At 41.2% G+C, this 45,284-nt stretch carries 40 protein-coding genes; 23 read left to right on the forward strand and 17 right to left on the reverse strand.

What is annotated here, in order from left to right; genetic code table 11:
• Positions 1-450: 450 nt before the first annotated feature.
• On the reverse strand, positions 451-1,020 hold the full coding sequence (locus FTU35_RS11050; protein ID WP_180052190.1) for a peptidylprolyl isomerase: 570 nt from the start codon (positions 1,018-1,020) through the stop codon (positions 451-453).
• Between the two features lie 98 nt (positions 1,021-1,118).
• Here FTU35_RS11050 and FTU35_RS11055 point away from each other — a divergent pair, with 98 nt between their 5' ends.
• On the forward strand, positions 1,119-1,790 hold the full coding sequence (locus FTU35_RS11055; RefSeq protein ID WP_180064730.1) for an acetoacetate decarboxylase family protein: 672 nt from the start codon (positions 1,119-1,121) through the stop codon (positions 1,788-1,790).
• A gap of 40 nt (positions 1,791-1,830) precedes the next feature.
• On the opposite strand, the gene FTU35_RS11060 is transcribed toward FTU35_RS11055, so the two are convergent.
• Positions 1,831-2,904: an alpha/beta hydrolase gene (locus FTU35_RS11060; protein WP_180064731.1), complete on the reverse strand. Its 1,074-nt coding sequence runs from the start codon at positions 2,902-2,904 to the stop codon at positions 1,831-1,833.
• A gap of 220 nt (positions 2,905-3,124) precedes the next feature.
• On the opposite strand from FTU35_RS11060, the gene FTU35_RS11065 reads away from it, so the two are divergent.
• The 5 genes from FTU35_RS11065 (at position 3,125) to FTU35_RS11085 (ending at position 8,454) form a co-directional block, all read left to right on the forward strand.
• Positions 3,125-3,604: a hypothetical protein gene (locus FTU35_RS11065; protein ID WP_178867890.1), complete on the forward strand. Its 480-nt coding sequence runs from the start codon at positions 3,125-3,127 to the stop codon at positions 3,602-3,604.
• Positions 3,605-4,170: 566 nt separating this feature from the next.
• Positions 4,171-4,743 (forward strand): nucleotide exchange factor GrpE, encoded by a 573-nt coding sequence (gene grpE, locus FTU35_RS11070; RefSeq protein ID WP_256732321.1) that lies wholly within the window; start codon positions 4,171-4,173, stop codon positions 4,741-4,743.
• A gap of 121 nt (positions 4,744-4,864) precedes the next feature.
• A complete protein-coding gene (gene dnaK / locus FTU35_RS11075; protein ID WP_154321227.1) occupies positions 4,865-6,802 on the forward strand; it encodes a molecular chaperone DnaK in 1,938 nt (645 codons plus the stop codon).
• Between the two features lie 219 nt (positions 6,803-7,021).
• Complete coding sequence (locus tag FTU35_RS11080; RefSeq protein ID WP_180064732.1) at positions 7,022-7,936, forward strand: matrixin family metalloprotease; 915 nt, start codon at positions 7,022-7,024, stop codon at positions 7,934-7,936.
• A gap of 140 nt (positions 7,937-8,076) precedes the next feature.
• Complete coding sequence (locus FTU35_RS11085) at positions 8,077-8,454, forward strand: hypothetical protein (protein ID WP_162164695.1); 378 nt, start codon at positions 8,077-8,079, stop codon at positions 8,452-8,454.
• A gap of 70 nt (positions 8,455-8,524) precedes the next feature.
• Here FTU35_RS11085 and FTU35_RS11090 read toward each other — a convergent pair whose 3' ends face one another.
• From FTU35_RS11090 to FTU35_RS11105, 4 genes are all read right to left on the reverse strand, one after another.
• Positions 8,525-9,811, reverse strand: a complete 1,287-nt coding sequence (locus tag FTU35_RS11090; RefSeq protein ID WP_004969803.1) for a lytic murein transglycosylase — start codon at positions 9,809-9,811, stop codon at positions 8,525-8,527.
• A 678-nt stretch (positions 9,812-10,489) separates the two neighbouring features.
• Complete coding sequence (locus tag FTU35_RS11095) at positions 10,490-11,611, reverse strand: 5-(carboxyamino)imidazole ribonucleotide synthase (RefSeq protein ID WP_104852791.1); 1,122 nt, start codon at positions 11,609-11,611, stop codon at positions 10,490-10,492.
• A 14-nt stretch (positions 11,612-11,625) separates the two neighbouring features.
• Positions 11,626-12,138, reverse strand: a complete 513-nt coding sequence (purE, locus tag FTU35_RS11100; RefSeq protein WP_019836195.1) for a 5-(carboxyamino)imidazole ribonucleotide mutase — start codon at positions 12,136-12,138, stop codon at positions 11,626-11,628.
• A 223-nt stretch (positions 12,139-12,361) separates the two neighbouring features.
• On the reverse strand, positions 12,362-12,703 hold the full coding sequence (locus FTU35_RS11105; RefSeq protein ID WP_019836196.1) for a DMT family protein: 342 nt from the start codon (positions 12,701-12,703) through the stop codon (positions 12,362-12,364).
• Positions 12,704-12,943: 240 nt separating this feature from the next.
• On the opposite strand from FTU35_RS11105, the gene mpl reads away from it, so the two are divergent.
• Together mpl and FTU35_RS11115 are read left to right on the forward strand one after the other, a co-directional pair.
• Entirely contained in the window at positions 12,944-14,314 is a 1,371-nt protein-coding gene (gene mpl / locus FTU35_RS11110; protein ID WP_180064733.1) for a UDP-N-acetylmuramate:L-alanyl-gamma-D-glutamyl-meso-diaminopimelate ligase, read from the forward strand.
• Between the two features lie 238 nt (positions 14,315-14,552).
• Entirely contained in the window at positions 14,553-15,638 is a 1,086-nt protein-coding gene (locus FTU35_RS11115) for a zinc-dependent alcohol dehydrogenase family protein (RefSeq protein WP_180064734.1), read from the forward strand.
• A 161-nt stretch (positions 15,639-15,799) separates the two neighbouring features.
• Here FTU35_RS11115 and FTU35_RS11120 read toward each other — a convergent pair whose 3' ends face one another.
• Positions 15,800-16,081 carry a GNAT family N-acetyltransferase gene (locus FTU35_RS11120; protein ID WP_096902010.1) on the reverse strand — a complete coding sequence of 94 codons (282 nt, stop codon included), beginning with the start codon at positions 16,079-16,081 and terminating at the stop codon, positions 15,800-15,802.
• Between the two features lie 398 nt (positions 16,082-16,479).
• Here FTU35_RS11120 and FTU35_RS11125 point away from each other — a divergent pair, with 398 nt between their 5' ends.
• From FTU35_RS11125 to FTU35_RS11140, 4 genes are all read left to right on the forward strand, one after another.
• Complete coding sequence (locus tag FTU35_RS11125; RefSeq protein ID WP_104852786.1) at positions 16,480-17,445, forward strand: TerC family protein; 966 nt, start codon at positions 16,480-16,482, stop codon at positions 17,443-17,445.
• A 161-nt stretch (positions 17,446-17,606) separates the two neighbouring features.
• Entirely contained in the window at positions 17,607-18,947 is a 1,341-nt protein-coding gene (guaD, locus tag FTU35_RS11130) for a guanine deaminase (RefSeq protein WP_180064735.1), read from the forward strand.
• 217 nt (positions 18,948-19,164) lie between these two features.
• On the forward strand, positions 19,165-19,692 hold the full coding sequence (gene hpt, locus FTU35_RS11135) for a hypoxanthine phosphoribosyltransferase (protein ID WP_004969787.1): 528 nt from the start codon (positions 19,165-19,167) through the stop codon (positions 19,690-19,692).
• Positions 19,693-19,889: 197 nt separating this feature from the next.
• Positions 19,890-20,147, forward strand: coding sequence for a GlsB/YeaQ/YmgE family stress response membrane protein (locus tag FTU35_RS11140; protein WP_004969785.1), 258 nt, complete (start codon positions 19,890-19,892; stop codon positions 20,145-20,147).
• A 174-nt stretch (positions 20,148-20,321) separates the two neighbouring features.
• Here the strand turns inward: FTU35_RS11140 and FTU35_RS11145 are convergent, their stop codons facing one another.
• Both FTU35_RS11145 and dmeF read right to left on the reverse strand, forming a co-directional pair.
• A complete protein-coding gene (locus FTU35_RS11145) occupies positions 20,322-20,969 on the reverse strand; it encodes a DsbC family protein (RefSeq protein ID WP_372238852.1) in 648 nt (215 codons plus the stop codon).
• A gap of 168 nt (positions 20,970-21,137) precedes the next feature.
• The gene (gene dmeF, locus FTU35_RS11150) at positions 21,138-22,097 is read right to left on the reverse strand and encodes a CDF family Co(II)/Ni(II) efflux transporter DmeF (RefSeq protein WP_180064736.1); all 960 of its coding nucleotides are present in this window, start codon (positions 22,095-22,097) and stop codon (positions 21,138-21,140) included.
• Between the two features lie 57 nt (positions 22,098-22,154).
• On the opposite strand from dmeF, the gene FTU35_RS11155 reads away from it, so the two are divergent.
• Positions 22,155-22,421, forward strand: a complete 267-nt coding sequence (locus tag FTU35_RS11155; protein WP_004969779.1) for a metal/formaldehyde-sensitive transcriptional repressor — start codon at positions 22,155-22,157, stop codon at positions 22,419-22,421.
• Between the two features lie 103 nt (positions 22,422-22,524).
• A complete protein-coding gene (locus FTU35_RS11160; RefSeq protein WP_180064737.1) occupies positions 22,525-23,712 on the forward strand; it encodes an MFS transporter in 1,188 nt (395 codons plus the stop codon).
• Positions 23,713-23,835: 123 nt separating this feature from the next.
• On the opposite strand, the gene FTU35_RS11165 is transcribed toward FTU35_RS11160, so the two are convergent.
• The 6 genes from FTU35_RS11165 to rpmH form a co-directional block, all read right to left on the reverse strand.
• Positions 23,836-24,171, reverse strand: a complete 336-nt coding sequence (locus tag FTU35_RS11165) for a DUF1622 domain-containing protein (protein ID WP_154321234.1) — start codon at positions 24,169-24,171, stop codon at positions 23,836-23,838.
• Positions 24,172-24,489: 318 nt separating this feature from the next.
• Positions 24,490-25,845: a tRNA uridine-5-carboxymethylaminomethyl(34) synthesis GTPase MnmE gene (gene mnmE / locus FTU35_RS11170; protein ID WP_154321235.1), complete on the reverse strand. Its 1,356-nt coding sequence runs from the start codon at positions 25,843-25,845 to the stop codon at positions 24,490-24,492.
• A 91-nt stretch (positions 25,846-25,936) separates the two neighbouring features.
• Positions 25,937-27,700 carry a membrane protein insertase YidC gene (gene yidC / locus FTU35_RS11175; RefSeq protein ID WP_180064738.1) on the reverse strand — a complete coding sequence of 588 codons (1,764 nt, stop codon included), beginning with the start codon at positions 27,698-27,700 and terminating at the stop codon, positions 25,937-25,939.
• 5 nt (positions 27,701-27,705) lie between these two features.
• A complete protein-coding gene (gene yidD, locus FTU35_RS11180; protein WP_178867911.1) occupies positions 27,706-28,026 on the reverse strand; it encodes a membrane protein insertion efficiency factor YidD in 321 nt (106 codons plus the stop codon).
• 9 nt (positions 28,027-28,035) lie between these two features.
• Entirely contained in the window at positions 28,036-28,428 is a 393-nt protein-coding gene (gene rnpA / locus FTU35_RS11185) for a ribonuclease P protein component (RefSeq protein WP_004969764.1), read from the reverse strand.
• A 31-nt stretch (positions 28,429-28,459) separates the two neighbouring features.
• On the reverse strand, positions 28,460-28,594 hold the full coding sequence (gene rpmH / locus FTU35_RS11190; protein ID WP_000831329.1) for a 50S ribosomal protein L34: 135 nt from the start codon (positions 28,592-28,594) through the stop codon (positions 28,460-28,462).
• 660 nt (positions 28,595-29,254) lie between these two features.
• On the opposite strand from rpmH, the gene dnaA reads away from it, so the two are divergent.
• The 5 genes from dnaA to FTU35_RS11215 all read left to right on the forward strand — a co-directional run bounded on the left by dnaA (position 29,255) and on the right by FTU35_RS11215 (position 36,045).
• Positions 29,255-30,631: a chromosomal replication initiator protein DnaA gene (dnaA, locus tag FTU35_RS11195; protein ID WP_004969761.1), complete on the forward strand. Its 1,377-nt coding sequence runs from the start codon at positions 29,255-29,257 to the stop codon at positions 30,629-30,631.
• 108 nt (positions 30,632-30,739) lie between these two features.
• Positions 30,740-31,888: a DNA polymerase III subunit beta gene (gene dnaN, locus FTU35_RS11200; protein ID WP_004969759.1), complete on the forward strand. Its 1,149-nt coding sequence runs from the start codon at positions 30,740-30,742 to the stop codon at positions 31,886-31,888.
• 37 nt (positions 31,889-31,925) lie between these two features.
• On the forward strand, positions 31,926-33,008 hold the full coding sequence (gene recF, locus FTU35_RS11205) for a DNA replication/repair protein RecF (RefSeq protein ID WP_004969757.1): 1,083 nt from the start codon (positions 31,926-31,928) through the stop codon (positions 33,006-33,008).
• Between the two features lie 44 nt (positions 33,009-33,052).
• Positions 33,053-35,521 (forward strand): DNA topoisomerase (ATP-hydrolyzing) subunit B, encoded by a 2,469-nt coding sequence (gene gyrB, locus FTU35_RS11210; RefSeq protein WP_154320151.1) that lies wholly within the window; start codon positions 33,053-33,055, stop codon positions 35,519-35,521.
• A gap of 161 nt (positions 35,522-35,682) precedes the next feature.
• On the forward strand, positions 35,683-36,045 hold the full coding sequence (locus FTU35_RS11215; protein ID WP_004969754.1) for a hypothetical protein: 363 nt from the start codon (positions 35,683-35,685) through the stop codon (positions 36,043-36,045).
• Positions 36,046-36,500: 455 nt separating this feature from the next.
• Here the strand turns inward: FTU35_RS11215 and FTU35_RS11220 are convergent, their stop codons facing one another.
• Complete coding sequence (locus tag FTU35_RS11220; RefSeq protein ID WP_104852778.1) at positions 36,501-38,441, reverse strand: ATP-binding cassette domain-containing protein; 1,941 nt, start codon at positions 38,439-38,441, stop codon at positions 36,501-36,503.
• Positions 38,442-38,828: 387 nt separating this feature from the next.
• On the opposite strand from FTU35_RS11220, the gene FTU35_RS11225 reads away from it, so the two are divergent.
• The 3 genes from FTU35_RS11225 to erpA all read left to right on the forward strand — a co-directional run bounded on the left by FTU35_RS11225 (position 38,829) and on the right by erpA (position 41,503).
• Entirely contained in the window at positions 38,829-39,845 is a 1,017-nt protein-coding gene (locus FTU35_RS11225) for a putative solute-binding protein (RefSeq protein ID WP_004969750.1), read from the forward strand.
• Positions 39,846-40,026: 181 nt separating this feature from the next.
• A complete protein-coding gene (locus FTU35_RS11230) occupies positions 40,027-41,034 on the forward strand; it encodes a putative solute-binding protein (RefSeq protein ID WP_104852777.1) in 1,008 nt (335 codons plus the stop codon).
• 133 nt (positions 41,035-41,167) lie between these two features.
• Positions 41,168-41,503: an iron-sulfur cluster insertion protein ErpA gene (gene erpA / locus FTU35_RS11235; RefSeq protein ID WP_004969742.1), complete on the forward strand. Its 336-nt coding sequence runs from the start codon at positions 41,168-41,170 to the stop codon at positions 41,501-41,503.
• 131 nt (positions 41,504-41,634) lie between these two features.
• Here the strand turns inward: erpA and FTU35_RS11240 are convergent, their stop codons facing one another.
• Positions 41,635-42,762 (reverse strand): anhydro-N-acetylmuramic acid kinase, encoded by a 1,128-nt coding sequence (locus FTU35_RS11240; protein WP_004969740.1) that lies wholly within the window; start codon positions 42,760-42,762, stop codon positions 41,635-41,637.
• Positions 42,763-42,825: 63 nt separating this feature from the next.
• Here FTU35_RS11240 and tyrS point away from each other — a divergent pair, with 63 nt between their 5' ends.
• Entirely contained in the window at positions 42,826-44,058 is a 1,233-nt protein-coding gene (gene tyrS / locus FTU35_RS11245) for a tyrosine--tRNA ligase (protein WP_162164701.1), read from the forward strand.
• The last annotated feature ends 1,226 nt before the right edge of the window (positions 44,059-45,284 follow it).

Below are 45,284 nucleotides of genomic sequence, written 5' to 3' on the forward strand. Positions count from 1 at the left end.
CAAACTCTTCAGTTAAAATCATTTTGAAGTTTTAATCTAAACTTCCAAATCTGGCTCATCAATTTTCTGACTTAAATTTCGCTCAAATAAACTTCGAGTAATTTAAACCAATCAATCAATGAAATATTTTCGATCAATCAATCAGTAAAAATCCACACAAGTTGTTCTTCATAATCTCTTAATGATCTTAATTTCTGCCTCGTCAGCAGAAATTTTAACACAAAACACTTCTAACAACTTAACCCTGTAAGCTAAGTTCGTAGGCTGTTTCGCGTCGGGATGGGTGCATTATAGGGCAATTTCCTACACGTGCAAGTGCTTTTAACTGCTTGTTTTCACGAGTGTTGGATTTTTACGCACTATTTTGGTTCAAAAACACACAAAACTCGCACTAACCCTATAATTTTAAATTAAAAATATGTTTTTCATATTTTTGCAATCTAAATCCGCTTATTTTGTTGAGGCAGCCTCTTTCACTTTCACACTGAGTATTTTTACCGCTTGTTTCGGTACATTTTGATGCATGCCATAGTTGCCTGTTGGTACTTTTACAATTTTATCGACAACATCCATACCTTTAGTGACTTGACCAAATACCGCATAGCCTGCGTTACGTGGACTTCGATTTAAGAAATCGTTATCTACCACATTAATAAAGAATTGGCTGCTGGCAGAATCAGGATGATTCATACGTGCCATCGCCAAGGTACCACGGGTATTTTTCAATCCATTACTTGATTCATTACGAATGGTCGCTTTGGTTGGCTTTTCTTGCATATTGGCATCCATACCACCGCCTTGCACCATAAAGCCTGGGATAACACGATGGAAGATCGTACCGTTATAGAAGTTTGACTTGGCATAGTTTTCAAAGTTCTTTGCAGAAACTGGGGCTTTGTCATTAAACAGTTCGATTTCAATATTGCCCATGCTGGTTGTCATTTCTACCACGGTGTTGGCTGCCATCGTATTGAAGCTGATAAGCATTGCTGCCATGGTAAACATACTTTGTTTTAACATTTGCTGACCAATCCATCTGTGTTGTATTTGCATTGCATCTATATTAATAAGATTATGCGAATAAATCAGTGGTTATTTTTTATCACGCTGGAAAACTTATGTATAAAAATAATTCAGATCAGAGCCGACTGTGTCCAGCACCTTGGCAACTTCAAGGTGAAGCCTATATTTTAAATTATTGGCTCAGCTCACAATTTTTAAAACAGGCACAACCTTTTGGCTTAACACCTTCTTTTTTAGGACGTCTTGTTCAAGTCATGTGGGTGCGTTATCACGCTAGCCCCATTGGTGCTTACGATGAGCTGCTGATTTTAGATCATCCTTTATTTAGGCAGCGTCGTTTATCTACTATTCCTAAAATTTTCGTTTCAACCGAGTCTTCTGTGCAACACGGACAACAACTTTGGGGCATTCCTAAACAACTGGCAAGCTTTGATTGGAATATTCAAGATCGACAGATAAGTTGCAAAATACAACACGCAGATTTGCAACTCGCCATTCAACTTGAAAAATGTAATAAGCAACACGGCTTTTATATTGATAGTCGCTACATCCCTGCTGCACTTTTAAAAATTCAGCAAACATGGCAAGGGAAATCCTATCAATTTAATCCTTCTTTTCGCGGCAGATTAATTCCACTCAAATATACATCTTGGCAATCGAATCCAAGTTTGTTTCCTGATTTTAATCAGGCACGCTTCATCAACGGTTTTTACGTGCCTGAATTCGAGCTGACTTTTCCTGAAGCCGAAATCTCTACTCTGGTTTAATTGTTCCACGTGAAACAGATGAACAAAACCAACCTAAGATTTAGCTACGTGGTCGATCCCAAAATTTTCTAAAGTTTTTACACATTTCAATGCTGATTTTTTTGGCGCGACGCGACACAAAGGTCATGCTAATAAAACCATGTGTTTGATCTAAATATTCTACATATTTTACCGTGACAGCATGTTGACGTAATTTATGTGCATAAATTTCAGCTTCATCATGCAAAACGTCATGCCCTGCTGTGACCACAAAGGCAGGCGCTAGTTTTTTCAATTTGCCAAAAGTTGGCGAAATGATTGGATCATCCAAAGCGACCTGATGCTGTGTGACATAGTGCTGGGTGACAAAATCAATATCTTGTCCCGTCAACACCAAACCATCTTTATAAGCAAAGAATGAAGGATGGCGACTCTTAAAATCTAAGGCTGGATAAATTAAAAATTGTGCGTCAGGTGCATAGGCTGAATGAGCACTACGCTGTGCAACCACCGCTGCAATATTACCACCCGCACTATCGCCTGCCACCGCTATGCGATTTTTTAAAATTTTCATTTCTCGACGATGTTGATATGCCCATGCCAAAGCATCTTCACAGACTTGAATAATCTGCTGTGGACTAGCTTCAGGCGCGAGTGGATATTCCACACTCAACACTTGTGCATGGGCATGTACCGCCATTAAGCGGCAAAATTCGTCATGACTGTCTAAACCACCCACCACAAAACCACCACCATGAAAAAACACGATTAAAGGCAATTTTTTATGTGGTGCAGGATGATAATAACGCGCTGCGATATTGCCACTGGCTAAGTTTAAACGGATTTCTTCAACTCGTTTGACCGCAGTTGGAGTGCTCAGAATAGATTGCATTTGTCGATCAAATGCCTGTCTAGACTGTACAGGGTCAGCACCAATAAAACCAATTTTCCCTTGTTTTAATTGTGCCGCCATCATGCATTTAATAAATGGATCAAGGTCTGGATAATGATACGGATAACCCAAAGCTTGAGCCAAAGTATGATGTACTCGACTTGGTAACTTATTTAATGCACGTGCAGCAGCACCTTGTCCTTTGTGCAATTTATTTTTGAGAGATGAATTCAAAATTTGCATGCCTGTTCCTTTTTATATGTCTGCATGATTTGCCTAAACGCTTCATAATTTCTTCATGATCAACAGCACAGTGACCATTTTGTTATACAAGTGCTTCAATCGTTATACACATTCAAATTACCTATACGCTACCCTGCTTTTATGACGCTGTCATTGACACTATTGCGGTCTATGATTGATGTTTCAGACAAATTTACCTCATCGGCTCAGGAGGCAGAGCATGACAAAAAAATTGATCTTACTTTCGTGCGCAACTGCCATTTTAGCCGTAGGTTGCGTGGTCGTGCCTGACGAAGGTTACTACGATGGACGATATGAGCCACGCTATGACCGTCGCTATGATGATGATCATCGACGGTATGACAATGATCGGCAGCGTTGGGAATATCAACAAGGTAAAAATCGGGTTGAGTTAGAGCGTCGTAAACGTGAACTAGAACGTCGTGAATGGGAACAAAAACGACAACAGCAATTACAGCAACAACGCTATGAACAAGAGCGACAACGCTTAGCAGAGCAACGCAAACGCTTATCGGAACAGCAGCGTAAACAGCTAGAGCAAAAGCGCAAGCAGCAAATTGAAGCTGAACAAAAAAAGCGTGAGGAAGCACGTAAACGCTGGCAACAACAACGTGATGCACAACAAAAGCGCTGGCAGGAAAACCGTAAAGACCGTGAACAACGACGTGATCGTGATTGAGTCTTACAGCAAAGCAAAACAAATGAGGTAAAAAAAGGGCTTATTCAGAAGTTAGATAAGCCCCGAAAACACATTTAGCAATACACAAGAAACTACAGCGATATAGCATCTATGCGCAAAGAATAAGCAGTGTTAGGTTTTGTGTAAAATATATAATTACTCTCGATTAAGTTGTTTTAGCGATTAATCAACCAAAACTTAAAAACTCTAATCATACGCATGCACAATATAGTGAACAAACACCCAGTCGAATCCTGTTGATAAAACAGTGTTTTTAGCTATCTCCGTAATAAAAGCACTGGTTTAGCTGAATAATCAGCTCCCTATTACCATACTTTTTTAAACAAAAAAATATTATAAGTTTCAAAGTTTAATTTGCTTCATTCATCCGCCGACATCTTGATTCAAAATGTATTGTTTTGACCAAATTTCATGGCAATGAAAATTAATCTACTGGCACGCTTGAATTTTGCCTGCCCTGCCCCGATTTCTTAGCTAATTACGAACTTCTCTAACCATGGCAGTTCAGCAATAACGCAGTTAGCACTGACGCCAAAGGACTGTACATGTTTAAAAACCCATTTAAACGGAGTAAATCAATGGCAACTGAGCAGAACGAACAAACTCAAGACCTTGAGCAAGAGCAGACGGAACAACAAACAGCGCAAGATACTGAGCAAGCAGAAGTTTCCGTTGAGTCTTTACAAGAACAACTGAGCAAACTTGAAGAAAACCTAAAATTGGAAAAAGCACGTACTGCCAATGCAGTTTACGAAGCGGAAAAAACCAAAGAGCGTTTAGAACGTGAAGCAGATACAGCTAAAAAGTTTGCTTTAGAAAAGTTTGCTAAAGAATTATTGGATTCTGTAGACAACCTTGAGCGTGCTATTGCCGCCAATGGTGATGAAAAAACTGCCTTGTCTGAAGGTGTGGAACTGACCTTGAAATCATTACTGACCACTTTAGAAAAGTTTGGTGTGGTGGTGATTGATACAGCCAATGGTTTCAATGCAGACCTGCATCAAGCCGTAGGGATTGATCCAAATGCAAAAGCCAATGAAATTGGCAACGTATTACAAAAAGGCTACACCTTACATGGTCGCTTACTCCGCCCTGCAATGGTGATGGTTGGCGCTTAAGTCTTATAAAATCGAGAGTTGATAAAAAATTTTCATCTAAACAACTTGAAAAATTTTGATTGGCTCTCATATCGAATAACAAGTGAAAACATTGCAAAAGAATTTTTGAGGAAACATCCAAATGGCTAAAATCATTGGTATTGACTTAGGTACAACTAACTCATGTGTAGCGGTACTTGAAGGCGACAAAGTTAAAGTAATTGAAAACGCAGAAGGCGCACGTACAACTCCATCTATTATTGCTTATAAAGATGGCGAAATTCTTGTAGGTCAATCTGCAAAGCGTCAGGCTGTAACTAACCCGAAAAACACATTATTCGCAATTAAGCGTTTGATTGGTCGTCGTTATGAAGACCAAGCGGTACAAAAAGACATTGGTCTTGTGCCTTACAAAATCATCAAAGCAGACAATGGCGATGCTTGGGTTGAAGTGAATGACAAGAAACTTGCACCACAGCAAATTTCTGCAGAAACTTTGAAAAAGATGAAAAAGACTGCCGAAGATTATTTGGGCGAAACAGTTACTGAAGCCGTGATTACTGTACCTGCGTACTTTAACGATGCACAGCGCCAAGCAACCAAAGATGCGGGTAAAATTGCAGGCTTAGAAGTTAAACGTATCATCAACGAACCAACTGCTGCTGCGCTTGCATTTGGTATGGACAAGAAAGAAGGCGACCGTAAAGTTGCTGTATATGACTTGGGTGGTGGTACTTTTGACGTATCGATCATTGAAATTGCAGACCTTGATGGCGACCAACAAATTGAAGTGTTATCAACCAACGGTGATACCTTCCTTGGTGGTGAAGACTTTGACAATGCCTTGATCGAATACTTGGTTGAAGAGTTCAAAAAAGAGCAAAACTTCAACTTGAAACAAGATCCATTGGCATTACAACGTCTGAAAGAAGCGGCTGAGAAAGCAAAAATCGAGCTTTCATCTTCAAATGCGACTGAAATCAACTTGCCATATATCACTGCAGACGCAACAGGTCCGAAGCACTTGGTGATGAACGTGACTCGCGCCAAACTTGAAGGTTTGGTTGCTGATTTAGTCGCTCGTACCATTGAGCCATGTAAAGTTGCGCTACAAGATGCAGGACTTTCAACTTCTGACATCTCTGACGTGATTTTGGTGGGTGGTCAATCACGTATGCCACTTGTACAACAAAAAGTACAAGAATTCTTTGGCAAAGAGCCACGTAAAGACGTAAACCCAGACGAAGCTGTTGCAATTGGTGCAGCAATTCAGGGTGCCGTATTGTCTGGTGACAAAACTGACGTATTGCTTCTAGACGTAACTCCGTTAACGCTTGGTATTGAAACTATGGGTGGCGTGTTGACGCCAATCATTGAGAAAAACACCACGATTCCTGCGAAGAAATCTCAAGTGTTCTCAACAGCGGCAGACAACCAGCCTGCAGTAGACATTTCAGTTTACCAAGGTGAGCGTAAAATGGCTCAACAAAACAAATTGTTGGGTAACTTCCAATTAGGTGACATTCCACCAGCGCCACGCGGTGTGCCACAAATTGAAGTTTCGTTCGACATTAACGCTGACGGTATCTTGAAAGTGTCTGCAAAAGACAAGAGCACAGGCAAAGAACAATCGATTCAAATTAAAGCAAACTCTGGTTTGAGCGATGCTGAAATTGAAGCGATGATTAAAGATGCTGAAGCAAATGCTGAAGAAGACCGTAAGTTTGAAGAACTTGCAAAAGCACGTAACGAAGCGGATGCTTTAGTTTCTTCTGCTCAAAAAGCAGTAAAAGACCTTGGTGAACAAGTGACTGCCGATGAGAAAACTGCGATTGAAACTGCAGTCACTGAGCTTGAAGCGACAACCAAAGAAAATGATGTAGATGCAATCAAAGCAAAAACTGAAGCATTGCAAAACATCATCATGCCAATTACGCAACGTGCGTATGAAGCTGCACAAGGTCAAGGCGGTGCACAAGGTTTCGACCCAAATGCATTTGGCGGTGACGCAGGTCAACAAAAAGCCGATGATGGCGTTGTGGATGCTGAATTCACTGAAGTCAAAGATGATAAAAAATAATTTGTCGCTTTAACGCACATCAAAAACCGCGCTGCAAGCAATTGCAGCGCGGTTTTTCTTTTCGATATCCATACACTGACTTCAAGATTTAAATGAAAGAGCACAGACAATTGGACGCTCAACCGAGTACAATAGATAAAATGATGCTCTAACTGCAAATAGATTGAGTTTCTGCCCTACTTTCGGCTACAGTAAACCCAAAAAAGGATGCCGCTAGCAATGCGTTTGTTTCTATTGGGTGCAATCATACTGTTTTCTATCTTGCTGATTTATCAAAATATTCAACATCCTCATACACGACACAATACTGCACTAGATCATTTAAAACATCCTTTAGATACTCGCTTACGTTATCGTATTGCTGAAGTCGATCCGCGTTTTGGCTTAAGCCATGCCGATTTACTACAACTGAGTCAGGAAGCCACCCATATTTGGAAACAAGGGACGGGACATGATTATTTTGTATATGACCCGAACGCCAAGCTCGCCATTCACTTGATTTATGATCAACGTCAAGATGAATCAAACCAACGCCAACAACAACTTACAGCCATTGAACAACGCCAACAACACTGGAACAATCAAAACCAAAATATTCAAGCACTAAAACAAGAAATTGCAGATAAAAATCAACAACTTGATGCAAAAAAAATGCTATTTGAACAACAACTTGAACAATACAATCGTCAAGTACAGCAAATTAACCAAAGTGGTGGGCTACATCCTTCGCAACAGGAAATTTTTGCAGCCAAAAAACAAGAAATCCAGCAACACATGTGGAGTTTAGAACACGAAATAGCGCAATTTAATCAGCAAATTAACCAGCTCAATCAACAAGTCGATGCCCTCAATCAACTTAATCAAGACATTGATGTATCCATCCAGCAATTTAATGCACGTTTTCAACCACGTTTATTTGATAAAGGCAGCTTTGATGGTCAGACCATTCGGATTTATGAGTTTCAATCTAAAGATGATTTACGTCTAACTTTGGCGCATGAATTTGGTCATGCTTTGGGTTTAGCACACCATAACGACCCTTATGCCTTAATGTATCCAATGCTAAAAGATCAGCAGTTGCAGAATTTCCAACTGCGCCCTGCCGATCTCGATTTACTCCATGCACGGCATTGAGCAATCTGGCAAACTGAAGTGACTAAAACACAAAGCTCCCCTCACCCTGTACGATAGTTGCATATCCATTACACGTGCAAAGGCAGCAAATTTACTCATTTCATGTTATTGTGAAGGCTCTGTATAACCCTGAACGATCTGTGGAGATTCATGTGAGTTACTACCATATCCTGATTGAAGTAAATGACCACATCAGCACGATTGAACAAAGCCGTGATATCGAAATTTTTGATATTGTTGAGCTTCAACCTTGTCTCCACTCGATTTTATTGCCGTATTTTAATGAGCAAGTGATTGAACTTGAAGATGAAAATATTGAATACAAAGATATTTTGCATCTTGAGGTTAGACAGACCTTATTACCAATTGAACACCTGATTGAAGAAGAACAGCGTTTGCTGCCAAGTGATACCGACATCACCATTTCAGCTTATGAAATTTTTAATAACAAAGAATTAAGCCAAGATGTCACGACTGTGATTTTTGATTTGCTTGAAGCAGTGAAAATTGAACCTTAATCCCCTGTTTTAAGACAAAAATTAAAAAGGTCTGCACATTTGCAGACCTTTTTTATGCAATCGCAACAACTTATTGCATCATTTGTTTGGCCGCTTCATTACGAAACGCTCTTAAAATTTGCTGCCCTGCCCGACCTGTTGCAGCCAAGCCGAGTCGAGTCTGTTCCTGACGAATCGCTTGACGGGTTTTGTCGCCAATTAAACCATCCACTTCACCAATGTCATAACCACGACTTAACAAAAAGCGTTGAATTTCACGGCGTTCTGCGCGGGATGTACCTGCATCATCGGTTGGCCAAGCGGTGCGGAATGCAGACTGCCCCATTAAACGATCTGATAAATGCGCAATCGCTAAGGCATAACTTTCTGCTGCGTTATAGCTATAAATGGCATCGAAGTTTCTAAACACTAAGAATACAGGGCCATTCGCACCTGCAGGTGCCATCAAGCCTGCCTGACTACTGCCCGATAAATTGCCCTGAATTAATGCCGAACCATCTGCACGAGTCAACCCACGATTAACCCAACTGCTGAGGGATTTTTTATTGCGTCGCCCTTCACCACTCAAAGACATGCCTGCAGGCACTTTGACTTCAAAGCCCCACGGCTGCCCTGTTTGCCAGCCGCGACGTTTTAAAAAGTTAGCGGTGGAAGCCAAAGCATCTGGAATACTAGATACTAAGTCACGGCGACCATCACCATCAAAATCGACCGCCAACTCATCATAGGTCGATGGCATAAACTGAGTATGCCCAAACGCCCCTGCCCATGAGCCTTTTAATTGTGATTCAGTGACATCACCACGTTGCAATAAACGCATGGTGGTAAAAAACTCACCTCGGAAATAGCTTTGACGGCGTCCTTCACAGCTCAAGGTACCTAGCGCTTGCAATAATGGATAGGATCCTGAAATCGCACCAAAGTTGCTTTCTACACCCCAAACCGCCACTACAGTTTCTGCAGGTACGCCATAGGCTGCAGCAACACGATTAAGCACATCACGGTGCTGTGCCAATTTCTGCTGCCCCGCCTGCACGCGCTCATCATCCACCAAGCCTGAAAGGTAGTCCCAAATTGGCGTGGAAAATTCAGGTTGGTAATTTAAACGCTCAATGACGGAATAATCTGGACTAAGATTTTGAGTATAGCGATCATAACTGCTGCCACTCACCCCTTTGGCAATGGCTTGGCTGCGTAAATTGGCCAAACAACTTTGAAAATGGTTTTGTGGTTGAAAATTTGCAGATGTACTGACCGTTGGCGTTACGGTGACAGATTTTCCATTGATAATCAGTTCTGCCTGAACCTGAGTAGCTGCCATTGCAGCTGTCGCAAAAATCACAGCGAAACGATGCATAATACCCTTTGATGTGTTTTGAATTTAAATCTTGGCTTTACCATAACACCTTCAGCCACAGAGATCAGATGAAAATCTGTAACTTTAAATTCATTTACACAGTTTTAAATTCATTTTCTCGTTTTAAATTTAAAACACTTATCCACAAGTACGGCATCTCACATTTTTAAATTCAAAATCACAACACATGATAAGACTTTTAAATTTAAAAGTTTAAATTCAAATTAAACCAACCCAAGTTATCCACAAAACACGACATTCACTGCATATTTACGATGTATTACTTTGAATTTAAAAGTAGCTTTTTAAATTTAAAGATCAAAAGAGCCGCTACTTTATTTAAATTCAAAACTGCAGATCTATCTTTAAATTCATTTCTGATATTTAAATTCAAAGTTGAAGCATCGCTTTAAATTTAAAACGCGCTATTTGAATTTAAAGTTTTGAATTCATAATTATCATCTGTTTCCCATCAGACTTGTGCGCATTTTTATTTTAAGTATTGCTTTGCTACGGTGATGGTTGCTTATTCAGCCTGATCTATCTTAATCAACCTAAAATTACAGCGTCAATCCTAGACAGATTAACGGTAGAACACCTTAAAAATGGGCAGAATAAAAAATGTGAGAGCATAAAAAAGCGCTCATCGTGATGAGCGCTTTGGCGTCATTTTTAAATTTACAAGCTCATATCAGCACTGAGCGCCAATGGATTTGGCAAAATTTTTGCCAATTGGCGGCATAAATCTGTCAACTCAGCAGCATCATTCGGCATTAAAGTAATATGCCCAATTTTACGACCTTCACGCTCAGTTTTATTGTACAAATGCAAATGTGCGCCATTCAATGCCAACACATCTTCAGTTTTGGGATGCTGACCAATAATATTGACCATCACCGTTGGACGTACCACTTCAGTTGAGCCTAACGGTAAACCTGCTACAGCACGAATATGGTTCTCAAACTGCGAACACACCGCGCCTTCAATTGACCAGTGACCTGAGTTATGCACACGAGGTGCCATCTCGTTGGCATACAAGCCCTTGTCAGTGACAAATAGCTCTAGCGTTAATACACCAACATAATTTAAGTGATTGAGCAGGCGAGTGATGTAGTCTTGCGCCACAGGCTGTAAGTCTGCGCTGTTTGGTGCTGGTACAATCGAATGCGATAAAATACCGTTGTGATGATGGTTTTCTGCCAATGGCCAAGTTTTTACTTCACCATTTTGACCACGCACCGCAATAATAGATACTTCACGTGAAAAAGTAACAAAACTTTCTGCAATCAAGCTGCCTGCAGGGCCAAGTTCTGCCCATGCTTGTTCAATCTGATCTGCACTGCGCAGTACAAACTGACCTTTGCCATCATAGCCGCCTGTTGCGGTTTTTAGCACAATTGGCAGACCGAGTTCAGCTACAGCAGCCTGTAAACTTTCCAGCGAGTTGACGGCTTGGTACGGCGCAACAGGAATCGCCAATTCATCAAATAAGCCTTTTTCCAGCAAGCGGTTTTGGGCAATTGCCAAAGCCTGACGTGGTGGATGCAAGTCTTTGTGCTTAATCAATACATCAACATCAGCCAACGGAGTATTTTCAAACTCAAGGCTGAATACATCGGCACTGTGTATAAAATCTTGTAGGCTATTTTCGCTTTTGCTGGCAAAAACCTGACCCAAGGTTGCCGCTGGGCAATCTGGACTGGCTTCAAAAAAGGTACATTGAATATTTAAGGGTAAAGCCGCTTGTGCCATCATGCGACCCAATTGACCGCCACCAAAAATACCGATGGTCTTATCCATAGTAATTGTCCCGCTTAAGCCTGACCTGGAATATTGTTGCTTGAAACTTTCTCAGTTTGCGCGGCACGGAAATTGGCAACATTTTGTGCAATTTCTGGACGGGTTAAACCTAAAATTTGGGCTGCCATAATTGCCGCATTGGTTGCTCCCGCAGGACCAATAGCCAATGTACCTACGGCAATACCTGCAGGCATTTGCACAATTGAAAGTAATGAATCGACACCATTTAAAATTGAAGATTTCACTGGCACACCCAAAACAGGTAAATCAGTTTTAGCTGCACACATACCTGGTAAGTGTGCGGCACCACCAGCGCCTGCAATAATCACCTGAATGCCACGATCACGCGCTTGTTCAGCATATTCAAATAAGCGATCTGGGGTACGGTGTGCAGAAACGACTTCCGCTTCAAATGGGACACCAAGCTGCTTCAGCATATTGGCAGTGTGTTCGAGAGTTGCCCAATCCGATTGAGAACCCATGATAATTCCAACGAGAGGAGCGTCTTGTGCAGCGGCCGCGTTCATTACAAATATTCCAGAAACGAAACTAAGGAAAGAGAAATTCAGGCGAGAAAGCCAAGCTTGAATAAGAACTCCACATTATAGACTGATTTTTCGACTTGTTAAAATTGAACACGGCGACTCAACCGACTTTTTTGATTATTTTTATCGGGTTATTTTAAAGAATTGAAAACAGTTAAACAAAATAGGTGAACCTAAAGCTATTCAAGCGAGCTAAAACTCGTCTTTAAGGCGCACGAAATACAAAATACACGCAACCACATAAACATAAGGCTGCCCATAAATAATCCAGTTTAAAAGGTTGCTTAAACAGAAAAATCATAAACGGTACAAACACCAATAAAGTCACAACTTCTTGGGTAATTTTCATTTGACCTACCGCCCAGCCATGCTGCGCCAGCAAACGGGTAGCAGGAATCATCAAACTGTATTCAAATAGGGCGATCACCCAACTGAATAAAATTGCCTGCCACAGCGGAGCATCATGTGGTAAAAACTTGAGATGACCATACCACGCCAAGGTCATAAAACAGTTTGCAATCACCAAAAGTAAAAGTGCTGAAGACATTGTGTCGTACTATCTTAAAAATTCAGTTTTATTTTACGAGCTATTTGCCATAAAAAATGCAAGAGCAGCAATTTTTTACATCCTTTGGCGCAGATTCAGCTCAGAAAAATCCCTGAAATGAGATACAAGAATCACTATCTTTTCGCCAAAACCCTTGCTATCGTTGCTTCAAATCAAGTTAATCACGACAACAGCACAAAAATACGTGATGTGTCTATAAAAGCAGTGGAGTAAGGCGGAATGCATCTGCATATTTTGGGTATTTGTGGCACATTTATGGGCTCATTGGCACTTTTGGCCCGCGATTTAGGACATACCGTCACAGGTTCAGACCAAAACGTCTATCCACCGATGTCGACTCAACTGGAAAATGCAGGCATTACCTTAATGCAAGGTTATGACCGCAGCCATTTACAACCGCATCCTGATTTAGTGATTGTGGGCAATGCCATGAAACGTGGGATTGATGCGGTTGAATACATGCTGAATGCAGGTTTACCGTATATTTCTGGCCCGCAATTTTTGGCCGATCATGTCTTGCAAGGCAAACACGTACTGGGCGTTGCAGGCACGCACGGCAAAACCACCACCACCACCATGTTGGCGTGGGTATTGGATCAGGCAGGCTTAGAACCGGGCTTTTTAATTGGCGGCGTTCCTTTAGGCTTTAGTGAAAGTGCACGTTTGGGTGCAGGCAAGTATTTCTGTGTCGAAGCCGATGAATACGACTCTGCGTTTTTTGATAAACGCTCCAAGTTCGTACATTACCATCCTAAAACCGCCATTTTAAATAACCTTGAATTTGACCATGCCGATATTTTTGATGATTTGGCCGCAATTCAAAAACAATTCCATCATTTGGTGCGTACCATCCCAAGTGAAGGGCGCATTATTGCCCCAATTACAGAAACCCATATTGATGAAGTGTTAGAAATGGGTTGCTGGACACCTGTGCTACGTACTTCGCTCAATGCAGATCCACAAGCGGAACTGTATGCAGAACAACTTGCAGCAGATGGTTCACATTTTAAAGTTCTGAAAAATGGTGTGCTACAAGGTGAAGTGCGCTGGAATATGACTGGGCAACACAGTGTCGCCAATGCCTTGGCAACCATCGCCGCAGCAGAGCATGTTGGGGTTGCAATTGAAACCGCATGTGCAGCGCTGTCCAATTTTGGTGGGGTGAAACGCCGTATGGAGTTATTAGGCACCATACGCGGCATTGAAGTCTATGATGACTTTGCCCACCATCCAACCGCAATTGAAACCACACTGGACGGCGCACGTAAGCGTTTGGGTGAGCGTAAGCTTTGGGCGATTATTGAACCACGTTCCAACACCATGCGCATGGGCAGTCATAAAGAAGGCTTGGCAGATTCAGCACGTTTGGCGGATGCTGTGATTTGGTATCAACCTGAAGGTTTAGACTGGGATTTACAGCCTGTGGTTGCGGCTGCTCGCAATCATGCAGTGGTGGCCAATACTTTGGATGAAATTATTCAAAACATCGTGAGCCAAGCAGGTGAGGGCGATGCAGTGGTGATTATGTCAAATGGTGGATTTGGTGGTTTACATCAAAAACTCATTCAGGCTTTGCAACACACGGCTTAAAATCGCTTAAACTGATTTAAAACTCTTTCAAAAAAAATCCCCTGTTTTTGGCAAAAAATAGGGGATTTTTATATTAATTATAAATTTATATATTATAATTATTAAAAACAACAATACTGCTCATGAACTTGTCATCTTGACCTGTTACTTTAAAAAGATTACATCCTGCGAGCATGACGGTTGCTACAGGTTGGCTGCTGGATGTCTTTCATCATTATTACTAAGAAGGATGGTCACAATGTCAAAAACAATGAAAGCCATGGTCTACCACGGCGCCAATGATATTCGTTTTGAAGAACGCCCACGTCCAGAAATTTTACAACCAACAGATGCCGTGATTCGTCTCACCAAAACTACAATTTGCGGTACTGACTTAGGTATTTGGAAAGGTAAAAACCCAGAAATTCAAGACACTGCAGTTGCCAAGACAGGGCTATTTGATGGCCGTATTTTAGGTCACGAAGGTATCGGGATTGTTGAAGAAGTCGGTTCGGCAGTCAAAAATTTCAAAAAAGGCGACAAGGTCATTATTTCTTGTGTCAGCCGTTGTGGTACTTGTGAAAACTGTCAAAAACAACTCTATGCACACTGCCAAAATGAAGGCGGTTGGATCATGGGATATATGATTGATGGTACTCATGCTGAATATGTCCGTACTCCATTTGCAGACACTTCTTTATATTTGCTGCCTGAAGGTTTAAATGAAGAAGTTGCGGTTTTCTTGTCTGATGTATTGCCAACTTCACATGAAATTGGTGTGCAATACGGCAATGTTAAACCTGGTGATACCATTGCAATTGTGGGTACAGGTCCAATTGGCATGGGTTGTCTGCTTACCGCACAGTTCTATTCTCCTGCACAAATTATCGCAGTCGATATGGACGATAACCGCTTGGCGATGGCAAAAGAGTTGGGTGCAACCCATACCATTAACTCTGCCAAAGAAGATGCGGTACAACGTATTTTAGAGATTACAGGTGGTCGCGGGGTAGACTGTGCCATGGAAGCTGTAGGTATCGAAGCCACTTGGGATATTTGCCAAAATGTCGTGAAAGAGGGCGGACATATTGCCAATGTGGGCGTACATGGTAAGTCGGTAAATTTTGAGTTAAACAAACTCTGGATTAAAAACCTGACCATCACTACGGGTTTGGTGAATACCAATACGACAGGTATGCTGTTAAAAACCTGCTGTTCAGGCAAATTACCTTTAGAAAAACTGGCAACGCACCATTTTAAATTCTCTGAATTTGAAAAAGCCTATGATGTGTTTAAACATGCTTCAGATGAAAATGCCATGAAAGTGATGATTAATTACGAATAATCTTGGCTTAACTATGTTACAAAAAAGCCAATCTACGCGCTGTGGATTGGCTTTTTTGGGCTTTTATAATATTTTCAAGAAAATTTTAGACTGCACGACAGACGAAGTCTGCATGCTGTTTTAATACCAACACATTAGATTATTTCAACGTAGAAAGACTTTTAAGCCACAACATCGGCATATTGTGTATCTGTTTCAAAAGCCGTCTCAATATAAGAGCACACGGGTACAATTTTTAGCTGCTTTTCACGTGCAAAGGCGACCAAAATATCTAATAGCTGACGGGCAACCCCTTGACCTCGTAATGTCAGATCGACCCAAGTGTGATCTGCTAAAATAGTGTGATCATCTTGATATTGATAAGTAATTTCAGCGATATGCCGACCATCTCGTTCAATAAAAAACTCGCCACCGCGTTGGGTTTTTTGATGTTGAATTTGCATAAGTCCACCTATCAAACTAAATCTATTTTTTCAATTTGCCACACTCTTTACGAAATATTGTGCTGAATTTGTACAAATTAAAGTGATTTACCATACAGAATAAATTGCACAACACTTAAAATTATGTAATTCTTTACGCAGATTTAGGCAGCGTCCTAATCCCAAATTATGTTGAACAAGGGGAGTAGCCTCCTCCAAGCGTTAAAATATAACTTTAACGTGTCAGCGTTTCGTCATTACACTTTGCAAAAAGTCGGACGCTGAGCATAGTGCACATACTTGTTGATACAAGTCCGCTCTATGTAGGCAAGACCTTGATCATGTTGTTACAGATGTTTGAAATCATCTGACAACAGGTCAAGGTTTTTTTGTGGCCAGTTGTTGGATGTGGAGATTGTATGGAATCCATCGGCAATTTATGGCTATATCTGGTCTTTTTTGCAATTGTTGCAGTCATGCTCGCCATTGACTTCTTAGGCTTTAAACAAAAAGCAGGCGAATCGGTCAAAGTCAAAACCGCTGCGTATTGGAGTATCGCCTGGGTCAGTGTGGCAGCTTTATTTGGTGGCGGTTTATGGCTGTATCTTAAACACAGCGTTGGGCTAGAAGTCGCCAACACCAAAGTCATGGAATACTTTGCGGGTTATTTGCTGGAAAAATCACTGGCGATTGATAATGTATTCGTTTGGTTGATGATCTTCGCCGCATTCGCCATCCCACCGGGCTTACAGCGTAAAATTTTACTCTACGGCGTACTGGGCGCAATTATTCTCAGAACCATTTTTATTTTTATTGGAGCTTGGTTTGTACAAGAATTCTCCTGGATTTTGTATATTTTTGGCGCATTTTTGGTCTACACAGGCTTTAAATTCTTAAAAGGTCCAGAGCAAGAAGCCAGCAATATTGAAGATATGGCGTTGTTGAAATGGCTACGCAAACACATGCGTATTACCCCAACACTGGAAAAAGATCAGTTTTTTGTGCGCCAAAATGGTGTACTTTGGGCAACGCCATTATTTTTAGTTTTAATTTTGGTCGAAGCATCTGACGTTATTTTTGCCGTGGATTCTATCCCTGCAATTTTTGCCGTGACTACCGATCCGTTTATTGTACTCACTGCAAATCTTATGGCTATTTTGGGCTTACGTGCCATGTTTTTCTTGCTCTCAGGCGCAGCCACTAAAATGCATTATTTACCGTATGGACTGGGTTTAATTTTACTATTTATTGGCTTTAAAATGCTGATGTTAGATGTATTCCACATGCCTATCTGGATTTCACTCGGCTTTATTGTACTCGTACTGACAATCACTGCGTGGTTATCAATTCGACATAGTCGAAAACACCATGAAACCACATTATAAAATTTAACAGTCCTCATCATCGTTGCAAGCCTTCTTTCGAGAGGGCTTTTTTATATCAATTGAGCTAAGTTTTAATTTACCGTACGATAAATTTTATCATACTGCTACAAGCCACATTTAAGGTACAATCTCTTGAAAAAATGAAAAATGTAGGTTGTTTTATGCCATCTCCTGTACAACGCACCGCAATTCGTGGTCGCTTTCTTGATTTCAAAAACTGTACCAGCCAAGCCGATCAAATTTCAGAACAAGTCCGTTATGTAGACGATGGCTTATTAATTTGTGAACAAGGCAAAATTCAGTGGTTTGGTTCATGGCAAGAAGGGCAGGTACAGCTAAACGCCAACACAGAGTTCCAACATTATCCTGACCATCTCATTGTGCCTGGCTTCATCGACACCCATATTCATTTTCCACAGACCGAAATGATTGGCGCGTATGGTGAACAATTACTGGAATGGCTAAATACTTATACTTTTCCGACTGAACTGCAATTTGCAGATAAAGCCTATGCCGATCAGATTGCACATTTTTTTGTGCAGGAATTACTGAAAAATGGCACCACCACAGCTTTGGTGTTTTGTACGGTACATCCTGAATCGGTAGATGCGTTGTTTGAAGCGGCAGCACAACATCAAATGCGTTTAATTGCAGGTAAAGTGCTGATGGATCGGCATGCACCTGAAGCATTGTGTGACAGTGCAGACTCAGGCTATACAGACTCTAAAGCGTTGATTGAAAAATGGCATGGAAAAGGACGTAATCTCTACGCGATTACGCCACGTTTTGCACCGACTTCTAGCCCTGAGCAACTGGCGCGGGCAGGGCAACTTAAAGCCGAATATCCCGATGTTTATGTACATACCCATTTAAGTGAAAATCACAATGAAATTGCGTGGGTGAAACAATTATTTCCAGAGCAAAATGGATATTTAGATGTTTATCATCACTATGGTTTAACAGGTTCACGTTCGGTTTTTGCGCATTGTGTGCATTTAGAAGAACATGAATGGCAATGTCTGCATCATACCGATTCTGCAATTGCCTTTTGTCCAAGCTCCAATTTATTTTTGGGCAGCGGTTTATTTCCGCTGCATAAAACTTGGGAGCGACAGGTGAAGGTCGGTTTAAGTACAGATATTGGCGCAGGCACCACGTTTAATGTACTGCATATCCTCAATGAAGCCTATAAAGTACAACAACTGCAAGGGGCAAAACTCTCTGCTTTTGAAGCGTTGTATCACGCCACATTAGGTGCTGCCAAAGCTTTGGACTTAGACGATAAGCTGGGGAATTTTAAGGTAGGCAAAGAAGCCGATTTTGTGGTGCTGGATTTAAATGCCACCGCTTTACAACGCTTACGACAACAACGTTCCAAACATCTTGAAGATGCATTATTTGCCCTCATTACTTTAGCAGATGACCGTAATATTCATGCGACCTATATTTATGGACAACGTGCCTACTACCAACCCAATCAAAACTCAGCAGCAGGTGGCTAAACCTGCGCAATCCTCGTATATAAAACCCATCGGATGGGCAATGCTGATACTCGGTTGTGCTTTGTTGTTACGCTCAGATTCTCACTCAGCACAAAAATGATGCTATTTTAACCATGCAAGCACGTGCAACATCGCGCAAGATATATTAAAATTAGCGCATATTTTGGGGTGTTGCAGGTCAACACCTTTTTTATTTTTGCTTTTTAGGTATCTACCCATGACAGTTGAAATGCAGGTTTTGATTTCTGCAGAAGAAATCCAAACAAAAGTTCAGGAACTTGGTCAAAAAATTAATGCTCACTATGCCAATAGCGACAAAGAGTTGGTTTTAATTGGCTTATTACGTGGTTCTGTATTGTTCATGGCAGATTTATGCCGCACCATTCAAAAGCCGCATGAACTGGATTTTATGACTGTATCCAGCTACGGCGGAGGTACTGTGTCATCGCGTGATGTGAAAATTTTAAAAGATTTGGATGGTGAAATTCGCGGTAAAGATGTCTTGGTGGTTGAAGATATTATCGACTCGGGCAACACCCTAAATAAAGTGATGGAAATTTTGCAAACCCGTGAGCCAAATTCAATTGAGCTGTGTACCTTAATTAGCAAGCCATCACGCCGTGAAATTGAGCTTGAAGTTAAATTTATGGGCTTTGAAATTGAAGATAAGTTTATTGTCGGTTATGGCTTGGATTATGACCAAAAATATCGTCATATTCCGTTTATTGGCGAAATTGGCTTATAAAACAAATACGCCTCGCTTTAAAAAAGTGATCGTTTCAGATTACTTTTTTTTATGGCTGAAATTTGCATTTCATCTATCTAACAGGACAAAAACACTACATGCTGTAGCATTATTCGACTATTTTCCTTGGGATTTTTCGGCAAAGATAAGTCTGAAACATGATGTAAAACATAAACAAAGATAACAAGGAGCTGCTCATGTGGTCATTAATTGTCGCAATTGTGGTGGGTTTTATTGCAGGTCTAATCGCCCGCGCGATTCATCCTGGAGATGATAAAGCAGGGTTTATTGTCACCACCTTACTTGGGATTGCAGGGTCTTTATTGGCAACCTATGCAGGGCGTATGATGGGATTGTACGGTGATGGTTCTGCCGCAGGCTTTATTGCCTCCATCATTGGTGCGCTGATTATTCTATTTATTTATAATACGTTCATGAAAAAATCGCGTGCTTAAATCCTGTATTAACGACTGTAATTTTTCAGTCAAACATCTTCTCTCTCAATAAAAAAACCGCCTAAAAATTGAGGCGGTTTTTTTATATCTACTTCGCAATCACAAATTTCAGGTTTGCTCCGATACACACTACACAATTTTAGTTGCCAATATCAGATAAAAAATTAGCCGTTCTTAAAGACCAAATTCTTTAAAAATCTGTTCAATTTGTGCCGCAGGATATGCTCCCATAACTTTAAAGCCATTCGAGAAAATAATCGCAGGCGTACCGTTTACACCTAAACGATGCGCTAAAACAATGTTGCGCTCCACAGGGTTGGCACAACTGCTTTGACTTGTAGGCAATTGTGCTTTTGTGATCAGGTTTTCCCAAGCAAGAGCAGGGTTTTTCTCACAATACACCTGTTTAGATGGCGCAACAGATTGCGCTTTTAACGGCAAAATAAAGGTATAGATTGTAATGTTGTCCAGCTTTTTCAGTTCAGCCTCAAGCTGTTTACAATATGGGCAATTTGGGTCAGAAAAGATCGCAATCTGACGTTTTCCCGTACCTCGCACACTTTTGATCGCATCTTGTAACGGTAACTTTTTCCAATCCACACTGTTTTGTTGGATCAATAAATCTTTGGTTAAGTTATGCTGATCCTTTAAACGAATCATTGAACCCGCCAAAATATGTTGCGCATCTTCATTCAAATACACCACTTGACCATCCATAGAGGCGCTATAAATACCTTTCATTTCTGTGGCTTGAATATTATCTAATTTCAGTTGCGGATGCTGTTGTTTGACATTTTTACTAACCGTTGCAACATCGGCCATGCTCACGGCGCTGCATAATCCCATTAAGGCAGCTAAACTCAATTGTTTAATCATGTGTTTCATCTAAAAGTAAATTTAGCCTGATTCTAAGCTGAAAGCTGCACAGAATTCAGTATTTTTAAGCCAGAATTACGCAATTGCTACAACTCGTTTTTGCTATGCAACGCTTTAGGTTTCACGTGGAACATTCAAGCCTGATGGCGGATTAATTTCTACTGAAATATGCACAATTTCTTCATGAATGGCGAGGGCGGTGCGGACTTGATCTGCGTCTAAATCGTGTGCGGTTTCCAATGCCAAAATACAGGAAAATTTACCCTGTCCGACTTTCCAAACATGCAAGTCTGTGATCATCACACTGACTGGTAACTCTGCAATCACTTCACGAATTTCATCCACCACAGGATGATCCATTTCTGCATCCAGCAATGTTTTCCCTGTTTCCTGCATCAAACCTATCGCCCAACGCGCCACTAAAATTGAACCAACAATACCTAACAGTGCATCTAGAAAATCCCAGCCCCAATATTTACCCGCAATTAAAGCAATAATCGCAAAAATTGAAGTCACCGCATCTGCCACCACATGCATAAAGGCGGCTTTTTGATTCAGGTCATGGCTGTCATGCGTATGCTCATGATGGTGATGGTGATGGTGATGGTGATGGTGATGGTGATCATCTTCATGTAATAACCATGCACAAATCAAATTGATCAATAACCCTAAAATTGCAATTGGAATAGCTTGGTTATACTGAATATCGACAGGAAAAAATAAACGCTCGATAGAGTGAATTGCCATAAATGCAGCCACCACCAACAATAAAATGGCACTGCTATAGCCAGCTAAAATTTCAATTTTCCATGTACCAAAACTAAACCGCGTATCGGCTGCATAATGACGTGCTGCCCGATAGGCAAAATAAGCCAAGCCTAACGCTAGCATGTGTGAACTCATGTGCCAGCCATCCGCCAGCAAAGCCATGGAGTGAAAAATCCAACCACCCAAGATTTCCAAGAACATCATGACAGCCGTCAGCAAAGCCGCATATAATATTTTTTTCTGCGCCAGCGGATTGCCTTGATCGAATTGATGTGGATGGATACGATGAGAGTGTTGCTGACGCATAATGGGAAATCATTGTTAAATATACTCCCATAGAGTATATAAAATTGAGGTGATGTGTTGGGTCATTTACATACAGATAAGAAAATTTTAAATCGCGTCAAACGCCTACAAGGACAAATTGGGGCAGTAGAACAAGCACTTCACAATCCTGATCATGGCTGTATTGAAGTTTTACAACAAGTCGCAGCCATTAAAGGTGCGGTCAATGGTTTGATGAATGAGTTAATCGAATCGCATTTACGCCATCATGTGATTGGTGATCAATGCGCGATTGATGAACATGAACTGGAAGAGTTTATGAAATTGCTGAAACGCTATGCTTAAACACAAATAGGCTTGACCAGATTCAAGGCTTGTCTTTACACTGAGTGATATTTCTCACTATATGAGACTAAACTCAAGAGTTTAGCCATCAATCGAGTTTTTTATGACTCAATCTCAATCTTGGCATCCTTTCGTGATGATCAGCCTCGCCCTGATTATTGGCACCATGGGCACGGCACTTGCAAGCCCGCTGTATCCAATTTATCAGGAATTGTGGCAGCTTTTACCCAGCCATATCACCTTTATTTTTGTGGCGTATATGCTCGGTTGTTTGGCTACCTTGCTCTTTTTAGGACGTACCAGCAACAGTATCGGCTTCTTAAAAACCTTAGAATTGGGTTTAGTGATCATCACCCTCGGACTGATTCTGTCGATGTTTGCCACCAATGCACTTTGGCTTGCTTTGGGGCGTTTTGTGATTGGGATTGCTTCAGGTCTTATGACTACATCGGCGTTAATTGGCTTAATGTGGAGTATCCCCGAATCACATAAAGCACATGCGCCACAGCTCAGTTCAGTCATTACCGCAGTCGGGTTTGGCTTAGGTCCTTTGCTCGGTGGTGGTGTGGCACAATTTTCAGCAGCGCCTTTGTTTAGTCCATATATTCCTGTCATTTTGGGTGCAGTACTGTGTTTTATTGGATTGTTACGTTTAGCACCGCCTGAATTTACGCCACAAGCCTTCTCGATTGCCCCAAAATTAGAACGCCCAGAACCACGCTTTCATGCAGAATTTTATATTACAGGTTTAACCGCATTCTGTGCCTTTGCTGCCTTTAGTTTATTTGTTTCGCTCTCTCCCTCTTTTGTGCAAGTGATTATTCCGTGGCACGGGCCTTTGGTCAGTGGTTTGGCCATCACCTGTATTTTGCTGATTTCAGCGCTGGTGCAGTATTTTTCTAAAGCCATTCCTGCACAAAAATGCCTAAATTATGGGCTGTATTTGCTGTTATTGAGTTTATTGGTACTCGGTTTATGCATGTATTTACATTGGAGTTTTCTATTTTTTGTGAGTGATGTGCTGCTAGGCATAGGACACGGGTTGGCATTGATTGGTGCTTTTGGCTTAATTCATGCCATGACCAATCTACAGAATCGCGCTGCAGTGATGTCGACCTATTTATTTGTGGGCTATTTAGGCACAATTCTGCCAATTATTGCAGTCGGTTATCTGGCCGATCATTTTGGTTTAACCACCGCCGTACTTAGCTTTTGTGCAGCCATCTGCTTACTGTGTGGCTACATCATTATTTGGTATCGCCAATTGCAGAACAAACCTGTTTTAGGATGAAGTTTCATCTAAACGACAAACTAAAATCAGGACAAGGTTTGGATCAGCTGAGTTTATTCAAATATTCAAACTTTGTAGATGACTAGGACTATGTCTTCTGTTTGATCTCAAACTCAGCAGCCATTATTTTTCATTGATGGTTTGATGCTCTAATTCTTTAGTTAGGAAGTAATTTAAAAAGGTTCGAATCACTGCAATGATCGCCAGTTTAATTAGGCTATCTAAATCTGGATCTACTGTGGTGGCTAAAATATCTGCAGCCAACTGAAATTCAAGTGCCGTCGCGAGCCAATCCCCAAAACAATAACGTGCAGTACGCCCCGATTTTAACTGAACCAGCACCAATAAAGTTTTAACCAGACCAATCACCACGCAAATCACAGAAATGGCTTCGAGTGACAATTGCAAAAAATGAACCGAAGAAATGAGTATTTCACGTAAAAAAGCCAGTTCAAACATCCAAATACCTCCATCAGAGATTTCATCTCGTGCATTTAGGATTGAATTGAGCGCCAATTTTTGATTATTTTCTCATCATAGCTTTAAATGCTGCGGTTTAAAAAGACTTACGTGATTATTGATGGGTTTTCATAAAGATAAATTGAAATGTTTAAATATGACATAAGTTAGATCGGGCTTGTGCCGAATGAGAAACTAAACATTAACGAATAGGCTGATTTTTAGTAGCAGATCACCCCAAATAGGATAATAAAAAAGCACTAAGCCACTCAAACTTAATGCTATTTTTGTATCAAATCAGGAAGTAATCGCTAAAAATCATTTCCCGATACAAAACGATCCAAAAATCTTACCCAACAAATCATCTGCAGAAAAATCACCTGTAATCTCACCCAAAGCATTCTGCGCAAGACGTAACGACTCAGCCACTAATTCCCCCGCATGATAGACCACCAACTGCTCACGTGCTTCAGCCAAATACTGCTGCGTGCGCTTCATTGCGTCTAAATGACGGGTACGTGCAATAAAGGTATCTTCTTCAGGCTGAAAGCCTGCATGCGCTGTAATCGCCTCTATGAGCGATTGAACACCTGTTTCTTGTTTGGCCGACACAGTAATATGTCTAAACCCTTTAAAATCTGAAATTGCAGCTTGTACACCAGTTAAATCACATTTATTGCCAATCAACATCAAACGCTTCGGTTCAATATGTTCCGCAAAATAATGCTGTGCCAATTGCAACGGATCTTCGTTTTGGCTCAAGTCATAGACCAATAACAATAAATCTGCCTGTTCAATTTCTTTAATCGCACGGCGAATCCCTTCCTGTTCCACAATATCCCCTGTTTCACGCAAGCCTGCAGTATCAGTCAGGGTAATTGGTAAGCCATTCAGGGTAATTTTTTCATGCAATACGTCACGAGTAGTCCCTGCAATATCGGTCACAATCGCACGTTCAATACCCGCCAAGGCATTGAGTAAGGAAGATTTACCTGCATTCGGTTTGCCCGCAATCACCACCTGCAAACCTTCACGCAACAATTGTCCCTGACGCGCAGATTGTTGCACAGCAGTCACCGAAGCAGCCACTTCATCCAGCAAATTAAGGATTTTCCCATCGGCCAAAAAGTCAATTTCTTCTTCAGGAAAATCAATAGCAGCTTCAACATGCAGACGTAAGTGAATTAACTGTTCCAGCACGGTATTCACTTTGGTGGAAAAAGCCCCTTGAAGGGAACGCACTGCAGAACGCGCAGCGGCTTGTGAAGTGGCATCAATTAAATCGGCAATGGCTTCGGCCTGTACCAAATCTAGCTTGCCATTTTCAAAGGCGCGCATCGAAAATTCACCCGCTTTGGCAGCCGTTGCACCGAGTTCCAGTAAACGTGCCAACAGCGCATTTTGAATCACTGGGCCACCATGCCCTTGTAGTTCCACCACATCTTCGCCAGTAAATGAATGAGGATTGGGGAAACAAATCACCAAACCTTCATCCATGACTTCATTGGCTGCATCGTAAAACTGGCGAAAACCTGCGTAACGTGCTTTGGGTAAGTCTTTTTGGGTCAAGGCTGCGGCAATTGCATAGGCTTTGGATCCCGACAGGCGAATCACCCCCACACCACCACGGCCAGGTGGAGTCGCGATTGCGGCAATGGTGCTGCGGTTATACATAAAATTCACCTAAAACTTTCAAAATATATGCAAAGAAAAATCCGCCTAAGATTACCATCTTAAGCGGATTTATTCAGCAGCTCAGCCATACTTAATTGACTGGAGTTGCCTCTTCTCGTTTAGCGCGGTCTTTTTCAACACTTTTGTTGATCAAGCTTTGCTGCAAAATCGTAATCAAGTTGTTGACAATCCAGTACAGAACTAGACCTGCAGGGAAGAACAATAAGAATACGGTAAATACCACAGGCATAATGCGGAAGATTTTTGCCTGCATTGGATCTGTTGGCTGTGGGTTCAACATTTGTTGAACATACATGGTCACACCCATCAACAATGGCAAGATAAACCAAGGGTCCATTGCCGATAAGTCTTGAATCCAACCTAACCACGGTGCATGGCGTAACTCTACCGATTCCATCAATACCCAGTACAAGGCAAGGAAAATTGGCATTTGTAGTAACAATGGCAAACAACCTGACAGTGGATTCACTTGTTCACGTTTATAAAGTGCCATCATTTCTTGCGAGAAACGCATACGGTCTTCGCCAAATTCTTCTTTCATGCGCTGCATTTCTGGTGCAATCACACGCATTTTCGCCATAGAACGATAGCTCTTAGACGATAACGGCCAAAGAATCAGTTTGACAAGAACGGTTAATAAGATGATTGACCAACCCCAGTTGCCCACTAAACCATGGAAGAATTGCAAACCAATAAACAATAATTTTGCAATTGGCCATAACCAGCCATAATCCACAGTTTGGTTCAAACCTGTCGCCAAATCTTTCAATTCAGACTGAATTTTTGGACCAGAGTAGAAGGTCGCATCAACTTCTGCCACCGTACCTGCAGGGACATTAATGGTTGGCGAGGTAAAACCAATGATGTTCATTTCATCGCTAGATTTACGTGATTCCAACTTCGCTGCATACGGTTGACCATCGGCCTGCGTCAATTTTAACTGCCCTGGAACCCATGCACTCACGAAATAGTGCTGAACCACGGCCACCCAACCACCTGTTGCATCGACATTCAATTTTTCGTCATTAAAATTGTCAAATTTCAACTTGTTGTAGTGTTCTTCAGGTGTTCCCCATGCGCCGCCAAGGAAAGTACCCAAGGTAAAAATACCTTGATCTGACTTGCCTGGATCATCTGAATTATCACGTTTCAACTGACCAAACATCTGACCTTGCCAGTTTTGGCTGCTGCGGTTAATCACTTTGTGATTCACCAGCACAGGATATTCACCTTCAGTAAAACTAAAGGTTTTAATGATTTCTACACCATCGGCAGTTTTATATACCATTGGGACAGTTAAAGTTTTAACTGTTTCACCCGCTTTATTTTTGCTTTCTTTGGCATCGGCTAAGCTATAAGTCGATTTTTCAATTTCATAGCTTGGGCGGCCATTACGGCTACTGTCTGGACCATTCAGCCCGATTAACCCAGATTGCGCGACATAGGTGCGCTTAGCATCGCTTTCCAGCATGACGAAAGGATCGTCACTGTCTTTATTTTTGTCATGATTGAGTAATTCAACACGAACAATATCACCACCTTTCGGATTGATCCAAAGATGATAAAGGTCAGTTTGTACTGAAATAAGCTGCTGACTTACAGGTGCTGTGGCATCGGTTGTTTGCTGTGCAGGAATATTTGCTTGCGGTACATCAGAAGCTGCTGTAGCCGTTTGGGCATTCGGCAAATCTGCAGACACTTCATGTGAAACAACGGCAGTTTTTTTCTGCGGTGCTGTTTCAGCATTTCCATAATCTTTTTGCCACGCCAAAATGAGCAAATATGCGACGACAAACATGGCCCCGAGAATTGCAAACCTGGCCCATTGTTGCATATCTATTACCCCAAGTGGTTAGAGTGATTTTGGTTCAATAAACGATCACGAAAGGGTACAGTAATGTGATGCGTTTGAGAATCTATTTGCTGAAATGAAATAAAACGAATGACTTTTGGCGGCACCGGATCATAGCCCGCACCACCCCACGGATGACAACGACAAATACGTTTTGTAGCCAGCCACACACCACGTACAGCACCATGCGTATGGACTGCTTCCAAAGAATATTGAGAACATGTTGGAATATAGCGACAGCGTGGTCCCAATAAAGGACTAATCGCGATCTGATAGAAACGTATCAACCAATGCAGTAAACGTACCATTGGCCATCTCTACTTTTGTGGGGAGGGAGCTATTTTTGAATGCTTTTTGGCGAGACGTTGTAACTTCTGCCAAGCAAATTGTAATTGCTGATGCAATTCCGCATTAGATACCGTATCTACCCCAACTTTGGGCATTACCACAATATCTAAGTCATTTAATTGCTGTTGGTGTAAGCGAAAACTTTCGCGAGCAAGTCGTTTTACTCGATTTCGTTCGTGTGCACGACGCACTTTCTTTTTTGCAACGACAAGACCCAAACGGCTATTCGGCAGTTCGGAATGTTTTGCAAGAAATAAGAAATGGGGTTGATGCACTTTAAAAAGCGCACCATCAAACACACCTTTATAATCGGCAGCACAGCGTAATCTCAACTCTGTGCTGAAGCCATAAAGTGTTGTCATAACACCCAAGAGTCGGTTCAGAGTGACTGTATTAAACAGTTAAGCTGTGACGACCTTTTGCACGACGGCGAGCCAATACTTGACGACCAGCTTTAGTAGCCATACGAGCACGGAAACCATGAACGCGCTTACGCTTTAATTCAGATGGTTGAAATGTACGTTTCATATCGAAACTCCAAAAATGATCTTTCTATAAAGGTCCGCGATTTTAGTGCTCATTGCTTGAGCTGTCAATGAAAAACACGGTTTCTTGCAAAATAAGCCTAAATTTTTCTTTTTAACAAGTTTTCGCTCAATTGACTGGTTGATCGTACAAATTAAAGTATACACAAGATAAGTAATTGTTTATGCTTGACTAATAAGTTATTAACAGTATTATTCACATAATTATCCACAAGCTTATTCTGTTTAATTTTAAAATTTTCGGTTTTGAATTTAAATTTAAACTCAGATTGAATTATCCACAGTTGCAACGTTTCTTATAAATAAATTCAAATTTATAAATTTAAATTTATTACTATTAGGGACGCATTTTTCTGTTGAAAACCCACTTTTTCTTTTATAAAACAAATTTTTGAATTGTGGATATCTGTGTTTCTATAATTTTAATACTATGTGGATAACTTTGTGCTATATTTTATCCACACCTTGCGGATAAACTTATCCACACCACGTTTCAAATTTAAATTCAGGTTTAGTGATTCCTTTTTTGAGCAATTTTGCTGATTTTGTCATGACAGATGTGGATAACTTGGTTAGAATGGCGACCCGCTCAGGCGGTCGAGAGAAGTTTTAAATTTAAAAATGGATTAGATAGGGGTTTCACATGCTTTGGACGGACTGCTTAAATCGCTTGCGACAAGAGCTCTCTGGAAATGTCTTTACAATGTGGATTCGCCCATTGGTGGCAGAAGAAGTTGAAGATACATTAAAACTTTATGCGCCTAATCCTTATTGGACGCGTTACATTCAAGAACATCATCTGGAATTGATTACTATTTTGGCAGAGCAGTTGTCTGAGGGACGCGTGCGTAAGGTCGAAATTTTAGTCGATTCGCGTCCAGGTGCAATTTTATCGGCCAGTGAACAACCTGCTACCACTACTGCTGCGCTGGAATCTAGCCCTGCGCCTGTGGCCAAGCCTAAACGTGAAAAAGAAGAAAGTTCTGCAAAAAGCCGTAAACGCCAACTCAATCCGTTATTTACCTTTTCCTTATTTGTGGAAGGTCGTTCTAACCAAATGGCTGCGGAAACCTGTCGCAAGGTATTGACCCAATTGGGGGCTTCACAGCACAACCCATTATTTTTGTATGGCCCAACAGGTTTGGGTAAAACTCACTTGATGCAAGCGGTGGGCAATGCTTTGTTGCAAGCCAAACCGAATGCACGGGTGATGTACATGACTGCAGAAAGTTTTGTGCAGGATTTTGTCAGCTCTTTGCAGCAGGGCAAGGTTGAAGAATTTAAGAAAAACTGCCGCTCTTTAGATTTGTTATTGGTGGATGACATTCACTTATTGGCAGGTAAAGAAGCCAGTTTGGTCGAGTTTTTCTATACCTTTAACGCTTTATTGGATGAATCTAAACAGATTATTTTGACTTCAGACCGTTATCCAAAAGAATTAACCGAATTGGATGCACGTTTGGTGTCACGTTTTTCTTGGGGCTTATCAGTCGGGGTAGAACCGCCAGATATTGAAACCCGAATTGAAATTTTATTAAAGAAAGCTGAAAGCAGCGCCGTAGATTTACCACGTAACTGTGCTTTATTTATTGCCCAGCAAGTGGTGGCTAATGTGCGTGAACTTGAAGGTGCACTCAATAAAGTGGTGGCAATTTCCCGTTTTAAAGGCACCCCAATCGATCTAGATGTGGTACGTGAATCTTTAAAAGATGTCTTGGCAATTCGCGCACGTACCATCAGTACCGAAAATATTCAGCGAGTCGTGAGTGAATATTTCCGTATTCCGCTCAAAGAATTGGTGGGGCCAAAACGTACCCGTATTTATGCGCGTCCACGTCAGTTGGCAATGGGCTTGGCACGTGAGCTGACAGGCGACAGTTTCCCTGAAATTGGTATGGCATTTGGTGGCCGTGATCACAGTACCGTGATGCATGCCTGCGAAAAAGTACAAAGCCTGCGCGAAGAAGATCCGATCTTTAACGAAGACTATAAAAACCTGCAACGATTGTTGCAAAGTTGACCGAATTTGCTCAAATTCTGTTCTTGCCATGCGGCAGCTTTTGCCGCATAGTACACTGCTAAAAAACCTATTTTATACTCCAATCTTCAGTTGTTAGAGGAATGTACCGTGCGTTTAAAAATCGCGAAAGAAAGCTTACTGAATGTTCTGTCACATGTCGTAGGAGCGGTTGAACGTCGCCATACCTTAAATATTTTATCCAATGTCAAAGTTCAGGTGACTGAGCAAGCCTTAACCATTACTGGTTCGGACTTGGAAGTGGAATTGGTTGCCAGTACGAATCTGACTGAAGGGGCATGTTTACAGGCAGGGGAAACTACAGTGCCTGCACGTAAACTGATGGATATTTGTAAATCTTTACCAAGCGCAGCTTTGATTGATTTGCAAATCACTGAAGATCAGCGCTGTATTTTAAAATCGGGCAATAGCCGCTTTGTATTAGGTACTTTGCCTGCGGAAGATTATCCATTATTGGCTACAGAAAATGCTCAAGGTACGCAAGTGACGGTTACTGAGCGTGAGCTGAAGCGTTTGTTTGAAAAAACTGCGTTTGCGATGGCAGTGCAGGATGTACGCTTTTATTTAACGGGTACTTTGTTAGAAATTGATGAAAACCAATTACGTGCTGTGACCACAGATGGTCACCGTTTGGCCTTGTGTGAAACAGCGGCATCTTCGACAGCTACTCAATTAATTCAAGCCATTGTGCCGCGTAAAGCTGTGGCTGAATTGCAGCGTTTGCTGAGCATTGAAGATGAACAACTGGCACTTTTAATTGGGCGTGAATTGCTGAATGTGACCATTCGCACCCCAAGCCGTGACAAAGAACAAGCAGAAATTACCGTGCGTTTTACCACTAAATTAATTGATGGTAAGTTCCCAGATTATCGCCGTGTGATTCCACGTGGTGGTGATAAAAACGTGCTGATCGCGCATGATGTATTTAAACAATCTTTACAGCGTGTGGCGATTTTAAGTAATGAAAAATTGCGTGGCGTATTCCTGAATTTTAGTGCGGACACCTTGCAATTACGTGCCAATAACCCAGAACAAGATGAAGCAATTGAAGATTTAGCGATTCAATATGCCGATTCGCCGTTAGAAATGTCATTTAACGCACAGTATTTATTGGACGTATTAGGGGCATTGGATGGCGATGATGTATCGATGACCATGACCGAAGCCAATCAATCGGTATTGGTACAAGATCCAGCACATCAAGATCAAACCTATGTTGTGATGCCAATGCGTGTTTAAGTGAGCGGTTTATTTCAAGATTAAATCTAGCTGAATCATGCATATTACGCGTTTACATATCGAGCGTGTTCGGAACTTAAAAGCGGTTGCACTTCATGAGTTGCAGCCGTTTAACGTCTTTTATGGGCAAAATGGTTCGGGTAAAACCTCGATTTTAGAAGCGATTCATTTATTGGCGACAGGGCGTTCTTTTCGCACCCATATTCCTAAAAATTACATTCAGAACAGTAGCCAAGATGCGATTGTATTTGCTCAGTCATTGACTGAAAAAATTGGCATGCAAAAAATGGCATCGGGTGAGCAGTTGATTAAGGTCAATGGCGACCCTGTTGCGACCCAAGGGCAATTGGCTAAAATTCTGCCTTTACAACATATTGATCCACTCAGTACCGATATTATTGACCATGGTGCAAAACCACGACGGCAACTGTTGGACTGGTTGATGTTCCACGTGGAACCAGAGTTTTATCACGCTTGGCAATATTATTCACGTGCCTTAAAACAACGTAATAGTTTGCTTAAATCACAGCGACATTTAAGTCTGTCGGACTTGGAACCGTGGAACAAAATGCTCAGTGATTATGGTGAGATTTTGCATCGGCAGCGTTTGGGAACGGTGGAACAATGGCAGCAATTTTTTGCACAAGATTTACAGTATTTATTGCCTGATTTACACATTAGTCTGGAATACAGCGCAGGCTTTCATACCGAAACAGGCTTGTTGAATGATCTGTGCAATTATCATCAAAAAGATGTGGAACGTCGCTATACCGAATATGGGCCACACCGCGCCGATTTACGCTTAAAAACCCCAATGGGTGATGCCGATGTGGTGCTGTCACGTGGGCAGAAAAAGCTATTGATTATGGCATTAAAACTGTCACAGATTGCAATGCTGCATGCGTCTAATAAGGAAACTGTGGTATTATTAGATGATCTGACAGCAGAATTAGATTTAAGCGCACAACAACGTTTAATTGAACGATTAAGCCAATTGGGTAGTCAAGTTTTTATTACCACTTTAGATCATCAATCCGTGCAACAACACTTACAAGCGTTGTCGATTCCTTATCGCTTATTTCAGGTCGATCACGGAACGGTGCAGGCTGTTGAGCAATAATTTTTTTATCTTTGGATAGACCTATTTTTCACTAGGGAGAAACCATGAGTTCAGAAGATCAATCTGTCTCTACTACAGAACAAACCAATGAAAAGGCTTATGATTCCTCTAGTATCAAAGTATTGCGTGGCCTAGATGCTGTTCGTAAACGCCCAGGCATGTATATCGGTGATACAGATGATGGTACAGGTTTGCATCACATGGTGTTCGAGGTAGTCGATAACGCTATTGATGAAGCTTTGGCGGGTCATTGTGATGAAATTTTGGTGACTATCCATGAAGATGAATCTGTCAGCGTATCTGACAATGGTCGTGGTATTCCAACCGATATTCACCCTGAAGAAGGTGTTTCTGCGGCAGAAGTAATTCTAACAATTCTGCACGCAGGCGGTAAGTTCGATGACAACAGTTATAAAGTCTCGGGTGGTTTGCACGGTGTTGGTGTGTCGGTGGTCAACGCTTTATCGAGTAAACTTGAATTAACGATTAAACGCGCGGGTCAAATTCACCAACAGGAATACCGTCACGGTGATCCACAATATCCTTTAAAAGTAGTGGGCGACACTGAGCAATCAGGCACGACTGTGCGTTTTTGGCCAAGTGCTGAAACCTTTAGCCAAACCATTTTTAACGTAGATATTTTGGCGCGTCGCTTGCGTGAACTGTCTTTCTTAAACGCGGGCGTGCGTATTGTACTGCGTGATGAACGTGTCAATTTAGAACATATTTTTGACTATGAAGGTGGTTTGTCTGAATTTGTGAAATATATCAATGCAGGCAAAACCCATCTGAATGAAATTTTCCATTTCACGACACAGGCTGAAAACGGGATTACCGTAGAAGTTGCTTTGCAGTGGAATGATTCTTATCAGGAAAACGTACGTTGTTTTACCAATAATATTCCACAAAAAGATGGTGGAACGCACTTGGCAGGCTTCCGTGCTGCGCTGACCCGTGGTTTAAATAACTACATGGAAAGCGAAAATATTCTTAAAAAAGAAAAAGTTGTGGTATCGGGTGATGATGCACGTGAAGGTTTAACCGCGATTGTGTCGGTCAAAGTGCCAGATCCAAAATTCTCATCACAGACCAAAGAAAAATTGGTATCGAGTGAAGTGAAACCTGCTGTTGAGCAGGCCATGAATAAATCTTTCTCTGAATATTTATTGGAAAATCCGCAAGCGGCAAAATCTATCGCGGGTAAAATTATTGATGCAGCACGTGCCCGTGATGCAGCGCGTAAAGCCCGTGAAATGACGCGCCGTAAGAGTGCTTTGGATATTGCAGGTTTGCCAGGTAAATTGGCTGATTGTCAGGAAAAAGACCCAGCATTATCTGAATTATATCTGGTCGAGGGTGACTCGGCAGGTGGTTCGGCTAAACAAGGCCGTAACCGTAAAATGCAGGCGATTTTGCCACTGAAAGGTAAAATCCTGAACGTGGAACGTGCCCGTTTTGACAAGATGATTTCATCGGCAGAAGTAGGTACTTTAATTACTGCTTTAGGCTGTGGTATTGGTCGTGAAGAATATAACCCAGACAAACTGCGTTATCACAAAATCATCATCATGACCGATGCCGACGTAGATGGTTCACACATTCGTACCTTGCTGTTGACCTTCTTCTTCCGTCAAATGCCAGAGTTGGTCGAGCGCGGTCATATTTATATCGCACAGCCACCATTGTATAAGTTGAAAAAAGGCAAGCAAGAACAGTACATCAAAGATAATGATGCTTTAGAAACCTATTTAATTTCGAATGCGATTGATGAACTGGAGCTGCATGTGAGTGCTGATGCACCTGCAATTCGTGGCGAGGCTTTAGCCAAAGTCATTGCGGATTATCAAACCTCACAAAAGAGTTTGAGCCGCTTAACGCTGCGTTATCCTGCAAGTCTGTTGGATGGTTTATTAGAATTAGATGCCTTTAAAATTGATCAAGCAGCAGATCAGGCGTATGTACAACAATGGGGCGAGCAATTACGTCAAAGCATTGAACGATTACAGCCAGGTTTGCGTCCTGAATTAAGCATCGAACAGTTTGAAAAAGAAGATGCGGATGGTCAAAAATCTGCAACGTATTGGCCACGAATCACGGTATATGTGCACAACTTGCCCCATACTTATTTACTAGATACAGGTTTGCTGGGTTCAGCTGAATATGCACGTTTGCTGAAAAATTCAAAAAGCTGGTTTACGCTGCTTGAAGAAGGTGCGTATTTGGAAAAAGGCGAACGTAAAATTACGGTCAACAATTTCCATCAAGTGTGGCAACACATTTTGCAGGACTCGCGTCGCGGCATGATGATTCAGCGCTATAAAGGTTTGGGTGAGATGAATGCGGAACAACTTTGGGAAACCACGATGGACCCAGAAAACCGCAATATGTTGCAAGTCACCATTGATGATGCCATTGAAGCAGACCGCATGTTCTCTTGCTTAATGGGCGATGATGTAGAACCACGTCGTGCCTTTATTGAAGAAAATGCCTTAAATGCAGATATTGACGCTTAATTCGTCCAAATCATCCGCATAACCATAAGCACTCTACGGAGTGCTTTTTTATGTTTGGCTTTTGTTGTTGTCGTGATTCATCCAAATAACTTTTATAAAACTGACTTATTGTTCTGTCATGCTGAGCTACATTAAGCCAAAAATATAGGAGAATCATTAAGATGGATAATCAATTAGAACAAGCACGTGATGCATGGGTGAATGCTTTTTTTACTGGCAATGTGGAGCTGTTAGCACACTATGAAGATGAAGATTTTAAAGTCGTTTATACGGCAGAATCACGTGTGGAAAATCGTGAAACACGTTATGCCAACATTCAGCATGCAGTGAATAATGGTGTCTGGAAACCGATCAAACCGAATGTTGAATTAGAAGAATATGAGTTTGATCGTGAGCAGGTTAACTGTCGGATTCAAATTGGTTTGGCGGATGATCAAGGGTATATTCAAGAAATCTGGCGCTATATTCAGGGCTGGAAAATACAAGAATTATGTATTAGCAAAGCAAAAATTACTGCCGAGTAGCAGCGATTTTCTGTGAATCACTGAGATTCAATGACTCAAAATAACCATGAAAGAATGGATTGATTTGGCTTTAATTAGAGTTTTGAATTTAAAATAACAGTTAGTTTGAGTTGTGGATAACTAAGTTTTTGCTTTTAAATTTAAATTGTAGATTTTGAATTTAAAAATCACACTGAGTTTTAAATTCAAAACTTCTTGCTTGGTAGCTATGCTGTCTTACTTTTATTCAGGGTGGGGGTGTCATACAACTATGCTGTGGTGCAAGATTGATAAGTAAAAATAAACAAACGCAGAGAGTGACTTAAATTTCTTTGCGTGGTTATTGTGAAGATAAACTAAAGATTAAAACTATTACGAATGTGTCTTATAAGTATGGAACATACACAATGCATATTCTACGAAATATGATGAGATTTAACCCTATTTAGCATAGCGTTAAAATCTCATCGGTATGGCTATTCAAAGCTACTTTCGAGTTCTTCCAATTCCATCATCAATTCAAGCATTTGTTCTTCTGCCTGTGCCAATTTTGTTTTCAGATCATTTTGCTCATTCATGAGTTTGAGCAAATCATCTTTACGGTTGGCATCGTAAAGGGCAGGATCTGCCAGTTCGGTTTCAATTTCAGTCAGACGCGGTTGAATTTTTTCAATTTGCGCTTCGTATTTTTCAATATTTTTACGAATAGGGCGAGTTTGTTCACGGCGTTGTGCTGCCAGTTTGCGTTGAGCTTCTTTATCTACTTTGACTAGGTTAGTCTTGTTCTCAACCACTGGACTTGGATTGGATGGAGCTGTGTTGGATGTACCTTGCTTAAGCATGTCTGCACGAGCTTGGCGTAACCATTGGGCATAATCTTGTAAATCGCCTTCAAATTCTGTGCATTGTCCTGCATGAACCAAGAGTAAGTCATCGCAGACACTGGCAATTAATTGACGTTCGTGTGACACCAATACCACTGCACCTTCATAATCCTGTAATGCCATGGTTAAGGCATGTCGCATATCTAAGTCTAAATGGTTGGTCGGTTCGTCCAGAATCAGTACGTTAGGACGTTGCCAGACAATTAAAGCCAAAGCCAAACGTGCACGTTCACCTCCTGAAAAACTTTCACAAGGCGTGTCCATACGTTCGCCACTAAAACCAAAACTGCCTAAAAAGGCGCGTAAAGTGGCTTCGCTGATTTTTTTATCGGCAATGCGTGCCAGTTGTAGCATCGGGCTGGCGCTATCATCCAAAGCATCCATTTGATGCTGTGCAAAATAGCCAATATTGAGTAATTCTGAGGCTTTGCGAGTACCTGCTAATAACGCCAATTCACCCACTAAGGATTTAATTAAGGTCGATTTACCTGCGCCGTTCATCCCCAATAAACCAATACGACTGGTCGGGGTAATTTGTAGGTTAATTTTGCTGGCAATCACTTTGTCTGCATAACCAATGCTGACTTGTTCCAAGGTCAGTAAGGGTGAGCTCATTTTGGTCGGTTCACGGAAACTAAAGGTAAATGGTGTATCTACATGCGCAGGGGCAAGCAATTGCATGCGTTCCAATTGCTTGATACGGCTTTGTGCCTGCCGTGCTTTGGTGGCTTTGGCTTTAAAACGATCAATATATTTTTGTAAATGTGCACGGGTTTCTAATTGTTTTTCATACGCTTGTTGATGTTGTGCCAAGCGTTCACTGCGTGTGGTTTCAAAGGTTGAATAATTGCCTGTATATAAAGTCAGTTCACTATTTTCAATATGTAAAATATGATCGGTAATGGCATCTAAAAAATCACGGTCATGGGAAATCAGCACCAAAGTTCCCGCATAGGCTTTAAGCCAGTCTTCTAACCATAAAATTGCATCTAAGTCTAAGTGGTTGGTTGGTTCGTCCAGTAATAATAATTCGGAGCGACTCATTAAGGTACGCGCCAAATTTAAACGCATGCGCCATCCACCAGAAAAACTACTGACCGCCAAGCTGTTTTGATGTTCCATAAAACCTAAACCTGCCATCAGTTGTGCGGCTTTGGCGGGTGCGGTATAGCCATGAATTTCATCAAAACGACCATGCAAATGTGCAAGTTGGTCATTATTTAATTGTTCAGGATGTTGCAGTTGTTGTTGAATGTTCCAGTATTCTTCATCACCCGACAGCACAAAATCAATCGCAGGCAAATCCAATGCTTTAACTTCCTGTGCCATGTGCGCCACAGTCCAGCCTTGCGGACGGCTCAACGTACCTTCGTCTGGGGTTAAACTACCTAAAAGCGCAGCAAATAAACTGGATTTTCCTGCACCATTGACACCTGTAAGACCGACTTTCCAGCCTGGATGGATTTGCATAGACGCTTTTTGAAATAAAACACGTCCACCGCGGCGTAAAGAAACTTGGTCAAGTTGAATCATGGTGTTTACTGGTCACAACAAAAGTTGGGCATATTCTAATGGAAGCCCACCAGAAAACAAAAATAAGCCCAGTTTTATTTGTGATTTGCGAAAAATCTCTCTTGTGATGTTTAAAAATTATGATCTAACAACAGGCTTTTTTTATGACTTTGTAAACAAGCACAAAATACGTGCATGTTGGAAATGATCTTTATTTTGATCTAAATCTATAAAATATAAGTGAATTATGAAATAAAAATGATCGCTTAAATAAGGCAGTATAAGGTTTTGGCAGAATTGACAGATGAAATTCGAGTAAATGCTCTATTTTTTTAATTTGAACTTGCTTAATATTTGTTTCGTGTACGGACACTCAAAAATAAAAAAATCTGTAGAAGGATCGAAACAATGAAAAAAATATGGGTCAGCGCAACATTGACAGCATTCGCAGCGATCGGTTTCAGTGCTCAGGCGCAAGCAGCAAAAGTAGATGTATGTGTTTTTGACTTACTGGGTAAGTCAGGTGAATCTTTTCAGATGGCACAAGAGTGGGCGCTAGCAGCAAAAGGCTGGGGTGCAGAAGTCAATTTAATTCCACGTCAGGATGAAGCTGTCGCAGACAATGATTTTAAAGCAGGCAAATGTGATGGGGTATTTATGACCGCCATGCGTGCTCGCCAATACAATAAATTTGCAGGCTCGATTGATGCTTTAGGTGGTGCGCCAAGTAATGCGATTGCACAACGTGCCATCAGCTTTGCTTTAGATCAACGTAATGCAGCGAAAATGGTTACCAATTTAGGTGGCAAGAAATATGAAGTTGCGGGTATTTCACCTTTAGGTTCGGCCTTTATTTTTGTGCGCGACAAGAACATCAGCTCGATTGAAAAAGCAGCAGGGAAAAAGTTTGCGGTATTGGGCTATGACGATGCACAAAAAATTATGGTGCAGCGTGTAGGTGCGCAAGCTGTCATTTCTGATGTATCTAACTTTGTGGCGAAATTTAACAATGGTCAGGTCGATATGGTCGGTGCGCCTGCCTATGCGTACAAACCTTTAGAAATCTACAAGGGTTTAGGCAATAACGGGGCGATGTTTAACTTCCCTGTATTACAAGTGACCGCAGACTTTGTGATTCGCCCTGAACAATTCCCTGCGGGCTTTGGGCAAAAATCACGAGATTGGTTTGTAAAAAATCTGCCTAAAGCGATGAGTATGATTAATCGTTTGGAAGGTGAGATTCCAGCCAAATATAAAATGAACTTGAGCGCAGAAGATAAAACCAAATATCAAAAAATGCTGCGTGATGGACGTATGGATATGACCAAACGCGGCATTTATGACCCTGCCATGATGAGTGTGTTAAAACGCGCTCGTTGTTCTGTCGAAAAAACCAATTTTGAATGTTCACTTGGTGGCGAATAGATTGATTTTTAATAAAAAAGCCTAGATCTCTAGGTTTTTTATAATGAAAGATTCGTCAATTGAGCCATATCAGCCAAAAAATCAAAATTCGCTAATCTGAGCTTGATAAAAGAACAGTGATACTAAATTGAAGGTTTGGATCAACTGTGCGCAGAAAAACAAAAAATGGAAGGAACTAGAAATGAAACAATGGACGCAAGCTTTATTATTTGGCGCAGGCTTATCTTTAGTCGCTAGTGCAGCGCAGGCCAAACAAGTGGTCTGTGTATTCGACTTGGTCGGTAAAAACGGTGATGTCTATAACTTAATGCAAGACTATCAATTGGCGGCCAAAAACTGGGGCGCAGAAATTGAGTTACGCGTAGGTCAAAACGAAGGCGTGATTGCAGAAGATTTTAAAGCAGGAAAATGTGATGGTATTAGTGTGACGGGCATGCGTGGTCGTCAATTTAACCATTTTACAGGCTCATTAGATGCAATTGGTGCGATTCCAGATTTAAAACTGGCAGTTAAAGTCATGCAAGGTTTGGCGAGTCCTGCTTTTGCCAAATATATGCGCAATGGTCAGTATGAAGTCGCAGGTGTCATTCCTGTGGGTGATGCCTTTTTGATGGTGAATGACCGCAGTATTAATAGTGTCGCCAAAGCCGCGGGGAAAAAAATTGCTGTTTTAGATTATGACCAAGCGCAAAAAATTATGGTACAGCAAATTGGTGCGCAAGCAGTAAGTGCCGATGTCACCAATTTTGGCAGTAAATTTAACAATGGTCAGGTCGATATTATTGGTGCGCCTGCTGCAGTATTCCGTCCTTTGGAACTACATAAAGGCTTAGGCACTAAAGGCGCGATTGTGAATTATCCAATTTTACAGGTCACGGGCAATATTATTATCCGCCCAGATAAATTCCCTGCAGGTTTTGGGCAAAAATCACGTGAATGGGTGAAAGGGCAGTTACCACGTGCCTTTGGTATTTTAGGCAAAATGAAAGCCGATATTCCTGCAAAATATTGGATGCAAGTGCCTGCAGCAGATCAACCGGGTTATCAAAAAATGATGCGTGAATCGCGGATTGATTTAACTAAACGTGGTGTTTATGACAAACGCATGATGAAATTATTGTGGCAATTCCGCTGTAAAGAAGCGCCAACCAATTTTGAATGTGGCTTGCAGGACGAAAATTACAAATAATTGGAGAATCTTGAGGTAATTACTCAGAATTCACTTTAATTCTGCATCACCGTCCCAATATTGAGTATGCTATACTTGATAAGTGGTCTTTTTGCAGAAAAGACATCTGAATTGTACCTGAGGAAAATCCATCATGAATGCCCAAGCACTTGAGCTCACCGACAACGCTGCTAAAAAAGTTCGCCAATTGCGTGACAGTGAAGGTAATCAAGACTTAATGCTACGTGTATATGTGACAGGTGGCGGTTGTTCAGGATTTTCTTATGGCTTTAACTTTGCGGAAAGCCAAAATGAAGATGATGCAGAATTTGTGAATGGCGATGTAAAAATGCTGGTCGATTCACTCAGCTATCAATATTTAGTTGGCTCGGTAGTGGACTATATTGAAGGCTTGGAAGGTTCGCGTTTTGTGGTACAAAACCCGAATGCAACCACGACTTGTGGTTGTGGTTCTTCATTCTCAATCTAAGTATGATTTAAATATTTTTGAGTATCAGCATCTGAAAAAGTAGATTGATGCACTCAAAATGATCAAAGCCTTTCCTATATAGAAGAGGAAAGGCTTTTTTGTTGCTACTGATCTGGTTTAAAAGTGCATCCTTAAACCAAAGTCATGGTACCTAAAATGCGATCACCTTTAGCCCCTGTGACCGCAGGTAAATTGCCACTTAATTGCTGACAAAAACGCATTGCCAACCAAGCAAAGGCGGTGGCTTCGACCCATGTTGGGTTTAGCCCTAAATCGGCTGTACTTTGTACAGTCCATTGATGTTTGCGCAAACGCCAGCGCAATTGCTCTAGCAAATAAGAATTATAGGCACCACCGCCACAGACATAGACTTCACCTGTATCCATGCCTGAACGATAAATGGCTTTTTTAATCGCGCGGGTGGTGAGCTTTAATAAAGTCGCTTGAATATTTTCAGGATTATCTTCCAGCTCGTCATATTCCACATCATTGCGCCAATCGGCAACCTGTTCATCTAGCCATTCCAAGTTAAAGTCTTCGCGCCCTGTACTTTTGGGTGGTTCTTTAGAGAAAAAAGCATGGGCTTGTAAACGATCTAACAAGCTGCGAATCGGATGTCCATACGCAGCCCAATTGCCATTTTCATCATAAGGTTGTCCTGTGTAACGCTCACACCAAGCATCCATTAAAATATTGGCAGGCCCTGTATCAAAACCCGATACTGCTTCGGGCTGTCCTGCAGGCAACAAACTGACATTGGCAATGCCGCCTAAATTTAAAATTACCCGATGAATACTCGGATGTTGGAATAAGTTTTGATGGAAAGCGGGCACTAACGGTGCGCCTTGTCCGCCTGCAGCCATGTCACGACGACGAAAATCTGAAATTACAGGAATTTGGGTGATTTCGGTGATGATGTTCGGATCACCAATTTGTAAAGTAAAAGCATGTTCAGGACGATGACGAATGGTCTGGCCATGCGAACCAATCGCTTTAATTTGAGATTTATCCAGTTTATTTTTTTCAATCAGGCTGTTAATACCATGTCCAATCATGGTGGCTAAAGCCACATCTGCTTTGCCCATGCGGTCAATTTCATTGTCACCTGGCAAAGTCAGTGCCATGAGTTCGTCACGTAAATCGGGATCAAACGGCAAAGTCAGGGTCGCGTGGAGTTGCAGTGGATCAAAAGAAGCAGCAACAAGATCGACACCATCCATACTTGTGCCCGTCATTACCCCAATATAGATCGCTGTCATGGTTATTCTATAGCCTGCAATATGCTGAAAAAGTGTTAGTATATCGCACAAATTGAATAACTGATGTGTTTGGATTTCGTGATGTCAAATTTCCTGCCAGCTGAAGAACAACTTGCTCTCATTCAACGAGGCACGCATGAAATTATTTCTGAAGAAGATCTTCTAAAGAAATTAAAAGAGAATCGTCCTTTAAAAATTAAGGCGGGGTTTGACCCGACTGCACCTGATTTACACTTGGGGCATACGGTATTAATCAATAAATTAAAAGTATTCCAAGACTTAGGTCACGAAGTATTTTTCTTGATTGGCGATTACACTGCCATGATTGGTGACCCAACAGGTAAAAGTGCTACACGTCCGCCGTTGTCACGTGAAAAAGTCTTGGAAAATGCCAAAACGTATCAGGAACAAGTTTTTAAAATTCTTGATCCAAATAAAACCAAAGTGGTGTTTAACTCTGAATGGTTTGCAACAAAAACTGCAGCAGATTTAATTCAGTTGGCATCGCAGCAAACCGTAGCGCGTATGTTGGAACGTGATGACTTCACCAAGCGTTATAACAACCAGCAACCGATTGCGATTCACGAATTTTTGTATCCGTTGGTACAAGGTTATGACTCGGTGGCATTACAAGCCGATGTAGAATTGGGCGGTACAGACCAGACCTTTAACTTGTTGATGGGACGTACCTTGCAAGGTCGTTATGATCAGGAAGCGCAAGTTTGTATTACCGTGCCAATTCTTGAAGGTTTAGATGGCGTGAATAAAATGTCTAAATCTTTGGGCAATTATATTGGTGTATTTGATGCACCGGGTGCGATGTATCAAAAAGTCTTGTCGATGCCTGATAGTCTGATTGAGCGCTATTTTGAGTTACTCAGCTTCAAGTCGATGGATGAAATTGAAATTTTGCTTAAAGAAATGGCAGAAGGTCGTAATCCGCAAGAAATCAAAAAGATTTTGGCACTCGAATTGGTTGAGCGTTTCCACGGCAGCGAAGCTGCAGCCAATGCGCATAAAGGTGCAGGTAATATCATTACCGAAGGTGAATTACCTGAAGGTACGCCAGAAGTGACGATTTCACGTGCTGAATTTGGTGGTGAATTATTTATTGCTTCTATTGTACGTGCTGCAGGTTTAACCAAAAATGCTGCACAAGCCAAAGATGCTGTTGCACGTGGCGCAGTAAAAGTAGATTGGAATGTGGTCGACGCAGGTTTCTCGGTCAAAGAAAACGCAACATATATTATTCAGGCGGGTAAAAAAGCCATTGCCAAAGTCACATTTACGGACTAGATCCATTCTAAGTGATTGAAATAAAAGCAGGCTTCGGTCTGCTTTTATTTTCTGTTTGGTATATTAATTATATGAATAAGTAAATTCAAAAAAAACCTTATAAAAACAACACTTAAATTTTGCCAAGCAGCTTGCATTTTTGCTCAGTTATGTATAAGATTTACCCATCTAGACACAGTGTACAAAACAGATCTAGAGGGTACTTATAACTATAGCTCCACAATTTACAAGTCCCTTCCCCAAGGGACTCTTTTTTTTCGTATAACTATAATAACGATATATGGATCGCATATAGATTCAACTCCGAGGGAGAGATTTTGGGAGAGATCTCTTTCTTTTTTTTGCCTCTAGTTTTGTTGTATTTTATATCTAAAGGTAAAATGTAAGATTACTTCTCTTTGTTTTATAAAAATATTCTTAAAACTTTAAGACCTAATTCAAATTTCAAAGCTACTTATATATGGTAAAACATCTTGTAAGTAGTGCATGTGGATGGCGCGATCTAAACTTGCCGAATAGAAGAGTAGGTTTGTCAACTTGAAGTCGGTAATGCAAATGCTAAGCATCAACTTTGAATTAACGGACAAAACCACCAAGCTGACATGAAATCAATGCTAGATGTACGCCGTATGTAGGAATATTATTTTGGATAATGCAAAAGCATTTTTAACAGAGATGTAAAATTTTTTAGATGTCGCAAGACAAAAAGAATCATATACATTGGCAATCGTTGATTACAGCCTGCAAAACTTGACCGATTTGAGTCCATAAAAGTATGGATGAAAAAGTCCTGTTTACTTTGTAGATGGGAGTTTTTATTTAAATTTGATGAAAAAATAGCTAAAAAATTAAAAAACCAAGCATTTTTGTAGAAAAAAAATACATACGTGAAAAATATTCTAATTTGGGGCTTGCAAAGATTTTGAAATCCCCTAGAATGCACCCATCCCGACGCGAAACAGCCTACGAACTTAGCTTACAGGGTTAAGTTGTTAGAAGTGTTTTGCGTTAAAATTTCTGCTGACGAGGCAGAAATTGAGATCATTAAGAGATTATGAAGAACAACTTGTGTGGATTTTTACTGATTGATTGATCGAAGATATTTCATTGATTGATTGGTTTAAATTACTCGAAGTTTATTTGAGCGAAATTTAAGTCAGAAAATTGATGAGCCAGATTTGGAAGTTTAGATTAAAACTTCAAAATGATTTTAACTGAAGAGTTTG

The sequence above is a fragment of the Acinetobacter sp. YH12095 genome (genome assembly GCF_013419245.1).
GTDB classification, from domain to species: Bacteria; Pseudomonadota; Gammaproteobacteria; order Pseudomonadales; family Moraxellaceae; genus Acinetobacter; species Acinetobacter towneri.

Bases quoted from the DNA above. Each gene is read 5' to 3' on its own strand.
- FTU35_RS11050 (WP_180052190.1), bottom strand. From the start codon at position 1,020: ATGTTAAAACAAAGTATGTTTACCATGGCAGCAATGCTTATCAGCTTC.
- FTU35_RS11055 (WP_180064730.1), top strand. From the start codon at position 1,119: ATGTATAAAAATAATTCAGATCAGAGCCGACTGTGTCCAGCACCTTGG.
- FTU35_RS11060 (WP_180064731.1), bottom strand. From the start codon at position 2,904: ATGCAAATTTTGAATTCATCTCTCAAAAATAAATTGCACAAAGGACAA.
- FTU35_RS11065 (WP_178867890.1), top strand. From the start codon at position 3,125: ATGACAAAAAAATTGATCTTACTTTCGTGCGCAACTGCCATTTTAGCC.
- grpE (WP_256732321.1), top strand. From the start codon at position 4,171: ATGTTTAAAAACCCATTTAAACGGAGTAAATCAATGGCAACTGAGCAG.
- dnaK (WP_154321227.1), top strand. From the start codon at position 4,865: ATGGCTAAAATCATTGGTATTGACTTAGGTACAACTAACTCATGTGTA.
- FTU35_RS11080 (WP_180064732.1), top strand. From the start codon at position 7,022: ATGCGTTTGTTTCTATTGGGTGCAATCATACTGTTTTCTATCTTGCTG.
- FTU35_RS11090 (WP_004969803.1), bottom strand. From the start codon at position 9,811: ATGCATCGTTTCGCTGTGATTTTTGCGACAGCTGCAATGGCAGCTACT.
- FTU35_RS11095 (WP_104852791.1), bottom strand. From the start codon at position 11,611: ATGGATAAGACCATCGGTATTTTTGGTGGCGGTCAATTGGGTCGCATG.
- purE (WP_019836195.1), bottom strand. From the start codon at position 12,138: ATGAACGCGGCCGCTGCACAAGACGCTCCTCTCGTTGGAATTATCATG.
- FTU35_RS11105 (WP_019836196.1), bottom strand. From the start codon at position 12,703: ATGTCTTCAGCACTTTTACTTTTGGTGATTGCAAACTGTTTTATGACC.
- mpl (WP_180064733.1), top strand. From the start codon at position 12,944: ATGCATCTGCATATTTTGGGTATTTGTGGCACATTTATGGGCTCATTG.
- FTU35_RS11115 (WP_180064734.1), top strand. From the start codon at position 14,553: ATGTCAAAAACAATGAAAGCCATGGTCTACCACGGCGCCAATGATATT.
- FTU35_RS11120 (WP_096902010.1), bottom strand. From the start codon at position 16,081: ATGCAAATTCAACATCAAAAAACCCAACGCGGTGGCGAGTTTTTTATT.
- FTU35_RS11125 (WP_104852786.1), top strand. From the start codon at position 16,480: ATGGAATCCATCGGCAATTTATGGCTATATCTGGTCTTTTTTGCAATT.
- guaD (WP_180064735.1), top strand. From the start codon at position 17,607: ATGCCATCTCCTGTACAACGCACCGCAATTCGTGGTCGCTTTCTTGAT.
- hpt (WP_004969787.1), top strand. From the start codon at position 19,165: ATGACAGTTGAAATGCAGGTTTTGATTTCTGCAGAAGAAATCCAAACA.
- FTU35_RS11140 (WP_004969785.1), top strand. From the start codon at position 19,890: ATGTGGTCATTAATTGTCGCAATTGTGGTGGGTTTTATTGCAGGTCTA.
- FTU35_RS11145 (WP_372238852.1), bottom strand. From the start codon at position 20,969: ATGGCCGATGTTGCAACGGTTAGTAAAAATGTCAAACAACAGCATCCG.
- dmeF (WP_180064736.1), bottom strand. From the start codon at position 22,097: ATGCGTCAGCAACACTCTCATCGTATCCATCCACATCAATTCGATCAA.
- FTU35_RS11160 (WP_180064737.1), top strand. From the start codon at position 22,525: ATGACTCAATCTCAATCTTGGCATCCTTTCGTGATGATCAGCCTCGCC.
- FTU35_RS11165 (WP_154321234.1), bottom strand. From the start codon at position 24,171: ATGTTTGAACTGGCTTTTTTACGTGAAATACTCATTTCTTCGGTTCAT.
- mnmE (WP_154321235.1), bottom strand. From the start codon at position 25,845: ATGTATAACCGCAGCACCATTGCCGCAATCGCGACTCCACCTGGCCGT.
- yidC (WP_180064738.1), bottom strand. From the start codon at position 27,700: ATGCAACAATGGGCCAGGTTTGCAATTCTCGGGGCCATGTTTGTCGTC.
- yidD (WP_178867911.1), bottom strand. From the start codon at position 28,026: ATGGTACGTTTACTGCATTGGTTGATACGTTTCTATCAGATCGCGATT.
- rnpA (WP_004969764.1), bottom strand. From the start codon at position 28,428: ATGACAACACTTTATGGCTTCAGCACAGAGTTGAGATTACGCTGTGCT.
- rpmH (WP_000831329.1), bottom strand. From the start codon at position 28,594: ATGAAACGTACATTTCAACCATCTGAATTAAAGCGTAAGCGCGTTCAT.
- dnaA (WP_004969761.1), top strand. From the start codon at position 29,255: ATGCTTTGGACGGACTGCTTAAATCGCTTGCGACAAGAGCTCTCTGGA.
- recF (WP_004969757.1), top strand. From the start codon at position 31,926: ATGCATATTACGCGTTTACATATCGAGCGTGTTCGGAACTTAAAAGCG.
- gyrB (WP_154320151.1), top strand. From the start codon at position 33,053: ATGAGTTCAGAAGATCAATCTGTCTCTACTACAGAACAAACCAATGAA.
- FTU35_RS11215 (WP_004969754.1), top strand. From the start codon at position 35,683: ATGGATAATCAATTAGAACAAGCACGTGATGCATGGGTGAATGCTTTT.
- FTU35_RS11220 (WP_104852778.1), bottom strand. From the start codon at position 38,441: ATGATTCAACTTGACCAAGTTTCTTTACGCCGCGGTGGACGTGTTTTA.
- FTU35_RS11225 (WP_004969750.1), top strand. From the start codon at position 38,829: ATGAAAAAAATATGGGTCAGCGCAACATTGACAGCATTCGCAGCGATC.
- FTU35_RS11230 (WP_104852777.1), top strand. From the start codon at position 40,027: ATGAAACAATGGACGCAAGCTTTATTATTTGGCGCAGGCTTATCTTTA.
- erpA (WP_004969742.1), top strand. From the start codon at position 41,168: ATGAATGCCCAAGCACTTGAGCTCACCGACAACGCTGCTAAAAAAGTT.
- FTU35_RS11240 (WP_004969740.1), bottom strand. From the start codon at position 42,762: ATGACAGCGATCTATATTGGGGTAATGACGGGCACAAGTATGGATGGT.
- tyrS (WP_162164701.1), top strand. From the start codon at position 42,826: ATGTGTTTGGATTTCGTGATGTCAAATTTCCTGCCAGCTGAAGAACAA.